54 protein-coding genes (1 of these 54 running past the window's edge) are annotated in these 57,671 nt (G+C 38.7%); 28 read left to right on the top strand and 26 right to left on the bottom strand.

Features of this window, described 5'->3' with window-relative positions; translation table 11 throughout:
• The 15 genes from BTO23_RS06715 to BTO23_RS06645 form a co-directional block, all read right to left on the bottom strand.
• Nucleotides 1-101, bottom strand: partial view of an ABC transporter substrate-binding protein gene (locus BTO23_RS06715; protein WP_105063221.1) — the 5' portion only. The gene continues 1,393 nt to the left of window position 1, outside the view; the window shows 101 of its 1,494 coding nt (coding positions 1-101); its start codon is at nt 99-101; its stop codon lies off the left edge, out of view.
• A 9-nt stretch (nt 102-110) separates the two neighbouring features.
• Entirely contained in the window at nt 111-920 is an 810-nt protein-coding gene (locus BTO23_RS06710; protein WP_105063220.1) for an ATP-binding cassette domain-containing protein, read from the bottom strand.
• Entirely contained in the window at nt 917-1,675 is a 759-nt protein-coding gene (locus tag BTO23_RS06705) for an ATP-binding cassette domain-containing protein (protein WP_105063219.1), read from the bottom strand. Before BTO23_RS06705 ends, BTO23_RS06710 begins: the two co-directional genes overlap by 4 nt.
• 171 nt (nt 1,676-1,846) lie before the next feature.
• On the bottom strand, nt 1,847-3,151 hold the full coding sequence (locus BTO23_RS06700) for an MATE family efflux transporter (protein WP_105063218.1): 1,305 nt from the start codon (nt 3,149-3,151) through the stop codon (nt 1,847-1,849).
• 234 nt (nt 3,152-3,385) lie between these two features.
• Complete coding sequence (locus BTO23_RS06695; protein WP_060990655.1) at nt 3,386-3,784, bottom strand: GspS/AspS pilotin family protein; 399 nt, start codon at nt 3,782-3,784, stop codon at nt 3,386-3,388.
• A 55-nt stretch (nt 3,785-3,839) separates the two neighbouring features.
• Nucleotides 3,840-4,142, bottom strand: coding sequence for a YciI family protein (locus BTO23_RS06690; RefSeq protein WP_060990656.1), 303 nt, complete (start codon nt 4,140-4,142; stop codon nt 3,840-3,842).
• A 104-nt stretch (nt 4,143-4,246) separates the two neighbouring features.
• On the bottom strand, nt 4,247-4,594 hold the full coding sequence (gene yciA, locus BTO23_RS06685) for an acyl-CoA thioester hydrolase YciA (protein ID WP_245922099.1): 348 nt from the start codon (nt 4,592-4,594) through the stop codon (nt 4,247-4,249).
• A gap of 179 nt (nt 4,595-4,773) precedes the next feature.
• Nucleotides 4,774-5,319, bottom strand: coding sequence for a septation protein A (locus BTO23_RS06680; protein WP_061002106.1), 546 nt, complete (start codon nt 5,317-5,319; stop codon nt 4,774-4,776).
• A gap of 199 nt (nt 5,320-5,518) precedes the next feature.
• Nucleotides 5,519-6,778 (bottom strand): dicarboxylate/amino acid:cation symporter, encoded by a 1,260-nt coding sequence (locus tag BTO23_RS06675; RefSeq protein ID WP_105063216.1) that lies wholly within the window; start codon nt 6,776-6,778, stop codon nt 5,519-5,521.
• A gap of 308 nt (nt 6,779-7,086) precedes the next feature.
• Nucleotides 7,087-7,893 (bottom strand): tryptophan synthase subunit alpha, encoded by an 807-nt coding sequence (gene trpA, locus BTO23_RS06670; RefSeq protein ID WP_061011720.1) that lies wholly within the window; start codon nt 7,891-7,893, stop codon nt 7,087-7,089.
• Nucleotides 7,893-9,083, bottom strand: coding sequence for a tryptophan synthase subunit beta (gene trpB, locus BTO23_RS06665; RefSeq protein ID WP_045101776.1), 1,191 nt, complete (start codon nt 9,081-9,083; stop codon nt 7,893-7,895). Before trpB ends, trpA begins: the two co-directional genes overlap by 1 nt.
• A gap of 10 nt (nt 9,084-9,093) precedes the next feature.
• Complete coding sequence (gene trpCF, locus BTO23_RS06660) at nt 9,094-10,506, bottom strand: bifunctional indole-3-glycerol-phosphate synthase TrpC/phosphoribosylanthranilate isomerase TrpF (RefSeq protein ID WP_105063215.1); 1,413 nt, start codon at nt 10,504-10,506, stop codon at nt 9,094-9,096.
• A 5-nt stretch (nt 10,507-10,511) separates the two neighbouring features.
• Complete coding sequence (gene trpD, locus BTO23_RS06655) at nt 10,512-11,510, bottom strand: anthranilate phosphoribosyltransferase (protein ID WP_425427817.1); 999 nt, start codon at nt 11,508-11,510, stop codon at nt 10,512-10,514.
• A 19-nt stretch (nt 11,511-11,529) separates the two neighbouring features.
• Nucleotides 11,530-12,138, bottom strand: a complete 609-nt coding sequence (locus BTO23_RS06650; protein WP_105063213.1) for an aminodeoxychorismate/anthranilate synthase component II — start codon at nt 12,136-12,138, stop codon at nt 11,530-11,532.
• On the bottom strand, nt 12,138-13,724 hold the full coding sequence (locus tag BTO23_RS06645) for an anthranilate synthase component 1 (RefSeq protein WP_425427813.1): 1,587 nt from the start codon (nt 13,722-13,724) through the stop codon (nt 12,138-12,140). The genes BTO23_RS06650 and BTO23_RS06645 overlap by 1 nt, the downstream gene beginning before the upstream one ends.
• A 409-nt stretch (nt 13,725-14,133) precedes the next feature.
• Here BTO23_RS06645 and rnm point away from each other — a divergent pair, with 409 nt between their 5' ends.
• Complete coding sequence (gene rnm / locus BTO23_RS06640) at nt 14,134-14,979, top strand: RNase RNM (RefSeq protein WP_105063212.1); 846 nt, start codon at nt 14,134-14,136, stop codon at nt 14,977-14,979.
• Between the two features lie 54 nt (nt 14,980-15,033).
• Nucleotides 15,034-15,654, top strand: a complete 621-nt coding sequence (locus tag BTO23_RS06635) for an L-threonylcarbamoyladenylate synthase (RefSeq protein ID WP_105063211.1) — start codon at nt 15,034-15,036, stop codon at nt 15,652-15,654.
• 51 nt (nt 15,655-15,705) lie between these two features.
• Here BTO23_RS06635 and BTO23_RS06630 read toward each other — a convergent pair whose 3' ends face one another.
• Both BTO23_RS06630 and BTO23_RS06625 read right to left on the bottom strand, forming a co-directional pair.
• Nucleotides 15,706-18,153, bottom strand: coding sequence for an ATP-binding response regulator (locus BTO23_RS06630; protein ID WP_105063210.1), 2,448 nt, complete (start codon nt 18,151-18,153; stop codon nt 15,706-15,708).
• 9 nt (nt 18,154-18,162) lie between these two features.
• Nucleotides 18,163-19,308, bottom strand: a complete 1,146-nt coding sequence (locus tag BTO23_RS06625; protein WP_105063209.1) for an acyl-homoserine-lactone synthase — start codon at nt 19,306-19,308, stop codon at nt 18,163-18,165.
• A 329-nt stretch (nt 19,309-19,637) separates the two neighbouring features.
• Here BTO23_RS06625 and rluB point away from each other — a divergent pair, with 329 nt between their 5' ends.
• Nucleotides 19,638-20,717, top strand: a complete 1,080-nt coding sequence (rluB, locus tag BTO23_RS06620; protein ID WP_060990668.1) for a 23S rRNA pseudouridine(2605) synthase RluB — start codon at nt 19,638-19,640, stop codon at nt 20,715-20,717.
• A 133-nt stretch (nt 20,718-20,850) separates the two neighbouring features.
• On the opposite strand, the gene BTO23_RS06615 is transcribed toward rluB, so the two are convergent.
• Nucleotides 20,851-21,591 carry a YciK family oxidoreductase gene (locus tag BTO23_RS06615; RefSeq protein WP_061002118.1) on the bottom strand — a complete coding sequence of 247 codons (741 nt, stop codon included), beginning with the start codon at nt 21,589-21,591 and terminating at the stop codon, nt 20,851-20,853.
• 162 nt (nt 21,592-21,753) lie between these two features.
• On the opposite strand from BTO23_RS06615, the gene sohB reads away from it, so the two are divergent.
• Nucleotides 21,754-22,815, top strand: a complete 1,062-nt coding sequence (gene sohB, locus BTO23_RS06610; RefSeq protein WP_061002120.1) for a protease SohB — start codon at nt 21,754-21,756, stop codon at nt 22,813-22,815.
• 72 nt (nt 22,816-22,887) lie between these two features.
• Here the strand turns inward: sohB and BTO23_RS06605 are convergent, their stop codons facing one another.
• Nucleotides 22,888-23,133, bottom strand: coding sequence for a YciN family protein (locus BTO23_RS06605; protein ID WP_105063208.1), 246 nt, complete (start codon nt 23,131-23,133; stop codon nt 22,888-22,890).
• Between the two features lie 388 nt (nt 23,134-23,521).
• Between BTO23_RS06605 and topA the strand changes: the two genes are divergently transcribed.
• From topA to BTO23_RS06585, 4 genes are all read left to right on the top strand, one after another.
• Nucleotides 23,522-26,161: a type I DNA topoisomerase gene (topA, locus tag BTO23_RS06600; protein ID WP_060990672.1), complete on the top strand. Its 2,640-nt coding sequence runs from the start codon at nt 23,522-23,524 to the stop codon at nt 26,159-26,161.
• 197 nt (nt 26,162-26,358) lie between these two features.
• Entirely contained in the window at nt 26,359-27,777 is a 1,419-nt protein-coding gene (locus BTO23_RS06595) for an SLC13 family permease (protein ID WP_105063526.1), read from the top strand.
• 3 nt (nt 27,778-27,780) lie between these two features.
• Nucleotides 27,781-29,121 (top strand): ATP-binding protein, encoded by a 1,341-nt coding sequence (locus tag BTO23_RS06590; protein ID WP_061028442.1) that lies wholly within the window; start codon nt 27,781-27,783, stop codon nt 29,119-29,121.
• Nucleotides 29,108-29,581, top strand: coding sequence for a response regulator (locus BTO23_RS06585; protein WP_105063207.1), 474 nt, complete (start codon nt 29,108-29,110; stop codon nt 29,579-29,581). Before BTO23_RS06590 ends, BTO23_RS06585 begins: the two co-directional genes overlap by 14 nt.
• A 59-nt stretch (nt 29,582-29,640) precedes the next feature.
• Here the strand turns inward: BTO23_RS06585 and BTO23_RS06580 are convergent, their stop codons facing one another.
• Complete coding sequence (locus tag BTO23_RS06580; RefSeq protein ID WP_061002123.1) at nt 29,641-30,636, bottom strand: 2-hydroxyacid dehydrogenase; 996 nt, start codon at nt 30,634-30,636, stop codon at nt 29,641-29,643.
• Nucleotides 30,637-30,882: 246 nt separating this feature from the next.
• On the opposite strand from BTO23_RS06580, the gene BTO23_RS06575 reads away from it, so the two are divergent.
• Nucleotides 30,883-32,586, top strand: a complete 1,704-nt coding sequence (locus tag BTO23_RS06575; protein WP_105063206.1) for a phospho-sugar mutase — start codon at nt 30,883-30,885, stop codon at nt 32,584-32,586.
• A 69-nt stretch (nt 32,587-32,655) separates the two neighbouring features.
• Here the strand turns inward: BTO23_RS06575 and BTO23_RS06570 are convergent, their stop codons facing one another.
• Nucleotides 32,656-33,294 carry a LysE family translocator gene (locus tag BTO23_RS06570; protein WP_105063205.1) on the bottom strand — a complete coding sequence of 213 codons (639 nt, stop codon included), beginning with the start codon at nt 33,292-33,294 and terminating at the stop codon, nt 32,656-32,658.
• Between the two features lie 223 nt (nt 33,295-33,517).
• Here BTO23_RS06570 and BTO23_RS06565 point away from each other — a divergent pair, with 223 nt between their 5' ends.
• The 3 genes from BTO23_RS06565 (at nt 33,518) to BTO23_RS06555 (ending at nt 35,455) form a co-directional block, all read left to right on the top strand.
• Nucleotides 33,518-34,351 carry an AraC family transcriptional regulator gene (locus BTO23_RS06565; RefSeq protein ID WP_211295923.1) on the top strand — a complete coding sequence of 278 codons (834 nt, stop codon included), beginning with the start codon at nt 33,518-33,520 and terminating at the stop codon, nt 34,349-34,351.
• 73 nt (nt 34,352-34,424) lie between these two features.
• The gene (locus tag BTO23_RS06560) at nt 34,425-35,138 is read left to right on the top strand and encodes an AzlC family ABC transporter permease (protein WP_061028453.1); all 714 of its coding nucleotides are present in this window, start codon (nt 34,425-34,427) and stop codon (nt 35,136-35,138) included.
• Nucleotides 35,135-35,455 (top strand): AzlD domain-containing protein, encoded by a 321-nt coding sequence (locus BTO23_RS06555; protein WP_105063203.1) that lies wholly within the window; start codon nt 35,135-35,137, stop codon nt 35,453-35,455. The genes BTO23_RS06560 and BTO23_RS06555 overlap by 4 nt, the downstream gene beginning before the upstream one ends.
• Nucleotides 35,456-35,475: 20 nt before the next feature.
• Here the strand turns inward: BTO23_RS06555 and BTO23_RS06550 are convergent, their stop codons facing one another.
• The gene (locus BTO23_RS06550; protein ID WP_060990681.1) at nt 35,476-36,090 is read right to left on the bottom strand and encodes a fumarylacetoacetate hydrolase family protein; all 615 of its coding nucleotides are present in this window, start codon (nt 36,088-36,090) and stop codon (nt 35,476-35,478) included.
• 208 nt (nt 36,091-36,298) lie between these two features.
• Between BTO23_RS06550 and BTO23_RS06545 the strand changes: the two genes are divergently transcribed.
• Nucleotides 36,299-37,129, top strand: a complete 831-nt coding sequence (locus BTO23_RS06545; protein WP_105063202.1) for a helix-turn-helix domain-containing protein — start codon at nt 36,299-36,301, stop codon at nt 37,127-37,129.
• An 86-nt stretch (nt 37,130-37,215) separates the two neighbouring features.
• Here BTO23_RS06545 and BTO23_RS06540 read toward each other — a convergent pair whose 3' ends face one another.
• Nucleotides 37,216-38,025, bottom strand: coding sequence for a GNAT family N-acetyltransferase (locus tag BTO23_RS06540; RefSeq protein ID WP_105063201.1), 810 nt, complete (start codon nt 38,023-38,025; stop codon nt 37,216-37,218).
• A gap of 391 nt (nt 38,026-38,416) precedes the next feature.
• Here BTO23_RS06540 and BTO23_RS06535 point away from each other — a divergent pair, with 391 nt between their 5' ends.
• From BTO23_RS06535 to dcuC, 9 genes are all read left to right on the top strand, one after another.
• Nucleotides 38,417-39,373, top strand: coding sequence for an MBL fold metallo-hydrolase (locus tag BTO23_RS06535; RefSeq protein WP_105063200.1), 957 nt, complete (start codon nt 38,417-38,419; stop codon nt 39,371-39,373).
• A complete protein-coding gene (locus BTO23_RS06530) occupies nt 39,363-39,671 on the top strand; it encodes a hypothetical protein (protein WP_105063199.1) in 309 nt (102 codons plus the stop codon). The genes BTO23_RS06535 and BTO23_RS06530 overlap by 11 nt, the downstream gene beginning before the upstream one ends.
• On the top strand, nt 39,659-40,525 hold the full coding sequence (locus BTO23_RS06525) for an MbnB/TglH/ChrH family RiPP precursor modification enzyme (RefSeq protein WP_105063198.1): 867 nt from the start codon (nt 39,659-39,661) through the stop codon (nt 40,523-40,525). The genes BTO23_RS06530 and BTO23_RS06525 overlap by 13 nt, the downstream gene beginning before the upstream one ends.
• On the top strand, nt 40,518-41,246 hold the full coding sequence (locus BTO23_RS06520; RefSeq protein WP_105063197.1) for an HvfC/BufC family peptide modification chaperone: 729 nt from the start codon (nt 40,518-40,520) through the stop codon (nt 41,244-41,246). Before BTO23_RS06525 ends, BTO23_RS06520 begins: the two co-directional genes overlap by 8 nt.
• The gene (locus tag BTO23_RS06515; protein ID WP_061028467.1) at nt 41,239-41,820 is read left to right on the top strand and encodes an HvfX family Cu-binding RiPP maturation protein; all 582 of its coding nucleotides are present in this window, start codon (nt 41,239-41,241) and stop codon (nt 41,818-41,820) included. The genes BTO23_RS06520 and BTO23_RS06515 overlap by 8 nt, the downstream gene beginning before the upstream one ends.
• Nucleotides 41,821-41,931: 111 nt before the next feature.
• Complete coding sequence (locus tag BTO23_RS06510) at nt 41,932-43,512, top strand: cytochrome ubiquinol oxidase subunit I (protein ID WP_060990689.1); 1,581 nt, start codon at nt 41,932-41,934, stop codon at nt 43,510-43,512.
• Nucleotides 43,512-44,648: a cytochrome d ubiquinol oxidase subunit II gene (gene cydB, locus BTO23_RS06505; protein ID WP_105063196.1), complete on the top strand. Its 1,137-nt coding sequence runs from the start codon at nt 43,512-43,514 to the stop codon at nt 44,646-44,648. The genes BTO23_RS06510 and cydB overlap by 1 nt, the downstream gene beginning before the upstream one ends.
• 329 nt (nt 44,649-44,977) lie before the next feature.
• Nucleotides 44,978-46,207: a peptidase T gene (pepT, locus tag BTO23_RS06495; RefSeq protein ID WP_060990691.1), complete on the top strand. Its 1,230-nt coding sequence runs from the start codon at nt 44,978-44,980 to the stop codon at nt 46,205-46,207.
• A gap of 2 nt (nt 46,208-46,209) precedes the next feature.
• Entirely contained in the window at nt 46,210-47,574 is a 1,365-nt protein-coding gene (dcuC, locus tag BTO23_RS06490; protein WP_060990692.1) for a C4-dicarboxylate transporter DcuC, read from the top strand.
• Between the two features lie 89 nt (nt 47,575-47,663).
• Here dcuC and BTO23_RS06485 read toward each other — a convergent pair whose 3' ends face one another.
• A complete protein-coding gene (locus BTO23_RS06485; RefSeq protein ID WP_060990693.1) occupies nt 47,664-48,920 on the bottom strand; it encodes an adenylosuccinate synthetase in 1,257 nt (418 codons plus the stop codon).
• 135 nt (nt 48,921-49,055) lie between these two features.
• Here BTO23_RS06485 and BTO23_RS06480 point away from each other — a divergent pair, with 135 nt between their 5' ends.
• The 3 genes from BTO23_RS06480 to BTO23_RS06470 all read left to right on the top strand — a co-directional run bounded on the left by BTO23_RS06480 (nt 49,056) and on the right by BTO23_RS06470 (nt 53,594).
• Nucleotides 49,056-49,946 (top strand): LysR family transcriptional regulator, encoded by an 891-nt coding sequence (locus BTO23_RS06480; protein WP_060990694.1) that lies wholly within the window; start codon nt 49,056-49,058, stop codon nt 49,944-49,946.
• A 276-nt stretch (nt 49,947-50,222) separates the two neighbouring features.
• Nucleotides 50,223-51,617: a glutamate decarboxylase gene (gene gad, locus BTO23_RS06475; RefSeq protein ID WP_060990695.1), complete on the top strand. Its 1,395-nt coding sequence runs from the start codon at nt 50,223-50,225 to the stop codon at nt 51,615-51,617.
• A gap of 99 nt (nt 51,618-51,716) precedes the next feature.
• Complete coding sequence (locus BTO23_RS06470) at nt 51,717-53,594, top strand: aspartate:alanine exchanger family transporter (RefSeq protein ID WP_105063194.1); 1,878 nt, start codon at nt 51,717-51,719, stop codon at nt 53,592-53,594.
• A 49-nt stretch (nt 53,595-53,643) separates the two neighbouring features.
• Here the strand turns inward: BTO23_RS06470 and BTO23_RS06465 are convergent, their stop codons facing one another.
• Nucleotides 53,644-53,847, bottom strand: a complete 204-nt coding sequence (locus tag BTO23_RS06465) for a hypothetical protein (protein WP_060990697.1) — start codon at nt 53,845-53,847, stop codon at nt 53,644-53,646.
• A 184-nt stretch (nt 53,848-54,031) separates the two neighbouring features.
• On the opposite strand from BTO23_RS06465, the gene BTO23_RS06460 reads away from it, so the two are divergent.
• Nucleotides 54,032-55,951 (top strand): alpha/beta fold hydrolase, encoded by a 1,920-nt coding sequence (locus tag BTO23_RS06460; protein ID WP_245922087.1) that lies wholly within the window; start codon nt 54,032-54,034, stop codon nt 55,949-55,951.
• Here the strand turns inward: BTO23_RS06460 and BTO23_RS06455 are convergent.
• Nucleotides 55,945-56,835 carry a LysR family transcriptional regulator gene (locus tag BTO23_RS06455; RefSeq protein ID WP_105063193.1) on the bottom strand — a complete coding sequence of 297 codons (891 nt, stop codon included), beginning with the start codon at nt 56,833-56,835 and terminating at the stop codon, nt 55,945-55,947. The two genes, BTO23_RS06460 and BTO23_RS06455, sit on opposite strands and share 7 nt — an antisense overlap.
• A 135-nt stretch (nt 56,836-56,970) precedes the next feature.
• Between BTO23_RS06455 and BTO23_RS06450 the strand changes: the two genes are divergently transcribed.
• Both BTO23_RS06450 and BTO23_RS06445 read left to right on the top strand, forming a co-directional pair.
• The gene (locus tag BTO23_RS06450; protein WP_060990702.1) at nt 56,971-57,276 is read left to right on the top strand and encodes a monooxygenase; all 306 of its coding nucleotides are present in this window, start codon (nt 56,971-56,973) and stop codon (nt 57,274-57,276) included.
• A gap of 19 nt (nt 57,277-57,295) precedes the next feature.
• A complete protein-coding gene (locus BTO23_RS06445; RefSeq protein ID WP_061002149.1) occupies nt 57,296-57,667 on the top strand; it encodes a hypothetical protein in 372 nt (123 codons plus the stop codon).
• Nucleotides 57,668-57,671: the final 4 nt, after the last annotated feature.

Here is a 57,671-nt window from a genome sequence, read left to right as displayed (position 1 = left end):
GTAGCATTTTCTTTATCAGCATCGACTTTAGCATCAAAACAGCCAGTCAAAGGTAGAGTCAATGCAAGCATGCAAGCCAGCTTTATTTTATAGAGACGCATAATGATATTTTATTCCAATAGTTGTGTTGGTTGATTAGGTATGATTAGAGATTGAGCATTAATCAAGGCTTGAGTGGTGGGGTGGTTAGGCGCCGTTATTATTTGGTTAGATGGACCAAATTCAGCTACTTCTCCATGATCTAGGACTAAAATGTCATCACATAACGTTTGTGCTGCTTGCAGGTCATGTGTAATTAAAATAAGGCGCATATTTAAGCGTGATTTTAATGACATTAATAAATCAAGTATCTTTTGACGACTAACTGGATCGAGGCTGCTGGTTGGCTCATTAGCAATAAGAATTGATGGCTTAACGACTAATGCCCGAGCAATAGCAACTCGTTGTGCTTGACCTGTAGAAAGCTGCTGTGCAGTTAATGACAGCAGTTTCTTTGATAAGCCGACTTCTTTAAGGGTTTCTTTAATCCTTGCTGTATGATCACTTTCATCCTTAAGGTTTAACAGAGGCTCACGCAAGATTTGATAAATAGTGTAGTAAGGATTTAAGCTTGTATGTGGTTCTTGTGGTATCAATTGCATTCGCTTAGATACACTGATTTGAGCTTTACGTGAGCTTATTGGCAAAGAATTCCCAAAGAGTGTGATATGGCTGCTCGTTGTTTTACGCAGTCCAAATAATAATTCAATTAAGGTTGATTTCCCTGCTCCTGAAGGACCAACAATGGCTAGGTTTTTATCTTTAATACATAAGTTTATATTATTAAGAGCTTTAAAGGGCTGACCTCTTAACCAACGAGGCAAAGAGTAGTGATGGACAGAGACGCTGTCGAATTGAATCGATGTGATTATTTTATTCATGCGATGAGCGCTTTTAATGAGCAACAAAAAGAGTGAGGACTGGCGTTTAAAGCTTCTTTAGGTGGACCATACGCAACCATTTTTCCTTCATCGATGACGAGTAATTTGTCACAAGCAAGAGCACTTTGAAGATTATGAGTAATTAATATCCCTGCAAGCTGTTTCTCTTTAATATTCTCTCGAATTAACGTTAGGATCTCTTGTTCTGTTATGGGATCTAGGGCGCTCGTTGGCTCATCAGCGATTAAAACTTCAGCATTGCTTAGAAGGCCAATTGCGATACATATTCGTTGACGTTGACCTCCGGATAATTGACCTGGGTAGAGAGGGAGAATTGATTCAGGATCTGAAAATTCAAGTTTATTAAGAAGTTCTATAATCGTTTTTTTTGTGACTTTATTTAACGTCGTTTGAGAACTTGTTAATGCAAGACATAGCTGTCCTTCAACAGAGACTAATGGATTAAGTGCTTGAAGAGCGTCTTGAAAGATAAAAGCAGGGCGTTGGGCTGCTGGCCTGTTTAGTAAAGGAATATTAGAAACGTCATAACCAGAAAGAGAAATATGGCCTCTAACTTGAATAGTATCTGAAGTAAAACCGGCAATAGCGCGGGATAACATCGATTTACCTATGCCAGAAGGCCCCATGATTGCTAATAATTCACCACGAGAGACGTCGAAAGTAATATCGTTAAATAATACTCTTGAAGAGGTTGATACACTTAATTGATTAACTGAAACTATAGGTAAATTCACACTAACTCATTTAATGATATGTTATAACATAACAATGTTATCATTTTGAAATAATAATGAAAAGTGTCGAAGAGTAACAATTGATTGATTTAACATTAAATCAACCAAAAGTCGGCCAGACAGTTCAATCTGGCCGACTTTAGTGATTAGACTCTGTATCGTATTTTTAAATTAAAGCATTTTTTGTTTTATTTGATAAATAAATGGGTATAAAAACATGATTCGGCCAAGGTAGAAAATGGTAAATGCTAGCCATAGACCATGATTTCCCCACCAGTTGACGGTGAATGTTTGTGTAATCAAAAATAATAATAGCGAGGCTAGACTAGAGTCTCTCACTGGGCGGGTTGTTCCTGTTCCAGTAAAAATTCCATAGATAGTTAAGCCAAATCCTGCAACGAGTGGAAAAACTACTAACCAAGGTGTCATATTGTCATAAATAGTGATGAGTTCAGATTGATCGGTAAAGAGTAAAATAAGGCTATTTTTGAATAAGATGATCACCAGTGTAAGAGTAATTATGAGCCCAGTAGTCCATTGTGCGTTGAGTTTTACTACTTGGTTGAACATTGTTTTATCTTTTTGTCCGATGGATTTACCAGCGAATACACTTGAGGCATTAGCGATACCGTCAAACATATAGCTAATAATAAAAGTAACCTGCATTAAAATTGCATTGGCTGCGAGTACGTCAGTACCAAGTTGTGAGCCTATACGAGCGATCATATTAAAGAAGACTAATATGCATATAGTACGTATTAATAAATCAGAATTAGATGAAATAATGACGGATAAATCTTGTTTACTGAGCTTTGTGGATTGTAAAAATGCAGATACCGGGATTTTGCTTGTTTTTAGTACGATGGTTATTCCAATAATAAAGGTTGTGATTTGAGCAATTAAACTAGCGTAAGCGACGCCAGCGACACCAAGATCAAAGTAGAAAACAAAGATCACATCAAGAACGATATTTAATATGTTACCGAAAACCTGCGTATAAAGAGTCTCTTTTGCTTTTGCCTGCCCCATTAACCATCCGATAATTGAATAGTTCATTAACACAAAAGGCGCGCCATAAATCAGAATACTAAAGTACAAATGAGCTTGTTCTGCAACAATAGGGTCTGGTGATATTACCCAAAGAGCCCCTTGCCAAATAAATGATTGGAAAATCATAAAGATAAGGCCGACAGATGCCGAAAGAATGAACGGTCTCATTAAGCTATTGATTAAACTAGATTGGCATCCTTTTCCTAAAGCTATTGCACTTTGTCCTGTCGTACTTACACGAAAAAATCCGAATAGCCAATAGATGGTGTTCATGATAACCGTACCTATGGCTACACCTCCAATTAACTCCGAAATCCCCATGTGTCCAATGACAGCCGTATCAACAGCGCCTAGTAAGGGTTGGGTCACGGTTGATATTATGAATGGAAAGGCAATTTTAGAGTAATTTTTGTGTGTTATAGTCATGAAGTCTTGTTAGTGATAATCATTTTCATTAACGGTAACTCTTATTGCTAAGGTTGTCATTAAGTATTTTAACAATAGGTGTTAGATCTTGTTATTTATGGAAAATATATTAGGTAATGTTATTGATATGACTTGGTATTGATATATACAAAGGGAGCGGTGGTAGTAAAGAAATTAAAGTCGCAACTTAAATGGCCTACATTTGAATAAATGTTAGGCCATTTTGTATTTGTATTACTCTTCTGCGGCTGGTTCACGATCTAAGCAAGACTGCTCATTAACAAAAATATCATTTTGTTTTTGACCTCTAGCATTACGAATAAGGTAGCGATAAGCGACACCTTTTTTTAACACCGGACGGATTTCTTTGCTTCCACAATAAGTTGTGATACTTTTTTCAATGAGTTGGTTTGTGCTAACTTCACCGTTACCACTATCTAAAAACACCATCTCAACCACACCTTGCTTTTCTTTCACTTGGATTAAGGTAAGTTGGCCCATTTCTAGGGGGAGTGAACTTGCAAGAATACTCGCACGATAATCGGCAAGCATCTCTATCTCTTGTTGTTGTTCGTTAGAAGCGCATCCTGAAAGTGCAAGTACGCTTAACGCAGTAATAATAAGTTTTTTCATTATAGTTCTTTATGGTTTTTGAGCTTATATTTACTATAAATTCATATCATTAATATTAAGCAGGAAGTACTTTTTTGAATGGTTTTACGATTACATTAGCGTAAACTCCTGCATCAATATATGGGTCATTGTTAGCCCATTTTTTTGCAGCATCCAAAGAATCAAATTCTGCAATAACTGTTGAGCCTGTAAATCCAGCATCTCCTGGGTTTTCAGAGTCAATTGCAGGCATTGGTCCTGCTACCAATAAACGACCTTCATTTTGCAGTTGAGTAAGGCGCTCTAGATGCTTTTCTCGAACACTTAAACGACGTTCTAAGCTATTTTCAACATCTTGAGAAAAAATTACGTACCACATAGTTGAATCCTTTTATTCGTTATCATCATTGATATAGCCATCATAAAAAAAGCCCTAGCGATAAACCAGAGCTTTTTAATAATTAATAAGAAAAATTGTAATAACTACGCAGTTTTAGGTATTGGGCGAGGTTTTCCTTTCGCATCAATCGCAACATAGTTAAATGTAGCATCACACACCATGAAGCGATCACCTATACCATGTTCTTTTACTGGTTTGATCCATACTTCAAGGTTGATCGTCATTGAAGTGCGGCCAATTTTTACACATTCGCCGTAACAACATACTACATCGCCAACCTTAACTGGTTTTTTAAAAGTAATACTGGATACAGAAACGGTCACAATACGACCACCAGAAATTTCTTTGGCTAGGATACCACCAGCTAAATCCAGTTGTGACATGATCCATCCACCAAAGATATCACCATTGGCATTGGTGTCTGCTGGCATCGAAAGAGTACGTAAAAGAAGTTGGCCTTTAGGAGCTTGTCCAAGAGATGATGGAGTTGTCAAATTGGTTTCCAATACAACTAAAAATGAAATTACGCTGAGTTTATCATAAAAAAACAGATATAAAAAAGCCGTGCGATAAAACAGCACGGCTTATGTTTTTTTGCTTGAGCTTTTTACTACTCTTGTTCTTCTTTTTTCTCTTTTGGCATGTGTTTGTAAACGTACATACCAGTAAATAGAGTGTATAAGAAAGTTAAGCCAAGTAAGCCAAAGACTTTAAAGTTAACCCATACATCAAGAGGCATTTCAAACGCAACATAAAGGTTAGCAATAGCACATACAGTAAAGAATAGGATCCATGCGTAGTTAATTTTGTTCCACTGGGAATCAGTTAAGGTAACTTCTTTTCCTAGCATTCCCTTTATTACTGGTTTTCCAATGATTTGAGATACAAGTAAACCAGCAGCAAAAACGCAGTATACGATGGTTACTTTCCATTTTATGAAATTGTCATCATGTAAGAATATGGTCATACCACCAAATACCGTAACCATAAGGAATGTAATGAGCTGCATCTTTTCTACTTTTTTATAAAGCAGGTAAGTGACAACAAGTTGAATGGCTGTTGCAACGATAAGAGCGCCTGTTGCTGTGTAAATATCGTACATTTTGTACAACGTAAAAAAGATAATCAGTGGGATAAAGTCTAAAATCTGTTTCATGTTTATATATTGAGCCAATAATTAATTATGTAGCGAGTGTAACTAATATTTGTAGGGGAGGGAATCGCTAAAAATTGCTTGTTACATTTTACCTATTCATTTCTTTTTATAAGAAATAATTGGTTGGAGGTCGTAAAATAAAAAAGCCTACTCTTGATAGATAAGAAAGCAGGCTTTTTAGTTTTAGATAAGATTAATTCTAAGCGTGTTTTTGTTCTGAATCTGTTTTTTCTTCAATAGGGCTATCTTCAACCATTGAATCAACAATCACAGCACACGCAGCATCACCAGTGATGTTAAGAGCGGTACGGATCATGTCAAAGATTCGGTCTAATGCGAATAGCAGTGGTAGACCCTCGATAGGAATACCAGCAGCTAAAAGAACCGCAACAACAAGGAAGGAGGGGCCAGGTACACCTGCTTGACCTACAGCACCTAGTGTTGAGGTAACAATAATAGCCACATAAGCGCCAATTGATAAATCAATGTTGAATAGCTGCGCAAAGAAGATAGCAACTAAGCCGTAGTAAATTGCGTTACCAGACATGTTAATTGTTGCACCCAGAGGTAACACAAACGAAGCGGTAGAGTTACGAACACCTAGGTCTTTTTCAACGGTTTCCATCGTTACTGGTAAAGTTGCCATTGATGACGCAGTTGATAATGCAACAGCCTGTGGTTTTTTCATTGCAAGAAGGAATTCTTTTGCAGAGGTCTTAGTTAATAAACCAACCATTAGTGGGTAAGCGATAAAACCAAACACAAGAATAGCAGCAACATAAACCACGAATAGTTTAAATACGACCATTAATGCGCCAAAACCAAATGTACCTACTGCTTCAGCCATTAAGCCAAACACACCAATAGGTGCAATAATCATGACTTTGTTGATCATCCAAACCATGACATCAACAATGCTATTAACCGCATTAAGCATTGGTTCACGGCGCTTTTTCTCTAATTTAGAAAGACCAATACCAAAAAATAAGCAAAAAACGAGAATTTGCAGAATGTTTGCTTCATTTAATGATTGGAATACGTTAGTTGGGATCATTCCAGTGATGGTAGCCCAGAAAGTAGGTAGTTCGCCTTTTGCTGCATAAGCAGAAGAGAACATTCCTTCTACACCAGAAACATCAATGCCTTTACCTGGTTCGAATATTTCACCCATAAATAAAGCTAGCGCAACAGCAAGAGCAGAGGTTATTCCAAAGTAACCTAATGTGGTTAAACCAACTTTACCAGCGTTACTGCTATTACCTAGTCCCGCAGCACCAGAGATTAAAGCAACGGCAACTAGTGGGATAACCAGCATTTTAATTAGGTTAATAAAGATTGTACCTAAAGGTGCGAACATTGCGGCAGATTGCCCCATTGTTGCCCCAACCATGGTACCTACGATCATTGCAATAACGACTTGAACACCGATATTGTTGAGAAGTCCTTTTTGTTGTAACACTTTGTTTACCTCTGCTTTTGTTTTATAACAAAATATGAATTGTATATATTGTTAAATATGTATTTATTAGTTAAATATATTGGAGGTCGTTTTACACGTAATATTTACATCTATCAACAGTTTTATCAAATTGAGTTCGTTTTATGTAGTGTGCTTGTTTCTTTTTTGTTCAATTTGATGCGTGTAACTATTAATATTGTAAGTAAGTTCTAATTAATATTTAGCGGGATTAAGGTCGGAGGTTAACTTTAAGGAGATAAAAAAAGAGCTCATTATGAGCTCTTTTTTATGTTTTAGTGGTTTAAATGTTATTTTTGTGTTGCAAGTTTCATTGATGAAGTAAACGATGAAAGTGCTTTTAATAATGCTTCAGAGTCATCTTTGTGTTGCTCAATGATTTTTACTGTTGCTGAGCCTGAAATAGCCCCAGCAGCGCCAGCTTTAATTGCTTCTTCTACCTGAGATGGTTCTGAAATCCCAAAGCCTAAGATAGCAGGTGGCGCATCAAATTGATTTAAGCGCTCTAATAGTTGAGCTACTGGCATACCTGCTTTAGTTTCTGCGCCTGTAACACCAGCACGAGAAAGAAGGTAAGTGTAGCCGCCACCTAATTTAGCAACGGTTTCTAACGTTTCATCTGATGCTGATGGTGGAGCAATGAAGATAGGGTGAACATTATGCTTAATTGCACTTGCTCTGAATTCTGCTGATTCATTGGTTGGTACATCAGCAATTAACACTGAATCTACACCGGCTTGTTGGCATTTAGTATAAAAAGTGTCGATGCCATTAGCGAACACTAGGTTAGCGTAAACTAATAGACCAATTGGTGTTTCAGGGTATTTAGCGCGAATTTTAGCGATTAACTCAAAGCAAACCGTTGGTGTTGTTTTATTGTTTAAGGCACGAATGTTTGCGCCTTGAATTGTTGGACCATCCGCAAGGGGGTCAGAGAATGGAAGTCCTAGTTCAAGGGCATCAGCACCTGATTCAATTAGGGTTTCCATGATCTGATAAGAAAGATCAGGGTTTGGATCGCCAATGGTTACAAAAGGAACAAAGGCACCTTGGTTTTTGTCTGCTAATTTAGCAAATAGGTCTTGATAACGATCCATTAGATTTCTCCCTTTTCTTTTAGAATGTCATGAACGGTGAAAATATCTTTATCACCACGGCCTGATAGGTTCACAACCAATAGCTGCTCTTTTTCTGGTTCAGCGTGTGCTAACTGAAGTGCATAAGCCAGAGCGTGAGAAGATTCTAATGCAGGAATAATACCTTCGCCTTTTGCTAAGGTTTGGAATGCTTCTAGCGCTTCATCATCAGTTACTGAACCATATTCAGCACGGCCAATAGCGTTTAAATGTGCGTGCTGTGGACCAACCGATGGGAAATCAAGACCGGCAGAGACTGAGTATGACTCTTCAATTTGACCATGCTCATCTTGCATTAATGGCGCTTTCATACCAAAGAAGATACCAGTTTTACCATGTTTAAGTGGCGCGCCATGTTGATCGGTATCAATACCTTTACCGGCAGGCTCAACACCAATCAGTTTCACATCTTCTTCTTCAATGAAATCAGCAAACATACCAATGGCGTTTGAACCGCCACCAACACAAGCAATAACGGCATCAGGTAAGCGACCTTCACGGGCAAGGATCTGCATTTTTGTTTCTTCGCCAATCATTCGTTGGAAATCACGAACAATCGTTGGGAATGGGTGAGGGCCAGCGGCTGTACCTAATAGGTAGTGCGCAGTTTCATAAGTTGCAGACCAGTCACGTAGTGCTTCATTACACGCATCTTTTAGCGTTGATGAGCCAGAATGAACAGGGATCACGGTTGCGCCCATTAGCTCCATACGGAATACATTCGGGCTTTGACGTTCAATATCTTTAGCGCCCATGTAAACACGACATTTTAAGCCAAGCAGAGCACAAGCAAGAGCTGTCGCAACGCCGTGTTGACCTGCACCTGTTTCAGCAATGATCTCTTCTTTACCCATGCGTTTTGCAAGTAGCGCTTGACCTAATACTTGGTTCGTTTTGTGAGCGCCACCGTGCAGTAAATCTTCACGCTTTAGGTACAATTTAGTTTTAGTACCCTTGGTTAGATTACGACAAAGCGTAAGGGCAGTAGGACGACCGGCGTACTCTTGAAGTAACGTCATAAACTCAGCGCGGAAATCTTCGTCTGCTTGAGCGTCAATAAAGGCTTGCTCAAGTTGGTCAAGTGCTGGAACTAAAATTTGTGGAACGTATTGACCACCATATTCGCCGAAGTAGGCATCTAATTTTGCCATGATATTTTCCTTAATAATCTCGTAATGCGCTAAATACGGCGCGTAATTTTTTGTGATCTTTTTTACCTGGAGTCGATTCGACACCAGAGTTGAAATCTAAACCGTAACAGCCAAGTTGTGCGGCTTGTTTGGTATTGTCGAGTGATAAGCCACCAGCGAGCATAATGTCGTTATGTGGTAGTTTACTCCAATCAAAACTGACTCCAGTGCCACCTGCTTGAGAGCCAACTTTACAATCTACCAACACTTTATCAGCAAGGCTTTGCGGAAGGGAAATACTTTGCGCATCATCTGACACAGAAATAACATTCCACACTTGGCAATCAGTTGGTAGTTGTTGTTTTAGCTCTGCAATGTACTCTTCACTCTCAGAACCATGCAGTTGAACCACGGCAAGAGATAGCTCATTTGCTCGTTGTGCAACAGTAGAGATTGTTTCGTTTTGGAAAACACCCACATAATTTAATGTGGTTGCTTGAGTGATGGTTTTTGCGGTTTCAAGAGAGACAAAGCGAGGTGATTTTTCAACAAAGATCAATCCGCCATACACAGCACCTGAGTCATAGACCGCTTTTGCATCTTCAATAGAAGTTAACCCACAGACTTTGTTTTCACCTAGAATCACTTTTCGAGCTGCCAGTTCTAGGTTTTCTTCTGCCATTAACGAGCTACCAATTAAAAAACCTGTTGCGTGTTTCGCTAGATCTTTCACTTGCTGATGGTTATAGATACCAGACTCAGAAATGATCGTTGTGCCTTTTGGCAGCAGTGGTGCAAGTTCTTTCGTGCGGTTCAAATCGGTAGATAAATCACGTAGATTACGGTTATTAATCCCAATTACTTGTGCTTCTAATGCGACCGCTCGGTGTAACTCTTCTTCATTACTGACTTCCGTGAGTACACCCATGCCAAATGAATGAGTGACTTCTGCAAGTTCTCTGTATTCTTCATCGTTAAGTACAGAAAGCATTAATAGAATCGCATCAGCACCGTAGTGGCGAGCTAAATAGACTTGGTATGCATCAATCATAAAATCTTTGCATAGAATAGGCTGATTAACTTGGTCACGAATAATTGGTAAGAAATCAAAACTGCCTTGGAAATACTTTTCGTCCGTTAACACAGAAATCGCACTGGCGTGTTTGTTGTAGACTGAAGCAATGTAGTTAAGATCAAAATCTTGGCGAATTAATCCTTTCGATGGCGATGCTTTTTTACACTCAAGAATAAACTCGGTTTTGCCCGTTTTTAATGCACCATAAAAACTGCGATCAGAATTTGTTAGGCCATTCTTAAAGGTATCGAGAGGTTGACTTTCTTTACGTTCACTTATCCAAATCGCTTTGTCTTTGACAATTTTAACTAGCACTTCAGCCATTTGGGTATTTTCTACTGAGATGTGCTCAGATAATTGTTGTGTCATCTTTCTTATCCTCGTGCAGCCAGTTGTTGAACTAGCTCAAATGCTTTACCTGAGTTCATCGTATCAATGGCTTTTTGCGCATTGGCTTTTAAATCTTCATGTCCAAACAGACGCATTAATAGAGCAACGTTAACTGCAATGGCACCCAGTTGAGCTTCAGTACCTTTGCCTGTCAGAATATCGGTAATAATCGCTCTGTTTTCTTCTGGCTCTCCGCCTTTAATTGCTTCAAGCGGGTGTGTGTTTAAACCAAAGTCTTCAGGGGTTAATGTGTATTCTTTGATTTCGCCATCAATAATTTCAGCCACGGTTGTTGGACCATGAATCGCAACTTCATCTAAACCAGAACCAAATACAACCGCTGCGCGTTTCATTCCCATGTTCACCATGGTTTCAGCGATAGGGCGAACTAGAGATTCATCATACACACCCATTAATTCAATGTTTGGACGAGCAGGGTTGATCAATGGACCAAGGATATTAAAGATGGTACGTGTTTTCATGGTTTGACGAATTGGCATCGCGTGGCGAACACCACCGTGATAGTGGGGTGCAAATAAGAAAGCAACACCTAAATCATCAACGGCTTTTCGTGTGTCTTCTGCCGACATTGCCAAATTAATACCAAATGAATCTAATAAGTCAGAAGAACCTGATTTGCTTGATACGCCACGATTACCGTGTTTTGCTATTTTCAATCCACATGCCGCAGCAACAAATGCCGCTGTGGTGGAGATATTGATGGTGTTTGAACCATCACCACCTGTACCTACAATGTCGGCGAAATCGTAATCAGGGCGAGGAAAATCATTGGCATTATCAAGCAGAGCTTTTGCAGCGCCAGCAATCTCGTTAGGCGTTTCGCCTTTTATTTTTAAACAAGTCAGTGCTGCGGTAAGTAGAATAGGATCTAACTCACCTTTAATTATGGCATCAAAAAGAACTTGGCTTTCCGCTTCTGAAAGAGAAACTTGGTCGTACAATTTAGTAAAAATGGCTTCAATTTGAGTCATGAGAATATCCTTATTCTTTGTTATCTGAATGGCTTGAATCTAAATTTAAAGCCCAGTTTAGTGTATTAATTAGTAACTCAGCGCCTTGCGTCGTTAAAATGGATTCAGGATGAAATTGGAATCCACACACTTTATCTTCTTCTTGGATCACCGCCATGACTAAATCATCAACGGTTGCTGTAATGGTTAATTGATCGGTTACCTTTGTTGCGACTAAAGAGTGGTAACGAGCAATAGAGAGTGGGTTTGGTAAACCGTCAAAAATTGCGTGTTGGTTATGGCTCATCATTGCCGATTTACCATGAACGATTTCGCCAGCACCTGCAACCGTTCCATCATACGCTTCTACAATCGCTTGATGACCAAGACAGATCCCAATCATAGGTACTTTGCCCTTTAAGCGTTGAATGACTTCTGGCATACAGCCCGCATCGGATGGCGCGCCTGGTCCTGGAGATAATACAACAACCGGATTTTCTAGTTTGTTGACCGCTTCTTCAAAAGCTGCCGCAGATAAACTATTACGATAAATGGTAACGGGGTAACCAAGGGAGCGAAATTGATCAACCAAGTTATAAGTAAAGGAGTCGAAATTATCGAGTAATACAATATGAGCCATTAGTTTTTCTCCTTAGTGCTTGCTGGTTGAGCTAAGTGCGCTTTTTGAATCGCAGAGATCACCGCTTGTGCTTTTCCACGAGTTTCATCAGCTTCAGCTTGTGGGTTGGAATCATAAACCACACCAGCTCCGGCTTGAACTTGAGCGATACCGTCTTCAACATAGGCTGAACGAATAACAATACAAGTATCCATGTTGCCATCACCAGTCAAGTAACCCACAGCGCCACCATAAGTGCCTCGGCGTGTTTTTTCTACATCGCGAATGAGCTGCATTGCACGAATTTTTGGTGCGCCAGTTAATGTCCCCATATTCATACACGCTTGGTAAGCATGAAGGGCATCAAGATCGCCACGCAATTGACCAACCACACGAGAAACAAGGTGCATAACGTGACTGTAACGGTCGACTTTTAATAAATCCGCCACATAGCGAGTGCCTGCTTCTGAAATACGAGCAACATCATTACGAGCTAAATCGACTAGCATCATGTGTTCTGCGTTTTCTTTGGTATCACAACGCAGTTCTAATTCAATGCGGCTGTCTAAATCATGGTTGATAGAACCATCGCTGTTTTTACCACGTTGGCGTGTGCCTGCGATTGGGTAAATCTCGACTTGGTTTGTTTCTTTGCCATATTTCAATGCAGATTCTGGCGATGCACCAAATAGGGTGAAATCACGATCTTGCAGATAAAACATGTATGGACTTGGGTTACCGATTTTAAGTTCACGATAAGCCGCTAAGGGAGCAGGACAAGGGAGAGTGAATCGACGAGAAGGAACAACTTGGAAAATATCGCCTTTAATTACAAATTCTTTTAAATTTAATACGGTTTGACAGAAATCTTCATCGGAGACACTCGGAATTGCTTCACAGCTTTCTAGTGTTGGTGCTTCGGGTACGGTATGTGGCTCTGAGCAAAACGCTTTAATTTCAGTAAGTCGTGCTGAAAGGTTTGTTTTGATTGTTGCATCAGCATTAAACAATGAGCCTTGAAGTACTGACATTTCCGTTTGATGATCGATAACTAACAATGATTCGGCTACATAAAATACATAATCAGGGCATTTGTTTGTAATCTCTGCATCACCAAGGTTTTCAAAGTTAGCGACTAAGTCATAAGCAAATAGTCCACCTAAAAAAAGTGCATTAGAGGGTAAACCAGTGACATTGAATTGATTTTGAATAAACCGTAAAGCATCAAAAGAGGAGAGTTCTCGTAAACGGCTGTCCTCATCCAGATCTTGATTAATATTTGGGAACTGTAATGTCAGTATAGAGTTAGAAGAAAGGGCAATAAGAGAAGCAGGAATAGATTGAGCTAAGGAGTGTAATAAGGATTCTCCATTTGCTGTTAACGCTTCTAGTGTTACTTCTTTATCAAAACAATGAATTCGTACCGCTGCATCTATTAGCATCAAGCTTATAATGTTTTGTTTTGAGTTAACTTCTGCTCCTTCGAGTAATAGACTCATCTCTTTATTTTCACATAGGGTGGAATAAAGTTGGGTTGGATCAGAGACGTATGGAACGTCAAGGGAAAGCACTTCTAGTTGACCATCATTGGACATTACTGACTGCATTTCAGCCTCCCTGCTAATGCGTTGAATTGATGTTACATTTTTATTAGTTTTCATAGTCGCATATTTCACTTTTGTTGCCACTCTTTTCTTAAAACTTGTGAGGGCTGAATGACTGACTGTTTAGATTTTCACCTATCATTGAGGGTGCTGATACATTTAGGCATAAAAAAACCCGCTTAAATGCGGGTAATAATTTTTATGTCAAAATCGTTAATTCAGCACAAAAACACTACCCGAAGTAGTGCCACCATCGTTTTGTCATCACGCTAGTTTTTAAGAATGCTTGTTGTTTGCTAAGCTGTGACATAAAGTACCTACTATTAAAACAAAGACCAATATTAAATTTGGTGAGAAAGTGTTTAACTGCGTACTAGTAAACTAGTGCGTGAGGTGAAAGTCAAGAATTATTATGAAAATAGATCTACATAGTCACACAACAGCCTCGGATGGACGTATGTCTCCCGCAGAGTTAGTAGAAAGAGCAGTTACTTTTGATGTGAAAGTTCTTGCTATTACTGATCACGATACCGTTGCAGGATTAGCTGAAGCGCATCAAACGATTAAAGAAAAAGAATTACCAGTGCATTTAATTGATGGTATTGAAATCTCAACATTATGGAGCAACAAGGATATTCATGTTGTAGGCCTTAATGTTGACGTTAATCACCCTGAATTAATTGCATTGATAGAAGAACAAGCGCAACGTAGAGACTTACGAGCACGTAAAATGGCTGAGCGCCTTGAAAAAGCAGGTTATGTCGGAGCACTAGAAGGAGCGCTTGCTCTTGCTAATGGAGGCTCATTAACACGAGCGCACTTTGGTAAGTGGTTAGTTGACCAAGGTCACGCAAAAACCATGCAGGCAGTGTTTAAAAAGTTTTTAACACGCAATAACATAGGATATGTTCCACCTGAATGGTGCTCAATCGAAGAGGCGGTTAAAGTGATTCATAATGCAGGAGGAACGGCAGTATTAGCTCACCCTGGGCGTTATAATTTAACCGCAAAATGGATTAAACGTTTATTAGTGGCATTTGTTGACGCAAAAGGGGACGCAATGGAAGTTGCTCTACCTCAGCAAGGAGTACAAGAGCGCCGAGTGCTTGCAAACTATGCAATTGATTACGAATTACAAGCATCACAAGGGTCAGATTTTCACTATCCGTCACCTTGGACAGAGCTTGGAAGAAATTTATGGCTACCTGAAGGGGTTGTCGCAGTATGGCAAGAATGGGATTTACCCACATTTGAGTAAACTCTGCTCTAGAGAATAATTAATATAATAATGACCTGCTAGGCAGGAGGAATAATGAGCCAGTTTTTTTATGTACACCCAGAGAATCCACAAGCGCGTTTAATTACTCAAGCAGTTGCGATTATCCGTAGTGGTGGCGTCGTAATTTATCCAACAGATTCAGGATATGCGTTAGGTTGTCAGTTAGAGAATAAACAAGCGTTAGAGCGAATCTGTCAGATCCGCCGTTTAGACGATAAACATAATTTTACCTTATTGTGTCGTGATCTTTCGGAATTATCGATTTACGCTCGTGTTGATAATAGCGTCTTCCGTTTATTAAAAAATAATACCCCGGGCGCATATACGTTTATCTTTAAGGGTACAAAAGAAGTACCACGTCGTTTGATGAATCCAAAACGTAAGACGATAGGTATGCGTGTACCTGATAATAAAATTGCTTTAGCTCTTTTAGAAGAGTTAGGTGAGCCATTAATGTCAACGACTTTGATTTTACCAGGTAATGAAATGGCAGAGTCAGATCCTGAAACTATTCGAGATCAACTTGAGCATGCAGTGGATCTAATTATGAATGGTGGTTACTTAGGCGAGCAGCCAACAACAGTGGTTGATTTTAGTGATGATGAAATTAACGTTGTACGTGTTGGTGCTGGTGATCCAAGTCCATTTCAGTAAAAAGTATAGTTAACATGTACTAATAATATAGCCAGCAATGTCTGGCTATTTTTATATCCATTGTTCTAAGGTCTCTACTAATTGTGACTTAATTATAGGTTTTGTTAAATAGCCATCCATTATTGCTATTATTTTAGCTAATTCCTCCTCTGAAGATTCACCAGTTAAAGCAACTATAGGGATTAATGGGTGTGTCCTTTTAATTTGTGTTGCAGCATCAACTCCATTCATTACTGGCATACGTGAATCCATAAAAATAAGGTCAATATGAGTATTGCTGACAATATCAATGGCTTCTAATCCATTCTCTGCTTCAATAATGGTAAGATTATCTCCTGCAATAAAAGTTTGAATTAGCATTCGTTGTATTTTCTTATCATCAACGACAAGTATTGTTTTAATCGTATTATTCCCGACGTTTAAGCTTTTTAGTGTGTTTTTATTTTCAGTTAGGGCTGTAGTATTAATTGTATACTCAATGTTGTCTTTAACACTTGGAAAGCTTAATACAAATTCTGTAAATTCACCTTTCTGTGAATAACATGCAATATTACCTCCAAAAGAGTGCATTACTCGTAAGCAGTAAGAAAGACCTAAACCACTGCCACCTTCTTTGTTATGAGTAAAAAAATCATCAAATATATGAGGTAAAACAGATGAATCTATACCTGGACCTGAATCTCTAAAGCTGAGTGTATTAGAGGTATTTCCTTGAGTTAATTTAATCAGTATTGTACTGCTTGAATCCTCAAAATAATGAATAGCATTACGTAATAAATTAAAGAGTATAAACCCATAAAGAGTGTCATTAACATGAATGGTGAAATCCTGTTTAAGGTCGATATTTATTCGATCTCTAACAGCATCTGATTCAAATGCGTACTCATCAATAAATTGCTTAGTTAATGCTGATATAGAGTAGTTTCGAAATAATGAATTATTAATCTCTGAATTTTTGGCTTCACTTAATATGATATCAATGAGCTGTGCACCACGTTGAATGGCCAGTTTTCCTTGTCGTAATTCATTATCTATATTTGTTTCTTTAGAGTGAGCCCCTATGCGTTCAAAGTGATATTGAAGCTGTGACAGCGGGTTTCTCATCTCGTGAGCAATTGAGTTTGCGAGAGCTTGGGACTGCTGTACTTTTCTTTCACTTTCAATGTAGCCTTGTACTTTAGTTAGAACCCATTGAATCGCGGTGATTTCTTCATTTGAAAAAGTAGAGCCATTACGCTTATCTGGGGAAATCAATAAATGTGAGATGAGTTTATTCTCACCAAAAATAGGTAAGATTAATGCAGTGTTATGCGTGTGCATTTCTTTTTGAACTTGGTGTAGTGCCGAGTTCTTTAATTCAGGAGCATAATGAAGTTGGTAGTCTAATTCATCTTTAACTAATGCTGAATTAGAATGGTTTAGATGTGGAATAAAAATATTATAATTAGTGTTCTTTCCAACGAGCAATAACTCTTCTTGTGGTGTATCTAATAACTCAGCCAGTTTCGTTATCGCTTTTTGACTTGAATATTTAAATTCATCAGCAATATCATATATTTTTTCTACTGATGTTTTCTTACTTCTATATATTAACAGGCTAGAGAGTATTTTGGTTTTATTAAGAGTGCGTTTCCATAATAAACCGATAGAAATACCAAAACCTATAAATAATAAATTAAAGGTTAAATCTGTTGTATACAGTATTAATATTGGTGTTAGGTAAATGGCAGCATTCATTGCATAAGCTAGCATCCAATAAAAAATGTACTTTAAACTGTAAAGACGATGATAGGTTAAAGTATAACCTATTAATAGTGCTTCCGTTATTGATAGCATTGGTGGTAGCCATGTATAAGAGAAATCATTCCAGATCATAGGGATAACTATCTGCGAGGCGATAGTTGAAAACATATAAGTAAAAATGCCTACTAGTAAATAAACAGATTTTTCTTTATTTAATCGGATACTACTTTTTCTAAGTTTGAAGAAGTTTATGATTGTAAGGATGATAAAAAGAAACGCGTTGAGAAAAAATAACGGAGCTAATGGGCCGAATTTAATTGTAAATACACTTGGCGCAATAATATCAACACCAATAACAGTTTGATTAGGGATCATATTGAGCGTAATCGCTACTGCAGTAGTAATAGCAATTAACCAAAGTTGCCATGGATTTAGTCGCTTATCTTGGGCTTTGGAGGCAAGGTGACAAGAAAACACGTAGGCAAAAGCAAAAGCAAGATAAGAGGTCATATTGGCAATAATTGCCATTACTATAGCTATGTTTTCACCAAACTTTATTAATAGTGAAGATTGGAAGTAAGCGTTACTTAATATCCATAAAACAATAAATACAGCATAAAGGACGTATGAGAAGTAAATCTTAGTGTTAACTTTTGTCCGCTCTTTATAGTGAGAGCGGACAAAGAAGCCAACCCAAAGCAATATAGTTGCACTGGTTAGTAGTAATAAATAAACTTTAGGTAAGGCTAGGTGCATTTATAGAACTCAATTATGTCGTGATAGTTTTCTTAACCCAATAATCTTAACATTGTACTCTTTAAAATTATATTGATTAAAAGCATCTGTTGCATTGTTAAGGAGCCAAATCCCTTTATAAGTAACAACCCCATTTTTATTTATATCTTGTGCGCTAGTGAAAAGATAAGGTGATGACATTGGTGCTTCAAGGTTCATTGATTGGTAGAACAACACCATCGCTGGTTTCTCTATGATGGTAAAAACCACCTCACGTCCACTCTGTTTCAATGCGTTGGCTAGTCCTTTTTGAGCCAAATATAAATGAAAATTTGCTTTTGATTTATTTCCACTGACGGTCAGTCTGATCGCTTCACATACTTTCTTGCTATCTACGATAGATGAAAAAAGATGATTTTCAATATCATTTGATGATTTATTGCTTAAGTGAGTGTCATCTAGTTTGATTAAACCTTTAGTTGCTTGTTGTAAGTTCGATACTGTGTGGGGTTGATGAATTGATTGCCATTTTTCATTTTGGAAAAAATCATTAAAAAATAACCATTCGTTAGATACATGTGGTGAATTAATTAATGCGGAAGAGATGATACTAGGGTAGGCGTTTCCTTCATCAAGTTGGTACAAAATATAGTGTTCTCCTTTTGATGAGATATCAAGCAGCGTTAACATCTCATACCATTGATGCTCTTTAATAAATGTTGCGATGTTAATCAGTACAATGGCATCTGAAAGTAAGAGAGGTTGTTCACTAAAGTTAGTGTGAAATAGGCGAGTATCTAGTGCGATATCTGGAACGATTTCATAGCAGTAATGTTCGTTTATTGTCTGAGTACTGTAGGTGTTTAAATTATTATTAGTATATTCTTTGGCTGAACGTACAGAATTTTGAATTGTTCGGAATATTTCAAATTCTGTCCAACATGATAATAAGCAACCGAAGGTATTTTGTGCTGATTTTTCAATGATGAAGTAATGAGGTGGGAGGTTTTTACTGGGGTGTTTTCCTATGATATCTTGAGCTTCTTTTGTTGAAAATAAAGCGTTTAAATTACCAGAGCTTGGGGCGTTTAGTTTGGCCAAAATTGTTTCTTTTCTATCTTCAATAATACTCTGTAATAGTTTGGGCTTATTGACTTCTTGACAGTATAAATACAATGTTTTTATAAAATGATCTCGTTGGTTTTTTTTGTGCTATTTCATTCTTAGAGTTAGATAAAAAAGAGTGAAATAAATAGTTAACATTTTTCATTTTGATTCCCTTGTTTAATGATAAAAAATGCTGAGATATATTCAGCACTTTAATTATATGGGAAATCATTCTATGTGATATTTTTTTGCTTAATTTTTTACCATTCATCACAACCTTATTGTATAATCAGCGTCCATAGAATTCGAAAGTGATTGAGAATGATGCCTTTTTTTGGTTAGGTTCTTGATTAATAAAGCTAATTGACGCCTGTGAAGGCGACATAATAAGGTAAAAAATGAGCGAAAAATTACAGAAAGTATTAGCACGAGCAGGTCTTGGTTCTCGTCGTGAGTTAGAAACGATGATTCAAGCTAATCGTGTTAGTGTTGATGGTCAGATAGCAAAACTGGGTGATCGCCTAGAAAATGTTGATTCAAGAATTCGTATTGATGGCCATGTTGTATCGGTAAAAGAGTCTACTGATGTTATCTGTCGTGTTCTTGCTTACCATAAGCCAGAAGGCGAACTGTGTACACGTCACGACCCAGAAGGTCGTCGTACTGTTTTTGACCGTTTACCAAAAATTAAAGATTCTCGTTGGGTATCGGTTGGTCGTCTAGATGCTAACACGGCTGGTCTTTTGTTATTTACAACTGATGGTGAGCTAGCAAACCGCTTAATGCACCCAAGTCGTAAAGTTGAACGTGAATACATGTGTCGTGTATTTGGTGAAATCAACGATAAGATGGTTAAAAACCTAGTTTCAGGTGTAAAACTGGAAGATGGTGAAGCGCGTTTTGAAGATGTAATGTACGCAGGCGGCGAAGGTATGAACCATACTTTCTACGTTGTAATTAATGAAGGTCGTAACCGTGAGGTTCGTCGTTTATGGGATTCTCAAGGCGTAACAGTAAGTCGTCTAAAACGTGTTCGTTACGGTGATATCTTCTTAGAAAAAGCGCTACCTCGTGGCGGTTGGATGGAACTTGAGCTTAAAGAAGTTAACTACTTACGTGATATGGTTGAATTACCACACGAAAAAGAAAGTTTATTAGATGTCGATAAGCAATCACGTAAACGTGCTAAATCAAAATCTCAAAAGATCCGTCGCGCAGTTAAGCGTCATGATGAGCGCACAACTGATGATCGTACAGCTGTACCTGCTGGCCGTCGTGGTCGTAACAACAAGAAACCAGTAGGCAGTTCATTACCATCAGCAAAACGTAATACAACTGGTGATGCTAAACCAGCAGGTAAACCTACGGGTAAGCCAAGCGGTAAAGGTAAAAAACCTTCTGCAACCGGTGTGAAACCAATCAGAACTAAGTTTTCTCCAAATGGTAAAGCACCAAAATCAGCACCAAGACAACGTTAAGTTTACTCGTTGACTCTAAATAAGAAATTAGATAAATAAAAAGGGTTGAAGCCATACGGTTTCAACCCTTTTTTTATTCTTTCTGTATTTATGCCAATTTCAGCAATAAATAAGTCATTTAATTGATTTGATATTATTTTGGCTGCGCATCAATACATTGGCCATTGACTGTAATGCTTTCTGGAGCCATTAAGTAAACGTATAGCGGCATAATATCTTTTGGTGTTTTAAGTAAGCTAATGTCTTCAGCAGGGAAGGCTTGTGCACGCATGCGTGTATGAGTGCCACCAGGGTTAATAGCATTAACCTTCACCGATGTACCTTCCATTTCATGCGCTAATGTTTGCATCATACCTTCAGTTGCAAATTTTGAGATAGCATAAGCTCCCCAAAAAGCACGACCTTGATGACCAACCGTAGATGTTGTAAAGATAATACGAGCATCATTTGATTGTTGTAACGCGGGTAATAGGGCTTGAGTCATTAAAAATTGCGCCTTGACGTTAATCTGCATGACTTCATCAAAAATAGCTTCTTCAAATTGCTCAAAAGGACTTAACATGCCTAATAAGCCCGCATTATGTAATAGGCCATCGAGTTGACCAAATTGACTCTGAATGGTCTCTGCCATATCAACATAATGTTGTTTTGTTGCTCCTTTTAAATCTAAAGGAACAATAGCAGGAGTAGGGTAACCTGCTGCTTCAATCTCATCGTAAACTGCTTCTAATTTAGCCACTGTGCGGCCTAAAAGAATTACGGTTGCACCATGTTGAGCATAATGCAATGCGGCTTGTTTACCAATGCCATCACCGGCGCCGGTCACTAGAATTATTTTATTTTTTAATGTGTCAGCTGAAACCTGATAGTCCACTCTGTAATCCTTGTATTTCAACGTTCACCGTAAAGTCATACTGTTTTTTTTACAGTATATTGGTGTAAAAACACGCATTTAGTGCGAATTTTTATCATAAGGTGAATTAACTTTGGGTTAAGTTAGGTACAATACACGAAACATACTTAAGAGGGTATTACATTGGAATTTTTGTTTGATTACGGTCTCTTTTTAGCAAAGATAGCAACAGTGGTTGTTTCTATTATTGCCATTTTAGTGGTAGCTAAAGCGGTTAGTGGAAAATCAGCAGGTGCAAAAGGCGAGTTAGAAGTTTCTAATTTAACAGAGCAATATAAAGATACAGTGGCTGAGTTAGAGCATCATTTATTTGATGATGCAGAATTAAAAGCACGGGCAAAAGCTGAGAAAAAAGCAAATAAAGAAGCTGATAAAGCAAAACAAAAAGAAGTTAAGCAAGCTGCTAAATCAGGGGAATTAGAGCTGAAGCGTGACGCTCGCTTATTTGTTCTTGATTTTAAAGGCAGCATTGATGCTAAAGAAGTTGCAGCATTACGTGAAGAAGTTTCAGCAATTTTAGCTATTTCAGTTGAGGGTGATGAGGTTCTTTTACGTCTTGAAAGTGGTGGTGGTATGGTTCATGGTTATGGGCTGGCGTCATCACAATTAGATCGTTTACGTGATGCTAATATTAAGCTAACAGTTTCCGTCGATAAAGTAGCCGCTTCTGGTGGTTATATGATGGCTTGTATTGGTGAAAAGATCATTGCAGCCCCATTTGCTATTGTTGGTTCTATTGGTGTTGTAGCACAGTTGCCAAACTTTAGTAAGTTATTGAAGAAAAACGATATTGAGTTTGAACAACTGACGGCTGGTGAATACAAGCGTACGTTAACTATGTTTGGTGAAAACAGCGATAAAGCACGTGAAAAATTTCAGTTAGAGTTGGAAGAAACGCACGTACTATTTAAAGACTTTATTCACGAACACCGCGCTGAATTAGACCTTGAAAAAGTAGCAACTGGCGAGCATTGGTTTGGTAAGCAAGCATTAGAATTAGGCTTGATAGATGCCATTCAAACTTCGGATGATTACGTAACACAAGCATGTAAAAATCGCGAAGTACTGGCAATTCATTATGTACAAAAGAAAAAGTTGAGTGATAAAATCGCAGGAGTTGCAGGTCAATCTGCAGAGAATGTTTTTATGCGTTTAATTAGCAAGGGTCAGCGACCGATTGTTTAATTTTGTATAGATGACTTATAATAAAAAAGGCTGAATTATTCAGCCTTTTTTATTATTTGGATTTATCAAAAATTACTTAACAGTAAACTTCTTTGATAACTGATGAGCAAGGTATTTAAACATATTAAATACAGCCGTTGTTTTTTCAGTAGGTAAACCTTGAACAGATAAAAAGTATTCACCTTTAAACACGAGTACTTCATCTTTTTCTTCTACGCTCGTTGCACGCATACCTTCAACATAGTTTTCGTGATCTTGAATGATTTGATTGGCGATTAACAGTAAATCAGCCTCAGAAATGGATTTTTTATCGCTCATACGTCACTCATTTTTTGCCATATAAAAGAGGAATTTTAAGCATAAAGACTTAAAAATACAATTGATGTAAATCATGATGATTAAAATAAATGACTAAGAAATAATTGTGAGCAACTGCAAGATATTGAATTAACTTTTTGAGCTATTAGTCAGTAAATGTTAATAGATTCGACCGAAATGAGAACGCTTGAAAAAGTATCAAGTGATAATTACATCTACTTAACAACTGTCCAAAGCGCGACCATTTAGAAGCAATTGTAAAAAAAGAGGTTGACGTGATGGCATCCTCCCTCAATAGTAATATATAGATAAAAGTTCAATTTATAGCTGTGGATATTGTTTTTTTCGACAGTTTTGTATTTCAGCACGAGGACGTTAGTGAGACATTATGGGTAAATCTCTAGTTATCGTGGAGTCACCAGCCAAAGCAAAAACAATTAATAAATACCTTGGCAAAGACTTCATCGTAAAATCCAGTGTAGGTCACGTTCGTGATTTGCCTATGGGTTCGACAAGCACCGGAAAGAAAACGGCGGCAGCGTCAACCAAAGGTATGAGTGTTGAAGATAAAGCACGCATTAAGAAAGAAAGAGACAAGAAGAATCTGATCAATAAAATGGGTATTGACCCATATAATGATTGGGCGGCGAATTACCAAATTCTTCCTGGCAAAGAAAAAGTCGTCGCTGAATTACAAAAACTGGCTGAAAACGCAGATACTATTTATCTCGCAACCGATTTGGACCGTGAAGGGGAAGCTATTGCGTGGCACCTTCGCGAGATCATCGGTGGTGATGATTCACGCTATAAACGAGTAGTTTTTAACGAAATTACAAAAAATGCGATTCAACAAGCGTTCGAAACTCCTGGCGAATTAAGCATGCCAGGTGTGAATGCACAACAAGCACGTCGTTTCTTAGACCGTGTTGTTGGTTTCATGGCATCTCCATTATTGTGGAAAAAAGTGGCTCGCGGTTTATCTGCTGGCCGTGTTCAATCAGTTGCTGTGAAGGTACTGGTAGAACGTGAACGTGAAATTAATGCGTTTATCCCTGAAGAGTTTTGGGATATTCATGCGGATACACTGACAGCGGGTAAAGAAAATTTCCGTTTGCAGGTTGCTCAACGTAATGGTTCTGCTTTTAAGCCTCTTAATGAAGTTGATACACAAGCGGCAGTAAGCATTCTTGAGAAAGCGGAATACGAAGTTTGTAAGCGTGAAGATCGTCCTACGAAAAGTAAGCCATCTGCACCATTCATTACTTCAACATTGCAGCAAGCGGCAAGTACTCGCTTAGGCTACGGTGTGAAAAAGACTATGATGCTAGCTCAGCGCCTCTATGAGGGTGGTTACATCACTTACATGCGTACTGATTCAACTAACTTGAGTAAAGAAGCTGTAGAGACGTTACGTGAGTTTATTGGTTCTGAGTATGGCGAGAACTATTTACCAGCAGCCCCAATTATTTATGGAAGCAAAGAAGGCGCACAAGAAGCTCACGAAGCTATTCGTCCTTCAAGCGTAGAAGTGAAAGTTGATGACCTGCAAGGTATGGAAGCGGACGCTCATAAACTTTACAACCTCATTTGGAATCAATTTGTGGCGTGCCAAATGACACCAGCACAATACGATTCAACCACATTGAGCGTAAAAGCCGATGAATTTACCCTAAAAGCGAAAGGTCGTATCCTGAAGTTTGATGGTTGGACTCGTGTGCAACGTCCAATGGGTAAAAATGAAGATCAATTACTTCCAGCGGTTCAACTTGGCGATAAGCTAAAATTAGAACAGCTTGATCCAAAACAACACTTTACTAAGCCACCAGCGCGTTTCACAGAAGCTGCATTGGTTAAAGAACTTGAGAAAAAAGGCATTGGTCGTCCATCAACTTATGCATCTATCATCTCAACAATTCAAGACCGTGGTTATGTTCGTGTTGAAAGTCGTCGTTTCTATGCAGAAAAAATGGGTGAAATCGTTACAGACCGCTTAAATCAATCGTTTGATGATTTAATGGATTACGATTTTACTGCTCGTATGGAAGGCAACTTAGATAAAATCGCAGAAGGTGATAAAGATTGGAAAGATGTGCTTAATGCTTTCTTCCAAGATTTCACTGACGATATTGCTAAAGCTGAGCTTGATGAATCAGAAGGCGGTATGTCACCAAATAATATCGTAGAAACTGATATTAAGTGTCCTACTTGTAGCCGTAATATGGGTATTCGTACTGCATCAACTGGGGTGTTTCTTGGATGCTCTGGTTACGCATTACCACCAAAAGAACGTTGTAAGACAACCATTAACTTAGGCAATGAAGAGGGCATTATAAATGTTCTTGAAGAAGACGTAGAAACTGCCGCATTGCGCGCGAAGAAACGTTGTCCTAAGTGTGAAACCGCTATGGACCCTTACCTGATTGACCAAGATCGTAAGCTTCATGTTTGTGGTAATAACCCGAACTGTGAAGGCTACATTGTTGAGAAAGGTGAGTTCCAACTTAAAGGCTATGATGGACCGATTGTCGAATGTGACAAATGTGGTTCAGATATGGAGCTTAAAAATGGTCGCTTTGGTAAATATATGGATTGTACGAGCGAGACGTGTAAAAACACTCGTAAGATCCTGAGAAATGGCGAAGTTGCGCCACCAAAAGAAGATCCTGTTCATCTTCCGGAATTGGAATGTGAAAAGTCAGATGCGTACTTTGTACTACGTGATGGCGCATCAGGTTTATTCTTGGCAGCAAGTACCTTCCCTAAATCGCGTGAAACACGAGCGCCATTAGTGGAAGAGTTAGTTCGTTTTAAAGATCGCTTGTCTCCTAAGTTTACTTACTTAACGGAAGCGCCAACACATGATCCAGATGGTAAACCTGCAGTAGTTCGCTTTAGTCGTAAAACGAAAGAAAACTACGTTCGTACTGAAAATGATGGTAAGCCATCAGGTTGGACTGGTTTATACATCGACGGAAAATGGGCAATTACAGATAAACGTAAAAAGCCAAAAGCTGAGAAAGAGTCTTAATTATTAAAGCATTATAATCAGACTGAATGATGAGAGCTGCAGAGATGTAGCTCTTTTTTTATGATACAAGTGTCACAAAATTATATATTTGTTCTTATTTTGAAATAATGATTGATCTAACACGTTATACCGAATGATTGGTTAAGGAGATAATTCTTGTTATTACCCCTTATTGTTCTATGGAAGTCGGTAGCGTTATGCGTCAATACATGAAGTATTTAATCCCAACAATTATCCCACTCATCATTCTTTTGATGCCTTTGTCTGCTTTCCCTTTTGAGGGTATGACGATCATTCAGCAGCGTGTCATCGCTATCTTTTTATTGGCAGCACTGTGCTGGGTATTTGAGCCAATTCCAATTTACGCAACCTCAGTAGTCATTATTGTTTTAGAACTTTTAATGGTTTCTGATAAAGGGTTTATCTTATTTAAGATGAATCAAGACGCTCCTCATTTTGGAGAACTGTTAAATTACAGTGACATCATGGCAACCTTTGCCAGTCCGATAATTATGCTGTTCTTAGGTGGATTCTTCCTCGCAATGGCGGCAACAAAATATCGATTAGATGTCAACTTAGCGAGAGTATTACTAAAACCATTTGGGACAGATCCAAAATTTGTAATGTTGGGTTTGATGTTGATCACTGGTATTTTCTCGATGTTCATGTCTAATACCGCGACAACAGCGATGATGTTATCCATTTTAACGCCAGTTATTGCCGTATTTGGTCCAAAAGATCCGGGTCGCGTTGCGTTTGCGTTGTGTATCCCAATTGCCGCAAACATTGGTGGTATTGGAACCCCAATTGGAACCCCGCCAAATGCGATCGCACTAAAATATTTAGTGGGAGATAACTTAATTACTTTTGGTGAATGGATGGTATTTGGGGTGCCATTTGTGATTGTAATGATGGCTCTTGCTTGGTTTTTAATTACTTATTTGTATCCAGCAAAGCAAACTACAATGAATTTGGATATCAAAGGTAAGTTCTTAAAAACACCAAAAGCGATCACCGTTTATATCACCTTCGCAGGTACGATCTTATTGTGGTTAATGGGATCAAGTCACGGCATGAACTCATATACAGTTGCTCTTATTCCAGTTGCTGTTTTCTCTATTACAGGGATTATCAATAAAGAAGATCTTAAGAAAATTTCATGGGATGTTCTATGGTTAGTATCGGGTGGTATTGCGCTTGGTTTAGCTTTAGATAAGACAGGCTTAGCTAAATTAGTGGTTCATAGTATTCCATTTGATGCTTACTCACCTTACGTGGTTTTATTTGGTGCGGCTTTCTTATGTTTAATCATGGCAAACTTCATGTCGCATACGGCAACCGCTAACTTATTGATGCCGATCATGGCAGCGTTAGGTACCTCTATGACGTCATTGACACCGCTTGGCGGAGAGTTAACGCTTATCTTAATCGTAACGTTTGCTGCTTCACTAGGCATGTCATTACCAATCAGTACGCCACCAAATGCGTTAGCACACGCTACTGGGAATGTAGAAAGCAGCCAAATGGCGAAAACAGGCGTAATCTTAGGGGTAATAGGGGTTTTATTAAGTTTTGTTATGGTATGGGTTCTTCACACTGTTGGTCATATTGGATAGCTTATGAATCAAGAGAAATTACAACGTTTGATTGATGCGTACTTTAGTCAACCCGAGCGAAGAGTCGTAATTCCTGCGGGAGAGACGATTTTAGAGCAAGGGGCTGATAATGACCGTCTCTATTACGTTTGTTCTGGAGAATTGGAAGGGTTTTATTTAGAAGAAAACGGTGAGAACCAAGTTAAAGTATTTAGCGCTTCTGAAGGTGCTTTTATTGGAGTACACAGTTTTTTCTCAGAGACCTTAATAGCTTCATCAACCGTGGTAAGTAAAACAGAAAGTGAATTAAGTTGGATTGACTCAAAAACAACTGCGATTGAGTTAGAGCGTTACGGCCCTTTAACGGCTCAATTTACACCAATTATTGTTAATGAACTTTCTCGTCGACAACGCAGAGCAATGCATGAATCTATTGAAAAAGAAAAAGCATTACAAAAGCTATATTCAGCAGAGCAGATGACAACGTTAGGACAGCTAGCGGCGGGAATTGCACATGAACTCAATAATGCAGTAGGCGTATTAAGCAGTAAAACAGAGCGGCTTCAGTCTATTATTTTAGAGCTGCTTGAAGAGATACATCCGGAAGCGAGTAGTTTTGTCGATCAAGGATTAATCCACGGGCAAAACATCAGCTCTTCTGAAGTAAGAAAGCGAGGGCGAGAGCTTGAAGTGAGTTACGGTATTGATAGAGATACTGCTCGTGAATTGGCAAGAGCTGTTCCAGAAGGTGAGCTTTCTCAATTTTGGCTTAAAAGTCCAGAGCAAGCGGTAAGATATTGGAACATAGGACGAGATCTGCATGATATGCGTTTGGCTGCAAGGCACTCTGTTGGGATTGTTCGTTCAGTTAAACAGCTAGGTCGAACAGATATTGATACCGATGAAATATTAGATGTAAATGACAGTATCAATAAAGCCTTAGTGCTATTGCAGAGTGATTTACGCCGTGTTTCTGTGCATTTAAGCCCAGCGGCAATGCCTATGGTGAAAGCCTCAGCAACAGAGCTTGTGCAGATATGGGCTAATATTATTAAGAATGCCAGTGATGCGATGGAGAAGGTACAAGAACCAGAGATTGAGATCTCTACCAGAGTATCAAACCGTTTTGTCCTAGTCACTATTGCCAATAATGGCCCCGAAATTGATGAAGCGACAAGACGTAAAATATTTCAGCCTAACTTTACGACTAAAAAAGGCGGACTCTCTTTTGGGTTAGGGTTAGGGTTAGCGATTGTGAAACGGATCTTGAGTGGATACGGTGGCTCAATTGCCGTAAAAAGCAATCAGGACAAAACTATTTTTAGAATTAAATTGCCAGTGGAGGACGGTCATGGAAAAGCTTAATCTGATTTGTGTAGACGATCAAAGGGAAGTGCTGAGTGCCGTTTTGCAAGATCTCGCGCCACTAAAGTCATGGATCAATATTGAAGAGTGTGAATCGGCAGACGAAGCATTAGACTTAATGGATGAATTGGACAGTGAAGGTGGATACATTGCATTAGTGTTATCTGATCATGTGATGCCGGGTAAAAGTGGTGTGGAGTTATTAACCGATGTGTCTCACGACTACCGCTTCTTAAGAACCAAGAAGGTACTTCTAACGGGTCAAGCAACTCATCAAGATACCATCATTGCTATTAATCGAGCTCGTATTGAAAGCTATATTGAAAAACCATGGAACGCAGATGAATTAAGAGCATTAGTCACTCGTTTGGTGACCGAGTTTGTGTTTGATAAAGGGCTTGAATATACCGATTATCAAGAATACCTTGATCAACAAGTGGTATTAAACCGACTACGATAATCTCGTATTTTTACTATAACTCCCTCATGCACTATTTTTACATAAGGGAGTTATCATAATTATGCTTGGATCAATTCATTACCAGACGCATCACCTTTAATAAACGCATCAATACTTCCTAATGTCGTAGCGGCAATATTTTCTAATGCTTCGTCTGTTAAGAATGCTTGGTGTCCAGTAAAGAGAACGTTATGACAAGCAGATAAACGGCGGAATACATCATCAGTAATTATGTCGTTTGATTTGTCTTGGAAGAACAATTCTTTTTCATGATCATAAACATCCAACCCAAGTGCCCCAATTTTTCCTGCTTTTAATGCTTCAATAGCATTGGCTGAATTGAGCAATCCACCTCTACTTGTATTGATGATCATCACGCCATCTTTCATTTTCTCAAATGAGTCAGTATCTAGTAAGTGTGTATTTTCAGATGTTAATGGGCAATGTAATGTGATCACATCTGAATGGGTGAAAATATCATCCAAGGTCGTATATTTAACGCCTAAATCAATAGCAACTTGGCTTGGGTATGGATCATAACAAAGGATCTCCATCCCTAATCCCTTCAAAATACGCATAGTTGCAAGGCCTATTTTACCTGAGCCGATAACCCCTACCGTTTTTCCAAAGAAATTAAAGCCAGTTAATCCCTCTAGAGAGAAATTTGCATCACGAGTTCGTTGGTATGCCTTATGAAAACGGCGATTAAGGCACATCATCATTCCAACTGCGTGTTCAGCGATTGCTTCTGGTGAATAAGCAGGAACACGAACTACTTGTAGCCCTAGCTTTTTTGCTGCATCCAGATCAACACGATCAAAACCAGCACAACGCATTGCGATTAATTTGGTGCCTTGTGAGGCAAGTTTAGTTAACACTGGTTCAGATAGATCATCATTAACGAAAGCACAAATAACGTCGGCACCATTGGCGATGGGTGCTGTACTTTCTGTTAGCTGAAAGTTGAAATACTGACACTCAAATTGATACTTCTCATTAATTCGACTAAAAGAAGATTCATCGTAAGATTTGGTACTGAACATGGCAATCTTCATATAATATCCTTACAAATAAATAGGTTATATTAATTTTACTCTTTTTCTACTCTACCACTTATTAACATAAAAATAAGGGTAAAATGAGAGATAGTTGCTTTTTGTATTATGTGAGTAAAGATAGTTACGTATCAGAGCTATAATTTGTTCATATTTAATTTTACATCTAGTTTAGCGATTGCGTTCATGTAATTGATAATAAATATCATTTAGAATCGAAGTATATTCAGTAAAGAGGTTTTCATTATGATGCAGCAAATAACAGAATGGCTAACGAGAGATCCAGATCCAAAAACACGTGAAGAACTTCAATGCATTGTTGATAGTAATAATGTCTCTGAATTAGAAGATCGTTTTTCTTCTCGTCTGCAATTTGGTACTGCAGGGTTGCGTGGCATGGTAGGTGCTGGGCCGAACCGAATGAATCGACTCGTGATCCAAGAGACAGCAACAGGCTTAGGTCATTACTTAATTGAACACATTACAAATGCAAGCCAAAGAGGGGTTGTGATTGGTTATGATGGTCGCACTGACTCTCAGCAATTTGCTCATGATACCGCCAGTGTATTAACCGCATTAGGTATTAAGGTGTTCTTAACAACCAAAGTAGCAGCGACACCTATTGTGGCTTATGGGATCAAGAAGTTTAATGCAGCCGGAGCCGTAGTGGTTACTGCAAGCCACAACCCACCAGAATATAATGGTTTTAAAGTATATTGGGAGAATGGGGCGCAAATTATTCCACCGCATGATTCTGGTATTGCTAATGAGATAGATATTGCTGCGACTAAGCCTATTCCGTTGATGTCTTTGAGTGATGCTGAAGGACGAGGGCTGTTAGTGTTGTTGGATGATGAATATTATCAAAGCTACCGCGATGCAATGAATAGTAATCCACTGCTTTCAAATCATACTAACCCATCAGCCATTTCGATTGCCTATACCGCAATGCATGGTGTGGGTGCTGATATGGCAGAGACCTTATTACGTGATGCTGGATTTAATCATGTGGTGAGCGTGGCAGAACAAAGAGAGCCAGATGGTACTTTTCCTACTGTAAATTTCCCTAATCCAGAAGAAAAAGGTGCGATGGATATGGTGATTGCACTGGCCGATTCAGTACAGGCTGAACTTGCTTGTGCTAATGACCCCGATGCGGATCGCTTTGCTCTTGCTGCGAGAAAAATAGACGGTAGTTATCAGATGTTAACAGGAGATCAAGTTGGTATCTTGTTTGGACATTATTTATTGAAACACACGGATGCCACTAAGCAGCTGGTCGGTAATACGATTGTGTCTTCTCGTTTGCTAAAGAAAATTGCAGAAGCAAAAGGTGCAGAGTATTTTCAGACGCTGACTGGTTTTAAGTGGCTGACTAACGTTGCAATGCAAAAACAGAGTGATGAGAAGCAATTTCTTTTTGCTTATGAAGAAGCGCTTGGTTATACCGTTGGTAGCGAAGTGTGGGATAAAGATGGGTTATCTGCTTTAGTTGCCTTTGCTCAATTAGCGGCAGAGCTTTCAACGCAAGGTAAGAGTGTTTGGGATGAATTAGAGTTGATTTATCGCACTCATGGTTTATATGTAAATGCGCAACAAAGCATTGCACTAGCTCCTAATTCTCCACCAATTGGGGATAAATTAAGAGCGGATCCGCCAACACAGATTGCCGGCGTTAACATTAGCGTGACTGAAGATTTGAAGGCATCATTACGTTACTTATCTGATGGATCAACAGAATCCATCGATTTACCTGCGAGTGATGTGCTGATTTATCACCTAGAAGATGAATCTCGTATAATAGTTCGTCCTTCAGGAACTGAGCCAAAACTGAAATGTTATTATGAGATGGTAACAGAGGTAGCTCCAACTGATGATTATGCGGAGACTCAAATAAAAGCAAATGCAGCAATGACTCGATTGATTAGCGAGCATCAAAAAAGTTTATAATATTTAGGCGTAAATATAAAAACGGTGAGCTATGAGGCTCACCGTTTTCATTTGTACTCTAAAGTGAAATTAAAACGACATCACAAAAGAACTTAGCATCCACAACGCAAGAATGATAAAAATCCCGCCCATGAATTTATGTTGATACGTTCTGAATTTCACGTTATTGATTAGCGACTTTCCAAGTGTTCCCACTAAAGCGACTAAGATTAAGTTAAACACTAAGCCAAGAACGTTAAGCAATAAGCCAAGCACCAACATTTGCTCGCCAGAGGTTGCTGCTATATTGGTAGAAACAAACTGTGGCAAAAACATCACAAAGAAAACTAATGCTTTAGGATTTAATAGATTACTGACTAAAGCACGTTGGTAAAACGTGGTCGCCATTGTTGAACCTTGTTGTAATTCTGGTGCTTCATCTGCTTTTGCTCGAATACAATCCCAACCCATTTTTAATAAGTAGGCACCACCAACGAGATGTAATGCTTTTAAAGCAATAGGGCTCATAGCAATCAATGCAGATACGCCTAAAGCAGCAAGCAAAGTTAAAATAATGCCAGAGGTCGCATTACCTAAGCTGGCAAATAAACCGACTTTACGGCCATAACTCATGCTTGAGCTTGCAATCAACAGCATATCAGGGCCAGGTAATAAAAGTAGGGCGATAACAGCAGTTAAGTAAACAGGAAGAATAGTAATATCAATCATTATTTTATTTTGAATTATAAATCAAGGGGCGGATTTTATAGTAGTGAAGGGGTAAGATCCATGATTAAAAAGTCGCCTAGTGATATAAAGTCGATACATTAAAAAATATAGATATTATTGTTAATAAGATTGAAAAAATAATAATGCGCAATTTTGTACAAAAGAAATGAGAGGGCTTACTATATACTTTAGTAAATAGGTCTAAATGTGTTCATGATGAATGATGTCTAATGAGAAAGTAAAAAAGGAAATAGCACACTACCAAGTAGCAGAAGAGCTTGGGGGGCTTGAAATATTAAATGCTGATTATGAAAAGCAGACTTTCTCACGTCACAGTCATGAAGGGTATACCATTGGAGTGATTGAACGTGGTGCGCAAAATTTTTATCGCACTGGGGGGAATCATACCGCACCGCAAGACAGCATTATCTTAATTAATGCTGATGATATACACAGCGGGCATTCTGCAACTGATGGTGGTTGGGGGTATAAAGCGATGTATCCTTTACCTGAGCAATTAGAAAGTTTAAGCAGGGAATTGAGCTGTGGGCAGGTTGGAGCCCCTTATTTTGCCGAGCCTGTGGTTTATGATCCAGAATTAGCGAACCAATTGAGGCTAGTGTTCACCATGCTGGAACAATCGGATAATCGTTTATTAAGAGAAACCTTAGTTTATGGCGTTTTAGTTAAACTCATGTGTAAGCACAGTAAAATGCGTTATACAGATGGAGCTATCTCTAAAGCTCAAAAACCACTGTATTTAATAAAAGAATTCTTAGACGATTTCCCTCAAGCAGATGTTTCTCTTGAAGATCTATCACGACTTAGTCACTTGAGTGCTTACCACCTAGTTAGATCATTTCAAAAAGCGTTTGGCCTTCCTCCACACAGTTATCAAATTCAATCTCGTTTACGCATGGCTCGTAAGCTTCTTAAACAAGGGCATACTTTGTCTGATACTGCCCAGGAAACGGGATTTCACGATCAAAGTCATTTACATCGTCACTTTAAAAAAGCGATGGGTATTACTCCAGGGCAATACCTCAAACTTTTTTAAGCAAGTTTGTACAATCTTAGGTAAAGGAATACAGCTCTAATATAGGCTGATTTGATTTAATAAAGAGTCGTTTATGGATATAAATACCGCCGCACAGCCTTGTTCAAATTCTCGTCTTTTTTGGCAAGGAACATTAGCGATGATCCCACTTAGCATCGCAGTATTACCATGGGGGTTATTAGCAGGTTCATTTGCTATTGATGTAGGTCTAACCCCTTTTGAAGGTCAAGCTATGTCAGCAATTTTGTTTGCAGGTTCAGCACAGTTAGTCGCAATGGGGATGATCAAAACAGGCGCAGGGTTAACAACTATGTTGCTGACTACGTTTTTTATTACCTCGCGTCATTTTTTATATAGTGTCTCGATGAGAGATAAAATCAGTCCATTACCACTTCGCTGGCGTTTATCTCTTGGCTTTTTATTAACCGATGAATTGTTTGCTGTATGTGGACACCAATCAGAAAAACAATTTAATCGTTGGTACGCATTAGGTGCAGGATTCAGTTTCTATTTCTTTTGGAATGCAGCAACTTTAGCCGGAATTGTTGCGGGTAGTTATATTCCCTCATTAAATGAGCTTGGATTAGAGTTTGCGGTGGCAGCGACTTTTATTGCCATTGTTGTACCTACCATTAAAAATAACCCAGTATTGGTATCTGTTATTAGTGCCTTAATCTTATCTGTCACACTGACGTATTTTTCAGTTGAAGGTAGTTTAATGATAGCGAGTATTGGCGGTATGGTCGCAGGGTATTTAACAGAGACATTAAGAGGGAAAAGAGGATGATTTTCATATCAATTTTAGCAATGACGGCGTTAGTGTTTTTAAGCCGTTACCTGTTTTTAGAACCCAAATTACCCCTTAGATTAAACACTCAAACTCAGAGATTATTAAGCTATTCAAGCCCCGCGGTCTTAACTGCAATTTGGGCTCCGATTGTATTTATGCCTGAAAATGAATTATCGCTTTCTGGGTCGAATCCATATTTATGGGCAGCATTAACTGCAGCTCTGATTGCATGGAAAACAAAGAATGTGCTACTGACAACGATTATCAGCATGATCGTATTCTTAGTGCTTAACTTATGGGTATTTTCAGCATAGGGTTAAGGGGGTGGGTGGTGTTATCTTGCTACCCACTCAGCTTCAATCAGTGTTTTTCCATCTAGCTTTAAGCGACTAAGAAAAATATCACCCATATGAATTTCTCCAACACCTTGAGGTGTACCTGTCATGATGACATCACCGTCATACAATTGGGTGTAGGATTTTAAATCGGCAAGGATGGTTTCTGGTGAGTAAATCATCTGACTTACTTGTCCGCATTGGACTCTCATACTATTAATGAATAGCTCAATTTGAAGTTGATTAATGTCGATACCATCAAGAGGGATAAAACGGCTAAATACCGCAGAGCCATCAAATGCTTTTGCTCGCTCCCAAGGAAGTCCTTTGCTTTTTAGTTCAGACTGTAAATCTCGTTTGGTTAAATCAAAACCGATCGCAACGCCAGATAGCTGTTCTTTTTCAATCAGAAAACAGATCTCTACTTCATAATGTAGACGCTCTTGGTGAAAAGCTGAAAGTGTAGAAGTAATACATGAGTTCGGTTTATTAAATACCACCATTTGTTCTGGTATCGTATTATTTAATTCATTAATGTGGGCAACGTAATTGCGACCAATACACAATAATTTAGATGGAGTGATTAGCTTCTCTCCAAAACGAACCGAATTCATTTTCCTATCCTTGGTTTTAATAACGACGAATTGTTGAGTTTACCTGAAGTTGTTATTTTACAATCGAACTCTGTTGAGTTTTTAGTCAAAAATCAGATCTCTAGCTCAACTACGAATAGGATCATATAGATAATTATGGTGATCTGTTGTGCTGTTAATGAGATAAGTCAGTTAGAATGGGTCATCTCTGCATAGTTTGGTATTAGTAATGATCAATTGGATTCTCCCCCCTAAAAATTCGGACGTGGCTAAACTGATCGATTGTTATTGGTTTTTAGAAAGACCAGAAGAGACAGACAGTAACCCATTTCCAAAATTAAACCCTGAGCCTGCAGGGCATTTGATCATTACTATTCCTGAGCAGCCTTATCATTATGATATTGAGTCTGATCGATTAAAGGGAAAGGGGTCACATTGGTTATACCCATACAGCAAGACATTGCAGATGGATCACTCTCATGGCTTTGCTATCATCGGGGTTAAATTTCATGTAGGTGCTTTGTACTTATTAAACCAAGAACCACAACAATCATTAGCAGATACTATTGTCTTAGCAGATTTGAATCTGTTATTTGAAACTGAAGAGATAAATGAAATAGATCTGATTGAACTAGCCAAACAAGATCCTCAGAGGCTTTGTACTAAGTTAGATGAGATATTGTTACCGTGGTTATCTAAAGCCGAAGAAGATAAACATTATAAACTGACAACAAAAGCGCTACCTCTATTAGCGAAAACGCCCATTGCTCAGTTAGGGGAGTTATTGCATTGCTCACAAAGAACGTTAGAGCGAAGTTTTGTTCGAGTTACTGGTTTTACTTTAAAACAATGCCAGTCAATGAATCGATTAGAAGCGTTAATTACGTATCTGTATCAGCGAGAAGAAACCGATATTGATTGGTTAACGGTTGCGTACGAATTCGGTTTTAGTGATCAGCCACATTTGATCCGTTATTTGAAAAGTACTTTGGGAGTTACTCCTGGGGAGTACGCAAAGCAACGAGATCTTACGATTGATATTTACGGTGGAATTGAATAACCAATATCCATTTAAGAAGAATATAAAGCTAATGACTCAAAGAATAAGTCACTAGCTTTAGTATTTAAGTTGATATGTTGCTGAGTTTAAAAATCAAACTGAACAATACGATGTGAAGAGGTAAGACCGGCACGAGTAATGGCTTTCTGTGAGGCAATATTTGTTTTCTCAGTTGAGCACATGGCGGTTAACCCTTTACCGTTTGCTAAAGCAATCAAGTAAGTGAGCACTTGAGTCGCAATTCCTTGCCCACGTTCAGATTCAGCAACAACCATTCCCAAATCAGCATGATCTGTTTGATGTTCGTTAAACAAACGACATTCACCAGCAGCCAGTAACTTATGATCCTTCCAGTAACCAAATAACTCTTTGCGACTAATTAGGTTTGCATAATACCCAGTAACCCACTCTTCAGGCGCACCTATGTTTGTTTTTGCAAATTCAACAAATTCGGCTAGCTGTTCAACCCTTGCTGCTGCCATTGGTAAGTCAGTCTTTTGCTTTACTGATTTTTCGATTTGTTGATACATCAGCGTATTTACTTGGGTTTTCGCTGCATGATCAAGACATAGTGATAAATAATGCGTTTCTGCCGTACTAGAAAAAGCGCCAGTCACATCACCAATAACGCCGTTTTCTTTATTGATAATAGAAGTGAAAATATCATCAGCAAGAGCGTGATTTGGTTGGTTTACGTAAAACTGAAGCAGATAACCATCGCTATTTATACAACAAAATCCAATCAACTCTTCATTTTTATAAAAACCAAAATGGTCTGCCATCGGTACAAATCCGCATAACCACATACCATCTAGTGGCGCTGTAGCTTGCTTAATGTACTCTTTTTTTAGTGTGCTTAATTCTTCTAGCTGTTCAATTTTTACGATAGTGATCATTTTCTATTGCCTATCTTTGATGGTGGTAACTATTTAGTAATTGTATGGATAAACCCATAAGTGATGGGCTGTTCTTGAGTGAATAATAAATAAAAGAGAAAAACAAAGATTGAACAAAAGCGACAGTTTGAAATTGAAAGTAATAAACGAGGCAATTATACGTATTTGAATTTATGTAAATATAACCTTGTTTTCTTTCCATTTAAGAATGAGTAGCTCTCATTTCGTTTAGTTTAACTTAATGGTTTGTTAAAAATACAAATATATATTTAACTTTGGAGATCATTTACTTTATGCCTTGCTTTGATTTACATCAAACAATGATGATTTAGTAACGTAACTTTTGGTAGCTCACCCAAAAGTTTTCATAATCAGATATGAGGTAATACATATGAAACAGCCTTTAAAAGCACTCGTTGTTGCTCTTGGTTTCACTTTCGGTGCAGCAAATGCCTACGCCATTAGTATGGAACCACTAGACAAGGAATACACGTTACAAGTATTAGGATCGGGTGGTCCTATTTCTGATGATCTTCGTGCCTCTTCCGCTGCTGTGATTTGGTGGAAAGGAAAATCTAGATTTATGATTGATGCCGGAGGTGGTGCCTATCTTCGTTTTGGACAATCAGGTGCAAAACTTGAAGATTTAGACTTTTTAGGTATCACTCATTTCCATACCGATCACGTAACAGATCTACCTGCCATTTTAAAAGGTGGATTCTTCTTTAATCGTGAAGATGCGTTAGATATTTCAGGACCAACCGCAGGTGCTGGATTTCCAAGTTTAACTGAATACATGGATGCGCAATTCAATTCAGACAAAGGCGCTTATGCTTACCTTAATGGCTTGCTTACTGGCGAAGGGATCTTTCCTGTCACCTTGATTGACGTTCCTTACCAATCAAAAAATGAAACTAAAGTATACGATAAAGATGGAGTGGTAATCACTGCATTTGGTATTCCTCACGGCAATGTTCCTTGCCTTGCTTATCGAATTGAAACTAGTGAAGGTGTTTTTGTTGTTTCTGCTGATCAAAACGGAACTAACCCTGGGTTTGTTGATTTTGCAAAGGGCGCTGACATTTTAATGATGCCAATGGCAATTGCTGAGGGTGCGGACGAAGAAGTTTCAGCATTTATGCATGCAAAACCGTCGACGGTTGGGAAAATAACCGCTCAAATAAATCCTAAGTTACTTGTTGTTGATCACATGATGGGCCTGAGCTTGAAATTTAAAGCAGAGTCTCTAGACATTATAAAACAATATTACAAAGGTGAAGTGTTTGCGGCGCGTGATCTATCTAGTTTCCCAATGAATGCAGTTAAGGATAAAACCAATGAGCAATAAACTTACTTTATCAATTGTTATGACCTCTGTGATTGCGTTTAATTCAGGGATGGTTTCTGCAGCAGAACCAGTAGAAGAAGCCGTTGTAGCGCAAGCCAGTTCGGGCAATAGCGGTCATTGTGCTGCAGGTAAATGCGGGACTGAAAAACGTTTTGGAAAAGCAGATTTAAAGGGAGATCCACAAGGGCGTTTAGTGAGAGCGAGAGACGGTAAGTGCGGCCTGTCAGGTGAGGGGGTTAATGCCCCTGCCGTGATTACAGATAAAAGCAAAATTACAGGTGGGTTATGCGGTCAATAATCAATACAAGCAAAGGTATTGGGTTACGCGCTGAGCATATTGACGAACTCTGTACATCTTCAAAACATAAAGATATTGATTTTCTCGAATTAGCGCCTGAAAACTGGATGAGCATTGGAGGGCAGCGACGCGAATCTTTAAAGCAGATTGCAGAACATTATCCACTGATAGCACATGGTCTAACGTTATCTATTGGTGATGGACAACCTCTGAATATAGAATTTATACAGCAAGTTGCTCGCTTTCTTAATGAATTTGATATTGATATGTATAGCGACCATTTAAGCATGTCGCGTGATAAGCAAGGGTATTTATATGATCTTCTTCCAATCCCTAGACGTAAAGAAAACATCTCTTATTTAGTTGATAGAATTCAGTGTGTGCAAGATATTATTCAGCGTCCATTAATACTAGAGAACATCTCTTACTATCACGATTATGGGGATGAGATGCCAGAAGGTGATTTCTTCTCGGAAATTATAAATCGAAGTGACTGTAAGTTATTACTAGATATAAATAATATTTACGTAAACAGCCATAATCAGAGTTATTGTCCTTATGAGATGCTGAGAGCTTTACCGAGTGATTCAATTGCTTATTATCACATCGCAGGGCACCTAAAAGATGACAATAATTTCCTTTTAGATACTCATGGTAAATCAGTGCAAGAGGAGGTAGTGGAGTTAGCAAAATATACGTTTGAGGTTCACGGTTGTAAGCCTTTATTGCTGGAGCGAGATAATAACTTACCGCCATTAAATGAACTAATAGAAGAGCTTTGTACTATCCACGGTAACATTCTCAATCAACAGCATGGATTAAATAAAACAAGTGAGGGAGATTATTATGCTTAATACTCCCGCAACGATGTTGACTGAAATTGAATTATTTTCTAAGGCGATCCGACAGCAACCAAAACAGAAATCTACTCGCCGTTACCATGAGTTTATTTGTGAAAATATTGTAGGGGTAATTGAAAATACCTTTCCTTTATTTTCAGAAACACAAAGTGCTGATGACCTTAATCAGTTAGCTAATGAGTTTATTTATTATCACGGTGCAACTGAGCCAGAGTTTCATCAAATAGCGACAGAATTTGTTCAATTTTCTCAAAAAAGAGCGGAGATAACACCACCGTTATTAAAATTAATTGAGTACGAGTGGGTCACTTTTAATGTCGAAATAGCGATGGAAAGGATGGACAAGGTACACCCATCCTGGGAAGAGATTGCCGTCCAACCTGATGTTTTTACATTGAGCTGTAATTCAGTGATGCAATTGATAGAGGTTCCATTTTTAGTTGAAGAAGATACGGTTAATTTTCTTTCTAAAGATGAAGACTTTGTTGTGTACGGTGTTTATCGAACAAAAGAAAATATCGTCGTGTCTCAGAAGCTTAGGAATATTGATGTTGCGATTATTCAGCTTATTTCTCAAACACCTAAAACCACATTAGCAAAAGCAGAGCAGCATATACATACACACTTAGCAGGGTTTGATTTTATGCATTGGGTGCATTCTTTTACTCAAAACCAACTTATTACGATTCAGTTTTTAGGAGATAAACATGATTAATTCAATTATCGATGGGTATGACAATTTTATTGTGAAGTGCAAGAAATGGGACTTTGTTGTTTTACTTGGTATTCGATTATTTCTTATTCCCGTTATTTATGTAGGTGCACATTCAAAAGTAACAGGCTTCGATGGCGCGGTTCAATTAATGGTTGAACTTGGTCTTCCTTTCCCAACCTTTATGGCTTTTGCTGCCGCTGCAACAGAAGTGATTGGGTGTATTTGTATTGCTTTGGGTTTATTTACTCGAATTATTTCTATCCCAATGATCTTTTTAATGAGTGCCGCAAGTTTAACGGTGCATTGGAAACATGGGTGGGATGCGATAGCAACAGGAAGTATGGAATCAACATGGCGTTTGAATGGGTTTATTGAGTGGTTATCTGCTAATTACCCTGGTCGTTATAACTACATTACAGAGTTGGGTGACCCTGTGATGTTGAACAATGGTATGGAGTTCGCGACGACCTATTTTGTCATGCTTGCCGTGTTATTTATTTATGGTGGTGGTCGTTACGTAAGTATGGATTATTGGTTGAAAAAGAAATTTAACCGTAAAGAAATAAACGGATAAGTGGGATTAATAGGGGAGGCTGACCCCTATTTTTCATTACTTTATATAGTTAGTTATTAATCACAAGCGGTTAAATATCGCTGATTATATCGACGTTGGGAAAGAAGTATTATGTTAACAGATGTCGTTGATCTCTCACGATTTCAATTTGCAAGCGTGGCTTTATATCATTTCATTTTTGTGCCACTGACTATTGGTCTGTCATTTTTATTAGCAGTGATGGAAACTATTTATCTCGTAACCGGAAAAACGGTTTATAGAGACATGACTAAGTTTTGGGGGAAATTATTCGGCATTAACTTTGCCATGGGGGTCGCGACTGGATTAACCATGGAGTTTCAGTTTGGGACTAATTGGTCATACTATTCCCATTATTCTGGTGATGTTTTTGGAGCTCCATTAGCAATAGAAGCGATGCTTGCCTTTTTCCTTGAATCGACGTTAGTAGGGATGTTTTTCTTTGGTTGGGATCGTATGTCCAAAGGAAAGCATGCTCTATGTACATGGTTAACCGCAATTGGTTCTAATTTTTCTGGCTTTTGGATCTTAACTGCCAATGGTTGGATGCAAAACCCTGTGGGTGCAGAATTTAATTATGAAACCATGCGTATGGAAATGACGAGTTTTATGGATGTTATTTTAAATCCGATCACTCAAGTTAAGTTTCTACATACCGTTTCTGCCGGTTATGTCACTGGTGCCATGTTTATTATGGGGATAAGTGCTTATTACCTACTGAAGGGGCAAGATCGCTCATTTGCACTTCGTTCCTTTACTGTGGCGTGTTGTTTTGGCTTAGTAACTATTATTTCAACACTATTTCTGGGAGATGAGTCAGGCTATGAAGCGGGTCAGTATCAACCAGTTAAATTGGCAGCAATGGAGGCCGAATGGGAAACAGAAGAAGCTCCTGCATCATTCACATTATTGGGTTTGCCTAATCAAGATACAATGGAAACCGATTATGCAATAAAGATCCCTTATGTAATGGGTTTGATTGCAACACGATCTACCGATACTCCCGTTGTTGGATTAAATGATCTGGTGAAGATGAATGAACAACGTGTTCGTAATGGTATGGTCGCTTACGGGTTACTCAAATCATTACCAGAGAATGTGGATAAGTTTAACGAGCTAAAAGGCGATCTCGGTTATGGCCTATTACTGAAGAAATACACAGATAATGTTATTGATGCGACAGAGGATCAAATACAGCAAGCGGCAAAAGACACCATCCCTAATGTCTCTCCAATTTTCTGGAGCTTCAGAATAATGGTTGCGTCGGGTATGTTGATGTTTAGCTTGTTATTGCTTTCTTTCTGGTACATGTGTCGAAATCGTTTGGAAGATAAACGTTGGTTATTAAAAGCCTGTCTTTTGGCAATGCCACTACCTTGGATAGCGATTGAGTGCGGCTGGTTAGTGTCAGAATATGGTCGCCAACCATGGTCGATTCAAGAAATACTGCCAACAGCAATGGCGGCATCGGATCTAACCGTTAATCAAATCCTGACATCATTAGCGGTTGCGTTTGGGTTATACACCTTCTTACTTATTATCGAAGTTCGTCTAATGGTCAAGTATGCGCGTATTGGGCCTAGTGCACTAAAAACAGGCCAATATCACTTTGAAAGAGAAGACACAGATGAACATGAATTAATGTTAATTTCATACCAAGGAGGAAATAAATAATGTTTGATTATGAATGGTTACGTTTATTTACTTGGGGAGCGATTGGGGTTTTATTAATTGGATTTATTATTACCGATGGCTTTGATATGGGGGTTGCTGCATTACTTCCTATTATTGGAAAGACGAACAATGAACGTCGAGTAATGATTAACTCTGTAGCGCCACATTGGGATGGTAATCAGGTGTGGCTGATTACGGCTGGTGGTGCAATCTTTGCAATTTGGCCAACAGCGTATGCGGTATCATTCTCTGGGTTTTATATCGCAATGATGTTGGCGCTTGCTGCATTGTGGTTACGACCAGCAAGTTTTGAGTATCGTGCAAAAGTGGATAGCTCATCATGGCGTAATAAGTGCGATATTGGCTTAATGATAAGTGGCATTGTTCCTCCTATTATTTTTGGTGTAGGTTTTGGGAACCTCTTAGTCGGTGTGCCATTTGATATGAACTATTTAATGATGATTCATTACAGTGGCAGTTTTTGGGAATTACTAACCGTTTTCCCAATAGTTTGTGGGCTTCTATCTCTATTTATGGTGCTATCTCAAGGTGCGGCTTATCTACAGTTAAAAACAACACTAGGGATCAGAGCAAGAAGTCAGAGAGTGACAATCATATGCTCAATGGTATGCGTCGGACTGTTTATTCTCGGTGGTTTTTTAGCGGTAAATATGAATGGTTATATTATAACGAGTGAGGTTATTACTCACTTACCATCAAACCCATTACATAAAGAAGTTGCTAGCGTTACTAATGGTCTATTGCATAACTACAGTGATAATAACCTGCTGTATCTTATACCGATACTAGGTGTTGGCATGTACCTATTAACGATTGTATTTTCTTACATTCGTTCTAGTGGCTTTGCATTCTTAACATCAAGCTTAGCGATGGTTTGTATTATTTTGACCGCAGGTATTGCATTGTTTCCTATGATCATTCCATCCAGTATTAGCCCAGACCATAGTCTGACTATTTGGGATGCAACATCAAGTGAGCTAACACTGCAAATCATCTCAATTGTCGTGGTATTTGTTGTCCCCGTTATTCTTGGATACACAGTGTGGTGTTATTCAAAAATGTTTGGTCGTATTGATACGAATTACATTAAAGAAAACAGCGCTCGATTATATTAATAGGAGAAGAGTATGTGGATTATTATGTGGGTCTTCATTGTATTAGTGGCTTCCGGTTTTGGAATGATAACGTGCATCTATCAAGAGAATCATAAAGGCTATTTTGATAAAGAATAAGAGTATATTTACTTAATCGTACTCTTATTCGACTTTACAAAAATACCGCTTATATAAGTAAGTGGTATTTATTTTTAGATAAGGTTCTTAGTACGGTTATTTTTGAAAGTTAAATAACCATTTTTAAATTATGGTTATTGAGATAATAGTCACTTAAAAAAATTTAAAAAATCGTAATATCTTTGTTTTATAAGTAATTTTGGATTAAAACAATGAATGTAGTAGAGCGTTTTTTAGGTTACACAAAGATCAATACAACCACAAATCAAGCGAATGGTGCTGCTGGTATCATGCCTTCAAGCGCAGGCCAATATGAATTAGCATGTTTGGTTAAAAAGCAATTAGAAGCTCTAGGTTGTGTTGATATTGTTCTTCGAGATACCGCTATTCTTACCGCGACTTTACCGTCTAACTCTAAAAAACAATTACCAATTGTTGCCTTCTTTGGACATCTTGATACCAGTTCAGAGCGAATTGAAGATACGCATGCAGAGGTGGTTCGTTATGAAGGGGGAGATATTCCATTATCTACTGGTCCAATTCTTTCTCTAAAAGAGCAGCCAGAACTTGCAAATTATGTTGGGCAAGAAATCATAGTGAGTGATGGACAATCATTACTTGGTGCTGATGATAAAGCGGCGATTGCTGCCATTTTAAATGCATTGCAGTTTTTCCACGAAAATCCAGAAGTTGAGCATGGAACGGTAAAGGTGGGTTTTGTTCCTGATGAAGAGCAAGGGCTTCTGGGAGCAAATGCATTTGATGTGAATGAGTTTGGTGCTGATTTTGCTTACACACTAGACTGTTGTGGAATTGGTGAATTTGTTTGTGAAAACTGGAATGCAGGTAATGCAGTGGTTACATTCACAGGACAATCTGCACATCCGATGAACTCAAAAGGTAATTTGATCAATTCTTTATTGTTAGCCAATTCTTTCATGACCCAGTTCCCCGCAAAAGAAACGCCAGAACACACCGAGGGGCGTGAAGGTTATTATTGGATGAAGAAACTTGCAGGAAATTCAGCAAAAACCATTCTTAATATGGATATTCGAGATTTCACGGAAGAAGGTTATGCATATCGAAAAGCCTTTATTGCCGAACAAGTAAGTATGTTTAATGAAGCGAATAACAATCGAGCCGTTCTTGAAATGAGTGATCGTTATAGCAACGTGCATAATTTTTTAAAAGACTCTACATTGCCTGTTGATTTAGCAATGGCGGCTTATAAAGAAAATGGTATAGAACCAAAAGTGATCCCTATGCGTGGTGGTTACGATGGGGCTGTGCTTTCAGAAAAAGGGTTGCCATGTCCTAACATTTTTACTGGCGCCCATAACTTCCACTCAATATTTGAGTATTTGCCTGTACCATCACTAGTGGCTGCAAGTAACGTGGTTAAGACAATTATTATCAATTTAACTGAGCATGAAGGTATATAAATATGGCTCAGTTAATATTGGTTCTTATTGTTGTCGTTATTGCCGCCAGAATGATTCTAAAAGGCTACAAAGCAGAGCCTACCTTATTAATGTCAGGGACTATTTTAATTTTTGCTACTGGGATATTTGGTTGGGGACCGATGCTACCTGCTTCTGTAGCATCAACCAATTTTTCAGGATTTGACCCGTTTAAGTATATCCAATTTTTGATGGGGTATCGTGCGGGAGCATTAGGCTTGATGATAATGGCGTTAGTCGGATTTGCTGATTATATGAGTCATATTGGTGCTAATGATGTCGTCGTTCGCTTAGCCACAAAACCATTAAGTCGCATTAAAAATAAAAATATCATGTTGTTCTTTGCTTATTGTATGGCGAGTATTCTTCAACTCGCCATTCCATCAGCAACTGGATTAGGCGTGTTATTAATGGGTACCCTGTATCCTGTAATGTTAGGCTTAGGTCTTTCTCGTGGTAGTGCTGCCGCGGTTATTGCTAGTTCATTGGCGGTAAGCTTTACCCCAACGGGTGTTGATGCTATTCGTGCCAGTGAAGCATTAGGAATGGATTTAATGAGTTACGTTTCTCATTACCAAGCACCAACATCGATTGCAACAATGGTAGTTATCGGGATTATGCATGTTATCTGGCAAACTCATGTAGATAAAAAACACCCTGAGCAATTTGAAGAAGCCGCACTGGCTGAATCAAAGGAGGGGAGTTCTGCGCCGAGTTACTATGTTATGTTACCTCTACTTCCTATTATTATGGCTGTGGTTTTTTCTAAATTAGTGGTTTCAACCATCAATATGGATGTGACAACAATCGTCTTTGTTTCCATGTTTGTCGCCATGCTGTGTGAATGCGTTACAAAAAGAAGCTTAAAGGTTGTGTTTGATGGCTTTGGTGTCTTTTCGAAAGGAATGGGAAGTGCGTTTAGTAGCGTTGTTGTTTTACTCGTGGCTGCTGGTGTTTTTGCTTATGGGATCCAAGCTACAGGCGCTATTTCTAATTTAATCATGCTTGCTGAATCGGTTGGTTTACCAAGTGTTGCAATGACTTTAGTTTTTGCTGTTGTTACCTTGATGGCAGCAGTAATTATGGGGTCAGGTAATGCACCATTCTTAGCGTTTGTTGAGTTAATTCCAACGATAGCATCAAGCATGGGAGCAAATACCGCTGCGATGTTAATGCCAATGCAACAAGCTTCAGCAATTGGCCGTGCAATGTCTCCAGTGTCGGCGGTTGTTATTGCGTCAGCAACAGGAGCGAAGTTAAGTCCTTTTGATGTAGCCAAACGTACTTCAGTACCTGTGTTAGTTGGCTTTGTGTTCCATTTTATTATCGTATATGCATTTTATAGCTAAATTACGTTTATATTTTTGATACAAAAAAGCCACACAACCTAAAATTCCCAAAAGGTTGCGTGGCTTTGTTATTTTTAGATAACGTCCGATTAACGGATGATCATTTGTTCACGTTCAGGACCAACAGACACCATACTTACTGGCACGCCCATTAGTTCTTCAATACGTAATACATACGCTTGAGCCGCTTTTGGTAGGCTTTCAAAAGTACGACAACCAGTGATGTCTTCTTGCCATGCTTCCATGTTTTCATAAACAGGGCTTAGTGCTGAAGTTTGAGGCCAGATTGGATTCTCAGTGTGTTCGCCAGCGTAAGACGTACAGATTTTAAGATCCGCCATGCCACTTAAACAATCAATTTTTGTTAGTGCGATTTCAGTTGCTGCTTGTAGTTCAACACCGTTGCGTGTTGCAACTGCATCAAAGTAACCCATATCACGTGGACGACCTGTTACTGCGCCATATTCGTTAGCCGCTTCACGGAAGTTATCTTGCTCTTCCATTGCAGTAACTAGTGTACCAGTACCTACAGATGAGCTGAATGATTTAGCAACGGCAATAATTCGTTCAGGACGCAAAGCAGGTAAACCACTGCCGATACCAGCATAAGCTGCGGTTACGTTTGAAGAGGTAGTCCATGGATATTCACCGTAAACTAAATCACGACCTGCGCCTAACTGTGCTTCAAACAATAAATTTGCATCGTTCTTTTGCATTACTTTTAGAGGTTCAGTTACGTTACAGATAAATTTACGCCAAGGAGCACTTACTTCTAATAACCATTCTGTCATTTCTTCTGCCGTTTGGCTGAAATCACACGTTGGATATAGAGCGTTAAGTTGTGGCATTTTCCAATCAAGCATGAATTGAATACGCTCAAGCAATACTTCAGGTTGCATTAACCAACCAACAAGGATGCCTTTTTTCATTACACGGTCACCATACGCAGGAGCAATACCTTGACGAGTTGAACCGTAAGCACCGTCGCCTAAACGTAATTCTTCTAATGTATCTTCAAGCGCATGAAGGGGAAGACAAAGCGTAGCACGGTCAGAAATGTGCATTTTTACTTCAATGCCAGCCGCTTTAACTTCTGCGATTTCTTCGCTTAATGCTGCAGGGCTAATTACCATGCCAGGGCCAAGAACCGCTGTACAGTCCGGGTTAAAAATACCGCTTGGAAGTTGGTGTAGCTTAAAGGTACCGAAGTCATTTACCACAGTATGACCGGCGTTATTACCGCCCTGAAAACGAATACTTGCAGACGCATCCGCAGCAAGAAAATCAACGATACGGCCTTTACCTTCATCGCCCCAATTAGCACCAACAACAACAATAGACGGCATAACACAAACTCCTTAATGATTAAGACGCTATGCTAATCCCAATAATGCAATATGAGAAATTAATTATAATTATCGACTTGATAAGAAATCCATATATCATATTGGATGAAATGTATTCAAAAAGAGAGTATAGGAATGCTTGATCTTCATTGGCTTAAAACATTTGTAACCTTAGCTGAGTTAAAACACTTTGGTAAAACCGCGACGGTATTACACATGACCCAACCTAACGTTAGTTTACATATCAAACAGTTAGAGAGTACGACGCGGGTGAAGCTAATCGAGAGGAATCCATTTCATTTAACTGAAGCAGGGGTTCGGCTACTTGAAACCAGTCAAAATACATTAATGGCACTGCAAGTTTGCCAAGCCGATCTTAATGCGATTAATGATTTGAGTCGCGGAACATTAACCATTGCCGCTAGCGATATTATTTCTCGCTTATTATTGATCGGGCCATTTCAATTATTTAAACAAGAGTTCCCTGGGATCGATTTTTCCTTGTTAAATACAACCTCTTCACAAGCGTCTGAATTAGTGAAAAGTGCAGAAGCTGATTTAGGATTTGTTATTGCACAAAAAGAGAGTCAGCCACTGCATTTTACTGAGCTTCAGCAAATAAAATGGTGTGCATTAGGTGATAACTTAGATCTATGGCAGCAAGCAAAAAATAACCCTAATATTGAATTAGATGAAGAACCAACATTGATATTGCTAGGGCATGATACGCGAACTCGTGACTTATTGGATTTGGCATTACCTTCATTGAATTTACCTAACTATCGCATTATGGAAGTAGGCAGTGTCGATGCTCAAATTGATTGGGCTGAGGCGGGGTTTGGTGTTGCGATCGTTCCTGAGTTTTCGATTTACATGAAACAAAGTTTGAAGACGAAGGTAACCCCGTTACCTAAATTCCCAACCACAAGCTTAGGTTATGTTGTACGACAAAATCAGGTGTTATCTAAAGCTATAAAACAATTACTAAAGTGGGTTGATAAAGAAATTATTCGCTCTCAAAAATAGGCGGATTTTATATTCTAAATTTTGTTACAAGAGTCTTATTCTATCAGGGTTTGACGTGATATTCGTGCTACTAAATATGAATTTAGTGGCGTCTATGTTTTAAAAAATGAGCAGAAAGTACATTGACATCATCAATTAAAGGGACTAAAAGTGTAACTAAAGATTAATGAGTAAGTAATTGACTGTGTTGTTAATTACTTACTGATTAAGGCCGAATTTATTTAAATTCGACAGTTTATATTTTTATTGTTTGTTTAATTCAATGGAGCTAAACGTATGCCTCTTCATTCCAAAAATACAGTCAGAGACGATCTTCTCGATGATGTCTATTCATCAACTGACCTTTCCTTATCTATGCCAAAATACAAAATGCCTGAACAAGAACATGACTCTCGTCATGCGTATCAAGTTGTTCATGATGAATTAATGATGGATGGCAATTCTCGACAAAACTTAGCAACATTTTGTCAAACTTGGGTTGAAGACGAAGTTCATAAACTAATGGACGAATGTATCGACAAAAACATGATCGATAAGGATGAATATCCTCAAACAGCAGAGCTTGAAGCTCGTTGTGTGCATATGTTAGCGGATTTGTGGAATTCACCAGACGCAGAAAATACGTTAGGTTGTTCTACTACGGGTTCAAGTGAAGCGGCAATGCTCGGTGGAATGGCCTTAAAATGGGCTTGGCGCGAAAAAATGAAAAAGCTTGGCAAACCAACAGACAAACCAAATATGATTTGTGGTCCTGTTCAAGTGTGCTGGCATAAATTTGCGCGTTATTGGGATATTGAACTACGTGAGATCCCAATGGAAGGTGACCGTTTAATCATGACGCCTGAAGAAGTGATCAAACGTTGTGATGAAAACACCATTGGTGTAGTGCCAACGCTAGGTGTGACGTTTACTTGTCAGTATGAACCAGTAAAAGCAGTGCATGAAGCGTTAGATAAACTACAAGAAGAAACGGGATTAGACATCCCAATGCATATTGATGCGGCAAGTGGTGGTTTCTTAGCCCCATTCTGTGACCCTGATTTAGAGTGGGATTTCCGTTTGCCACGAGTGAAATCAATTAATGCGTCAGGTCATAAATTTGGTTTGAGTCCATTAGGCGTGGGTTGGGTTATTTGGCGTGATGCGTCAGCATTACATGAAGATTTGATTTTCAATGTGAACTACCTAGGTGGCAACATGCCGACCTTCGCGTTGAACTTCTCTCGTCCTGGAGGTCAAATTGTAGCGCAATACTATAATTTCTTACGTTTAGGTAAAGAAGGGTATCGTAAGATCCACCAAGCGTGTTATGACACGGCGGTGTATCTTTCTGCTGAAATCGAAAAAATGGGCATGTTTGACATTATTTATGATGGCAAAGGTGGTATCCCTGCAATGAGTTGGTCATTGAAAGAAGGTGTGAACCCAGGGTTTAACTTGTTTGATCTTTCGGATCGAATTCGTTCTCGTGGTTGGCAAATTGCCGCGTATGCGATGCCTCCAAAACGTGAAGACTTAGTGATCATGCGTATTTTGGTTCGTCATGGCTTTAGCCGAGATCAAGCCGATTTACTGGTTGCTGATCTAAAACATTGCATCGAGTTTTTCGATAAGCATCCTATCTCCCACGGCAGTGATGAAACCGAATCTTCAGGTTTTAATCACGGTTGATGTTTTTTGGGCCGCATCTTCGCGGCCCAATTTTTTCAATTAGCTTCTATAATTCTTCATAGAAGCCTCGTTTATCTTTATTCTATATGGGAAATAATTATGAATATGGATCAATTGAACCATGCCTCTCAGTGGATGAAGTCTCAACGCCGGACTTTATTACTTACTCTGTCACTTTTTTTATTCTCTAGTCGCCTTATGGCAGCCGAATCCGTCGAAGCGTTAGCGCAACATGAAACCTCTGGATTATTTGGTTTTCTGTTTACGTATATCGCCCACAATCCTTTTGTGTTTCTTTTCTTAAGCATTGCCATTGGTTATCCTTTAGGAAAAGTAACAATTAAAGGCATTAATTTAGGCTCAACAGCAGGTACATTGGTTGTTGGTGTCGGTATCGCATTAACCGCTTTCTCTGTTTATGGCTTACATATTGATGCGCCGGGTTTGGTGTCTGATATCTTCTTAATGATGTTCATGTATGCCATTGGTATGAAAGTAGGGCCACAGTTTTTTTCTGGTTTGGCACGAGGCGGACTAGACTTTGTTGTGATTGGCCTCATTGTTGTGTTCAGTAATTTCATTATTGTTTTCTTTGGCTCTAAATTGCTTGATTTAGCTCCGGGTTATGCCGCAGGGATTATTTCTGGAAGTTACACCGTAACAGCTGTGATGGGTGTTGCTCAATCTGCCATTAATTCAGGGGCTGTTAAAGCGCCTGCAGGTATGACGCTTGATCAAATCAGTGCCAACATTGCTGCTGGTTATGCCATTAGTTATATTCTTTCTAGTGTCTTTATTATTCTACTTATTAAATACCTACCAGCGATGTTTGGTATTGATCCGGTGAAAGCGGGTAAAGATGCTGAAGCCGATTTTGGTGCTGGTGGTGATGCAGAAGCGCTACCGAGTACTAATGGGTTCTCAAACTTAGGGGTTCTTCCTTTAGATATTCGAGCGTATAGAGTCGATCATCAAGAATTAGTTGGTCAAGGTGTTGAAGCGTTATTCCATCGTTATCCTCACGCTGCAATTCTTAAAGTTGTTCGCGGTGATGAAGTATTTGATGCATCAGATAATCCACAACTTCAACTTGGGGATGTTATCGGGATCCGAGGTGATTACCACGTCTTAATCGAAGGTGGAGAATCTACCGTTGGTGTCGAAGTGGATGAACCAAGAGCACGCAATGTAGACATAGAAGTTGCTGATATTCATTTAGGTAAATCAGCCTATACAGGCAAAACTATTGAAGAAATGAGTAAAGAGGTTGGCTTTGGTATCTATATGAAAGCGGTGTTCAGACAAGGACATCAACTTCCTATCTTACCTAAAACAGTGGTTGAAGTAGGGGATGTCATTCGTGTTGCTGGTTCTGATTGGTGTGTTAAACAAGCGGCTAAAAAACTGAACAGTAATCCGATTGTTGAGAGCACGTTAACAGAGACATTCTACTTAGCACTTTCTTTATTGATCGGTTATGTCTGTGGCCACTTGAGTGTGACTTTAGGTGGGATACCATTTGCACTGGGAACATCTGCGGGTTGTATGCTGACGGGGATTGTATTTTCATTCTTACGTACTCGTAATCCAGCCTTTGGTGGGCCTATGAGTGAAGGCGCTCGTAGCTTCTTACAAGATATTGGTTTGAGTTTATTTGTTGCGGTATTAGCAGCAACGGTAGGGCCAAAAATCTTGGCGTCATTCCAAGGTATCGTGGTAATTAAAATTGCAGGTTTAGGTTTAGTCGCGGCCTTACTTCCACCATTATTGGCTTGGATTTATGGTTTATATTTCCGCAAGATGAATCCTGCAATCCTAGCGGGTGCATGTGCCGGTGGACGTAATAGTACCCCAGCAATGAAAGGTGCTCAGGATGAGTGCCAAAGCGATATGCCTGCGGTAGGCTATCCAGTTCCTTATGCACTAACATCTATGATAGTGCTAGTTCTAGGCTATCTAACGATGGTGCTGTACTAAGCTCTCGTCTATAACAAAAAAGCCATTCTGATTAAGTTCAGAATGGCTTTTATATTGTTCTTTTTTTCTTTTTCTTGGGTCTTTTTTTATCGAGTATTTTAGTGAGTAATTCCCTTTGTGGATCGGAAAGTGGGAATCTGTCCATTAACTGGTTTTGAACACTTAAAAGTAACGTCTTTTCCCATGGTTTAAATACATCAAACTCAAGTAATATCGCATCGTTTATTCTGATGAAAAATTCATAGTCGTTCATAGGACTCCTTATTATCAAAAGAACCATAACATAGATGGATCTTAAATATCGAGTTATGGAGGAGGTTTCTTTATCCACGAGAGGAATAACCTCATTATTTATAGAAAGCCCATTTATTTCCCCGAGTTTTATAGCGATATGTCATAATAGAAGGACATAATTACTTTGTCGGAAATGGTCAAATATGATGGGTGAACATTATTCGATTAGTAAAAATAGCTTTGATGTATTTCGTTTTGCTAAAAGAGATGTCGATAAAATTGCGTTAGTTACTGAAGGTGGCGGCCAAAGAGGTGTATTTACTGCAGGAGTACTTGATAGCTTCCTGCAAGCGAACTTTAATCCGTTTGATTTATTGATTGGAACCTCAGCTGGATCACTGAATTTAGCGTCTTATATCTGTGGTCATAAAGGTCACGCTTATCGAATTATCGATCAAGTTACTCGTAGTCCTGATTTTTTTAAATTATCCCGTTTTTTATTGACTGGCGAAGGGATGGATTTAGATTGGTTAATTGATAAAACAGAATCTGATATTCCACTTAATTGGAAGGTTGGGAAAGAACACCTCAATACCAAACAAGTGCTTGCTGTTGCAGCTCATGCTACCAATTTTGAGACCAAGTATTTCGATCTTTCGACTACTAACTGGAAAGATATCCTGCGTGCTTCTTGCGCTATTCCTGCTTTACATAAACAGCCCGTAATTATGGACGATAAACGTTGGCTTGATGGTGGTTTAACTACCCCTATCCCAGTACAAGCTGCGTATGATAGAGGTTTCCGTCATATTGTTGTTATTCGCACAGTACCTGTTGATTTTAAAGAAAATCATGATTGGCTGATTTCTCTCGCGAAGATGACAAAAAATAATACCTTAGATCATATGGCTGCAATGCTTGTTACTCACGAAGAGAACTATCGTAAGACTCAAGCGTTTTTAGCGAACCCACCAGATGATGTCATCATTTATGAAATTTCACCAAACAGAAGCCTTCAGTCTAAGGTACTTGGTAGTACGAAAAAACAATTAGATGCGGATTATCATCACGGGAAAGAAGTGGGTAAGTTATTTCTTGAAACCATTGCCCCAAAGCTGAATTTAGCGCATTTATCACAAGAACGTTTTTTAGTGAAAACGCGTGAAGCGCATTTTACAGATGAAGCAAAGCAACAAGAATATAATGATCAGATTGATGTTATTTGGAATAATAAAAAGTGTGGCGAAGTCTTAGGTGTAGAGCGTATTCCATTAAAATGGATCAATGTTAATCCTAACGATAAAAAGCAAACATTAGTTATTGTGAATGGCCGCAATGAAAGCTATTGGAAATATAAAGAAGCGATTCTTGAATTAAGTCAGTATTTCAATATCTATGCTTATGATCATCGTGGTCAAGGCGAATCCGGGCGAATGACACAAGATCATGAATTAGGTCATGTGGATGATTTTCATGATTATGTTATGGATCTTTATATTTTTATGGAGAGAGTCGTGCGACCAAATTTAGAGAGGGAATGTTTTATGCTTTCTCACTCTATGGGGGCAGCGGTAATGACTCAATATTTATCAACCTTTGATCATCCAGTAAAGGCATCGGCAGCAACTTCTCCTATGTTTGGTGTATACATCTCCGGTAGGGCGCATGGCTTTAAAAAACAAACGCTAAATTTACTTGATGTATTAGCGAGTAAACCAAATTATGCATTAGGCCAAAGCCACTTTAAAAAGGTTCAATACAAGGATAATGTCTTAACTCACAGTGAGGCGAGGTATAAATTATTTCTTGATTTATTTTTAGAGAAGCCAAACTTAAGATTAGGCGGACCAAGTACCCATTGGATCACTGAATCTATTAGGGCGGGTAAGAAATGTATTGCGAATGCGCATAAAGTAAAAATCCCAATATTAATTCTTCAAGCTGGGGATGATCTCGTGGTGAGTAATGTTGCACAAGCTGAATTCCATGAGAAGTGCCATACAAGTCATTTAGAACCCATTGCAGGTGCTTATCACGATATGTTAATTGAGAAAGACACGTACCGAGATATTGCGATCAATAAACTACTGGATTTTTATACCAGTGATTATCGTTATTATTGAGTTTTTCTGGTTGCAATCGAGTTTATCAATAATTGATAAAGGTGCTTGGCAGCAGGACCTGTTTTAGCGCCTTTTGGAAGTGTAAGGTGCAATGGAACTTGATAACTGCTCGCGCCTTCTATATCTAAAATTACCATATTTTTGTCGTTATGATTATCGATAATATGTAATGGGAGACGGCAATATCCTAAGCCTTGTTTGGTGGCTTGCCATGCATGATCAAAATTATCAACGGTGATGCGTTGGTTTGATTTCAGCCAACCTACATTTTGTTTATTCTCTAATCCTAAGTCCCGAATGACAATTTGACTACTGGTTGTAAGATCGGCCAAACAAGGGGCAGGGAATGAAGCTAATGGGTGATGTTTTGCAACAACGGGAAACATCTCAACCATACCAAAAGCCTCACAAGGATGATTGGTAATCGGCAGAGTAATAATAGAAATATCGGCATTTTCTGAGGTTACCGTATTGGTTGTTTTAGAGAGTGAGGTTTCAATTATTTGAACCGAAGTCGTACTGTTATCTTTAAGAAATTCAGACATGGCGGAATATAACCATGAACGATCACACAGGTGATCTATCGCAACGGTGACTTCAGCTTCAATGCCTTGAGACAGCTGTGTACTGATCTCTTCAAGTGCTTTTGCTTGTTCAAGCATAGACTGCGCTCTGCGTAATAACGACTTACCATCATCAGTTAATATGGCTCTACGTCCCTCAACTTTAAGTAATGAAACTCCGAGTTGGTTTTCCAGTTTTTTTACGGCATAAATAAGCGTGGTATGGCTTTTATTTAATGCGATAGCGGCTGCTTGAATACTGCCTGCTTTGTCTATTTCAAATAAAGTTAACCACTGGTCTAAGGTTGTTTTTAATCTCATCTGTCTAAAATACTCACAGTTATACGCAGTTTTATGAACTTTTATGTTTAATTTTTATAAGTATTATAGCACCTATCGCAAGGGAGAAGACACGCTAAGTGTTATTCCTAATTGCTTAATTAGTTGGAGATAAAGATGAGTAAATTACTGCAAGTAGATTTTGATTTTACCGGCCCATTTGGTGATGAAATGGCGGCGATGATGACGGGACTAGCGGAATCAATTAATCAAGAACCGGGTGTGATTTGGAAAATTTGGACGACAAGTGAGCAATCTCAACTTGGCGGTGGCATTTATTTGTTTGAAGACGAAGTTTCTGCTCAAGCTTATTTAACAATGCATACCGCGCGTTTAACTAGTATGGGAATCACTAATATTCGAGGTTATATCTTTGATATTAATGAACCGCTGTCAGTGATTAATAATGGCCCAATCGCATAATTTATTTGGATATAGAGTAATGAATAACAAAACTTTCTTAACTGTGCATGGCGTAATTTATAGCGTGTTTGCTTTGACTCTATTCTTTATTCCACATCTAATGTGGCCAATGTATGGTGTTGAGCTTAATGATCAATATGCGGTGTTCTTATCGCAACATACCAGTATTTTCCTTGGGGGGATTGCAGCGATAAGTTTGTTACTGCGTGATATTGACTCAAACCTTATTGCAAAGAAGTTATTACTTGCTTTGTTGATTACCAATAGCTTAGGTGTGGTGATTACCCTATATGCTGGGGTTATCGGAATATTTGTTGGTTTTGGTTGGAGTGATCCCGCTTTTTTTACTCTGCTTTCTGTTCTGACTTACTTACAGTTTAGAAAAATATAGTCAT

This window comes from Aliivibrio sifiae, from assembly GCF_002954715.1.
GTDB lineage: Bacteria > Pseudomonadota > Gammaproteobacteria > Enterobacterales > Vibrionaceae > Aliivibrio > Aliivibrio sifiae.
Note: the sequence above shows the minus strand (reverse complement) of the source record. Positions and strands in the feature narration are given on the sequence as shown.

Coding starts and splice junctions, on each gene's coding strand:
- BTO23_RS06560 (WP_061028453.1), top strand. CDS start 34,425: ATGGATATAAATACCGCCGCACAGCCTTGTTCAAATTCTCGTCTTTTT.
- BTO23_RS06450 (WP_060990702.1), top strand. CDS start 56,971: ATGAGTAAATTACTGCAAGTAGATTTTGATTTTACCGGCCCATTTGGT.
- BTO23_RS06585 (WP_105063207.1), top strand. CDS start 29,108: ATGGAAAAGCTTAATCTGATTTGTGTAGACGATCAAAGGGAAGTGCTG.
- trpCF (WP_105063215.1), bottom strand. CDS start 10,506: ATGACACAACAATTATCTGAGCACATCTCAGTAGAAAATACCCAAATG.
- yciA (WP_245922099.1), bottom strand. CDS start 4,594: ATGCCAGCAGACACCAATGCCAATGGTGATATCTTTGGTGGATGGATC.
- rluB (WP_060990668.1), top strand. CDS start 19,638: ATGAGCGAAAAATTACAGAAAGTATTAGCACGAGCAGGTCTTGGTTCT.
- BTO23_RS06530 (WP_105063199.1), top strand. CDS start 39,363: ATGAGCAATAAACTTACTTTATCAATTGTTATGACCTCTGTGATTGCG.
- BTO23_RS06690 (WP_060990656.1), bottom strand. CDS start 4,142: ATGTGGTACGTAATTTTTTCTCAAGATGTTGAAAATAGCTTAGAACGT.
- BTO23_RS06460 (WP_245922087.1), top strand. CDS start 54,032: ATGATGGGTGAACATTATTCGATTAGTAAAAATAGCTTTGATGTATTT.
- BTO23_RS06515 (WP_061028467.1), top strand. CDS start 41,239: ATGATTAATTCAATTATCGATGGGTATGACAATTTTATTGTGAAGTGC.
- BTO23_RS06695 (WP_060990655.1), bottom strand. CDS start 3,784: ATGAAAAAACTTATTATTACTGCGTTAAGCGTACTTGCACTTTCAGGA.
- BTO23_RS06580 (WP_061002123.1), bottom strand. CDS start 30,636: ATGAAGATTGCCATGTTCAGTACCAAATCTTACGATGAATCTTCTTTT.
- cydB (WP_105063196.1), top strand. CDS start 43,512: ATGTTTGATTATGAATGGTTACGTTTATTTACTTGGGGAGCGATTGGG.
- BTO23_RS06445 (WP_061002149.1), top strand. CDS start 57,296: ATGAATAACAAAACTTTCTTAACTGTGCATGGCGTAATTTATAGCGTG.
- BTO23_RS06510 (WP_060990689.1), top strand. CDS start 41,932: ATGTTAACAGATGTCGTTGATCTCTCACGATTTCAATTTGCAAGCGTG.
- BTO23_RS06645 (WP_425427813.1), bottom strand. CDS start 13,724: ATGCAGTCAGTAATGTCCAATGATGGTCAACTAGAAGTGCTTTCCCTT.
- BTO23_RS06545 (WP_105063202.1), top strand. CDS start 36,299: ATGATCAATTGGATTCTCCCCCCTAAAAATTCGGACGTGGCTAAACTG.
- trpA (WP_061011720.1), bottom strand. CDS start 7,893: ATGGATCGTTATCAAGACCTATTTGCTAAATTAGCAGACAAAAACCAA.
- BTO23_RS06650 (WP_105063213.1), bottom strand. CDS start 12,138: ATGGCTCATATTGTATTACTCGATAATTTCGACTCCTTTACTTATAAC.
- BTO23_RS06590 (WP_061028442.1), top strand. CDS start 27,781: ATGAATCAAGAGAAATTACAACGTTTGATTGATGCGTACTTTAGTCAA.
- BTO23_RS06680 (WP_061002106.1), bottom strand. CDS start 5,319: ATGAAACAGATTTTAGACTTTATCCCACTGATTATCTTTTTTACGTTG.
- BTO23_RS06550 (WP_060990681.1), bottom strand. CDS start 36,090: ATGAATTCGGTTCGTTTTGGAGAGAAGCTAATCACTCCATCTAAATTA.
- BTO23_RS06605 (WP_105063208.1), bottom strand. CDS start 23,133: ATGAGCGATAAAAAATCCATTTCTGAGGCTGATTTACTGTTAATCGCC.
- BTO23_RS06470 (WP_105063194.1), top strand. CDS start 51,717: ATGAATATGGATCAATTGAACCATGCCTCTCAGTGGATGAAGTCTCAA.
- BTO23_RS06480 (WP_060990694.1), top strand. CDS start 49,056: ATGCTTGATCTTCATTGGCTTAAAACATTTGTAACCTTAGCTGAGTTA.
- BTO23_RS06700 (WP_105063218.1), bottom strand. CDS start 3,151: ATGACTATAACACACAAAAATTACTCTAAAATTGCCTTTCCATTCATA.
- BTO23_RS06485 (WP_060990693.1), bottom strand. CDS start 48,920: ATGCCGTCTATTGTTGTTGTTGGTGCTAATTGGGGCGATGAAGGTAAA.
- BTO23_RS06555 (WP_105063203.1), top strand. CDS start 35,135: ATGATTTTCATATCAATTTTAGCAATGACGGCGTTAGTGTTTTTAAGC.
- BTO23_RS06630 (WP_105063210.1), bottom strand. CDS start 18,153: ATGCACCTAGCCTTACCTAAAGTTTATTTATTACTACTAACCAGTGCA.
- BTO23_RS06455 (WP_105063193.1), bottom strand. CDS start 56,835: ATGAGATTAAAAACAACCTTAGACCAGTGGTTAACTTTATTTGAAATA.
- BTO23_RS06635 (WP_105063211.1), top strand. CDS start 15,034: ATGAGCCAGTTTTTTTATGTACACCCAGAGAATCCACAAGCGCGTTTA.
- BTO23_RS06570 (WP_105063205.1), bottom strand. CDS start 33,294: ATGATTGATATTACTATTCTTCCTGTTTACTTAACTGCTGTTATCGCC.
- BTO23_RS06525 (WP_105063198.1), top strand. CDS start 39,659: ATGCGGTCAATAATCAATACAAGCAAAGGTATTGGGTTACGCGCTGAG.
- rnm (WP_105063212.1), top strand. CDS start 14,134: ATGAAAATAGATCTACATAGTCACACAACAGCCTCGGATGGACGTATG.
- BTO23_RS06535 (WP_105063200.1), top strand. CDS start 38,417: ATGAAACAGCCTTTAAAAGCACTCGTTGTTGCTCTTGGTTTCACTTTC.
- BTO23_RS06710 (WP_105063220.1), bottom strand. CDS start 920: ATGAATAAAATAATCACATCGATTCAATTCGACAGCGTCTCTGTCCAT.
- trpB (WP_045101776.1), bottom strand. CDS start 9,083: ATGGCAAAATTAGATGCCTACTTCGGCGAATATGGTGGTCAATACGTT.
- BTO23_RS06595 (WP_105063526.1), top strand. CDS start 26,359: ATGCGTCAATACATGAAGTATTTAATCCCAACAATTATCCCACTCATC.
- BTO23_RS06575 (WP_105063206.1), top strand. CDS start 30,883: ATGATGCAGCAAATAACAGAATGGCTAACGAGAGATCCAGATCCAAAA.
- gad (WP_060990695.1), top strand. CDS start 50,223: ATGCCTCTTCATTCCAAAAATACAGTCAGAGACGATCTTCTCGATGAT.
- topA (WP_060990672.1), top strand. CDS start 23,522: ATGGGTAAATCTCTAGTTATCGTGGAGTCACCAGCCAAAGCAAAAACA.
- BTO23_RS06540 (WP_105063201.1), bottom strand. CDS start 38,025: ATGATCACTATCGTAAAAATTGAACAGCTAGAAGAATTAAGCACACTA.
- BTO23_RS06565 (WP_211295923.1), top strand. CDS start 33,518: ATGTCTAATGAGAAAGTAAAAAAGGAAATAGCACACTACCAAGTAGCA.
- dcuC (WP_060990692.1), top strand. CDS start 46,210: ATGGCTCAGTTAATATTGGTTCTTATTGTTGTCGTTATTGCCGCCAGA.
- BTO23_RS06465 (WP_060990697.1), bottom strand. CDS start 53,847: ATGAACGACTATGAATTTTTCATCAGAATAAACGATGCGATATTACTT.
- BTO23_RS06520 (WP_105063197.1), top strand. CDS start 40,518: ATGCTTAATACTCCCGCAACGATGTTGACTGAAATTGAATTATTTTCT.
- pepT (WP_060990691.1), top strand. CDS start 44,978: ATGAATGTAGTAGAGCGTTTTTTAGGTTACACAAAGATCAATACAACC.